At 36.8% G+C, this 57,671-nt stretch carries 37 protein-coding genes, 3 tRNA genes and 1 pseudogene (1 of these 41 running past the window's edge); 16 read left to right on the forward strand and 25 right to left on the reverse strand.

Going from position 1 to position 57,671, the window contains the following annotated elements; translation table 11 throughout:
* The 3 genes and pseudogenes from ACFIK3_RS00005 to ACFIK3_RS00015 all read right to left on the reverse strand — a co-directional run.
* A pseudogene (locus ACFIK3_RS00005) lies at positions 1 to 1,968 on the reverse strand (hypothetical protein); the annotation flags it as partial.
* Positions 1,969 to 2,598: 630 nt separating this feature from the next.
* Complete coding sequence (locus ACFIK3_RS00010; RefSeq protein WP_375676033.1) at positions 2,599 to 8,160, reverse strand: Vomp family autotransporter; 5,562 nt, start codon at positions 8,158 to 8,160, stop codon at positions 2,599 to 2,601.
* Between the two features lie 980 nt (positions 8,161 to 9,140).
* Positions 9,141 to 9,644 (reverse strand): helix-turn-helix domain-containing protein, encoded by a 504-nt coding sequence (locus ACFIK3_RS00015; protein WP_375676035.1) that lies wholly within the window; start codon positions 9,642 to 9,644, stop codon positions 9,141 to 9,143.
* A gap of 147 nt (positions 9,645 to 9,791) precedes the next feature.
* On the opposite strand from ACFIK3_RS00015, the gene ACFIK3_RS00020 reads away from it, so the two are divergent.
* The 3 genes from ACFIK3_RS00020 to ACFIK3_RS00030 all read left to right on the forward strand — a co-directional run bounded on the left by ACFIK3_RS00020 (position 9,792) and on the right by ACFIK3_RS00030 (position 10,857).
* On the forward strand, positions 9,792 to 10,034 hold the full coding sequence (locus ACFIK3_RS00020) for a hypothetical protein (protein ID WP_375676037.1): 243 nt from the start codon (positions 9,792 to 9,794) through the stop codon (positions 10,032 to 10,034).
* Positions 10,035 to 10,138: 104 nt separating this feature from the next.
* Complete coding sequence (locus ACFIK3_RS00025) at positions 10,139 to 10,585, forward strand: hypothetical protein (protein ID WP_375630477.1); 447 nt, start codon at positions 10,139 to 10,141, stop codon at positions 10,583 to 10,585.
* 2 nt (positions 10,586 to 10,587) lie between these two features.
* The gene (locus tag ACFIK3_RS00030; RefSeq protein ID WP_012754562.1) at positions 10,588 to 10,857 is read left to right on the forward strand and encodes a hypothetical protein; all 270 of its coding nucleotides are present in this window, start codon (positions 10,588 to 10,590) and stop codon (positions 10,855 to 10,857) included.
* A 319-nt stretch (positions 10,858 to 11,176) separates the two neighbouring features.
* On the opposite strand, the gene ACFIK3_RS00035 is transcribed toward ACFIK3_RS00030, so the two are convergent.
* Both ACFIK3_RS00035 and tmk read right to left on the reverse strand, forming a co-directional pair.
* Entirely contained in the window at positions 11,177 to 12,388 is a 1,212-nt protein-coding gene (locus ACFIK3_RS00035) for an MFS transporter (RefSeq protein WP_375676039.1), read from the reverse strand.
* Between the two features lie 600 nt (positions 12,389 to 12,988).
* The gene (tmk, locus tag ACFIK3_RS00040) at positions 12,989 to 13,447 is read right to left on the reverse strand and encodes a dTMP kinase (protein ID WP_375676142.1); all 459 of its coding nucleotides are present in this window, start codon (positions 13,445 to 13,447) and stop codon (positions 12,989 to 12,991) included.
* A gap of 1,257 nt (positions 13,448 to 14,704) precedes the next feature.
* Here tmk and ACFIK3_RS00045 point away from each other — a divergent pair.
* The 5 genes from ACFIK3_RS00045 (at position 14,705) to ACFIK3_RS00065 (ending at position 20,283) form a co-directional block, all read left to right on the forward strand.
* Positions 14,705 to 15,925, forward strand: a complete 1,221-nt coding sequence (locus ACFIK3_RS00045; protein WP_375676041.1) for a hypothetical protein — start codon at positions 14,705 to 14,707, stop codon at positions 15,923 to 15,925.
* Entirely contained in the window at positions 15,922 to 17,127 is a 1,206-nt protein-coding gene (locus tag ACFIK3_RS00050) for an ATP-grasp domain-containing protein (RefSeq protein WP_375676043.1), read from the forward strand. The genes ACFIK3_RS00045 and ACFIK3_RS00050 overlap by 4 nt, the downstream gene beginning before the upstream one ends.
* Before the next feature lie 166 nt (positions 17,128 to 17,293).
* Complete coding sequence (locus ACFIK3_RS00055) at positions 17,294 to 17,698, forward strand: YqcI/YcgG family protein (RefSeq protein WP_375676143.1); 405 nt, start codon at positions 17,294 to 17,296, stop codon at positions 17,696 to 17,698.
* An 825-nt stretch (positions 17,699 to 18,523) separates the two neighbouring features.
* Positions 18,524 to 18,697 (forward strand): hypothetical protein, encoded by a 174-nt coding sequence (locus tag ACFIK3_RS00060; RefSeq protein ID WP_375676045.1) that lies wholly within the window; start codon positions 18,524 to 18,526, stop codon positions 18,695 to 18,697.
* Between the two features lie 365 nt (positions 18,698 to 19,062).
* The gene (locus tag ACFIK3_RS00065) at positions 19,063 to 20,283 is read left to right on the forward strand and encodes an MFS transporter (protein WP_375676047.1); all 1,221 of its coding nucleotides are present in this window, start codon (positions 19,063 to 19,065) and stop codon (positions 20,281 to 20,283) included.
* A 462-nt stretch (positions 20,284 to 20,745) separates the two neighbouring features.
* On the opposite strand, the gene ACFIK3_RS00070 is transcribed toward ACFIK3_RS00065, so the two are convergent.
* The 4 genes from ACFIK3_RS00070 to rplU form a co-directional block, all read right to left on the reverse strand.
* Positions 20,746 to 20,835: transfer RNA gene (locus ACFIK3_RS00070), tRNA-Ser, on the reverse strand.
* A 1,543-nt stretch (positions 20,836 to 22,378) separates the two neighbouring features.
* Positions 22,379 to 24,910 carry a phosphoenolpyruvate--protein phosphotransferase gene (gene ptsP, locus ACFIK3_RS00075; RefSeq protein WP_375676049.1) on the reverse strand — a complete coding sequence of 844 codons (2,532 nt, stop codon included), beginning with the start codon at positions 24,908 to 24,910 and terminating at the stop codon, positions 22,379 to 22,381.
* Between the two features lie 1,406 nt (positions 24,911 to 26,316).
* Positions 26,317 to 26,586: a 50S ribosomal protein L27 gene (gene rpmA, locus ACFIK3_RS00080; RefSeq protein WP_100130483.1), complete on the reverse strand. Its 270-nt coding sequence runs from the start codon at positions 26,584 to 26,586 to the stop codon at positions 26,317 to 26,319.
* Positions 26,587 to 26,598: 12 nt separating this feature from the next.
* Entirely contained in the window at positions 26,599 to 27,078 is a 480-nt protein-coding gene (rplU, locus tag ACFIK3_RS00085; protein WP_375659774.1) for a 50S ribosomal protein L21, read from the reverse strand.
* Positions 27,079 to 27,363: 285 nt separating this feature from the next.
* Between rplU and ACFIK3_RS00090 the strand changes: the two genes are divergently transcribed.
* Positions 27,364 to 27,453 (forward strand) — tRNA-Ser (locus tag ACFIK3_RS00090).
* A gap of 318 nt (positions 27,454 to 27,771) precedes the next feature.
* Here the strand turns inward: ACFIK3_RS00090 and pgi are convergent.
* From pgi to ACFIK3_RS00105, 3 genes are all read right to left on the reverse strand, one after another.
* Complete coding sequence (gene pgi / locus ACFIK3_RS00095) at positions 27,772 to 29,436, reverse strand: glucose-6-phosphate isomerase (protein WP_273790288.1); 1,665 nt, start codon at positions 29,434 to 29,436, stop codon at positions 27,772 to 27,774.
* Positions 29,437 to 29,626: 190 nt separating this feature from the next.
* Entirely contained in the window at positions 29,627 to 32,761 is a 3,135-nt protein-coding gene (locus tag ACFIK3_RS00100) for an efflux RND transporter permease subunit (protein WP_375676052.1), read from the reverse strand.
* A complete protein-coding gene (locus tag ACFIK3_RS00105) occupies positions 32,758 to 33,897 on the reverse strand; it encodes an efflux RND transporter periplasmic adaptor subunit (RefSeq protein ID WP_375630490.1) in 1,140 nt (379 codons plus the stop codon). Before ACFIK3_RS00105 ends, ACFIK3_RS00100 begins: the two co-directional genes overlap by 4 nt.
* Positions 33,898 to 34,252: 355 nt before the next feature.
* Here ACFIK3_RS00105 and ACFIK3_RS00110 point away from each other — a divergent pair.
* Positions 34,253 to 34,329, forward strand: a tRNA-Arg gene (locus ACFIK3_RS00110).
* 364 nt (positions 34,330 to 34,693) lie between these two features.
* Here ACFIK3_RS00110 and ACFIK3_RS00115 read toward each other — a convergent pair.
* Entirely contained in the window at positions 34,694 to 34,975 is a 282-nt protein-coding gene (locus ACFIK3_RS00115; RefSeq protein WP_375654267.1) for a hypothetical protein, read from the reverse strand.
* Between the two features lie 108 nt (positions 34,976 to 35,083).
* Here ACFIK3_RS00115 and ACFIK3_RS00120 point away from each other — a divergent pair, with 108 nt between their 5' ends.
* The 3 genes from ACFIK3_RS00120 (at position 35,084) to ACFIK3_RS00130 (ending at position 39,359) form a co-directional block, all read left to right on the forward strand.
* Entirely contained in the window at positions 35,084 to 36,757 is a 1,674-nt protein-coding gene (locus tag ACFIK3_RS00120) for a formate--tetrahydrofolate ligase (protein WP_375642979.1), read from the forward strand.
* Positions 36,758 to 36,944: 187 nt separating this feature from the next.
* A complete protein-coding gene (gene rpsU, locus ACFIK3_RS00125; RefSeq protein WP_012754552.1) occupies positions 36,945 to 37,178 on the forward strand; it encodes a 30S ribosomal protein S21 in 234 nt (77 codons plus the stop codon).
* Positions 37,179 to 38,798: 1,620 nt separating this feature from the next.
* A complete protein-coding gene (locus ACFIK3_RS00130; protein ID WP_026500127.1) occupies positions 38,799 to 39,359 on the forward strand; it encodes an SH3 domain-containing protein in 561 nt (186 codons plus the stop codon).
* A 45-nt stretch (positions 39,360 to 39,404) separates the two neighbouring features.
* Here ACFIK3_RS00130 and irrA read toward each other — a convergent pair whose 3' ends face one another.
* Positions 39,405 to 39,917: an iron response transcriptional regulator IrrA gene (gene irrA / locus ACFIK3_RS00135; protein ID WP_273790284.1), complete on the reverse strand. Its 513-nt coding sequence runs from the start codon at positions 39,915 to 39,917 to the stop codon at positions 39,405 to 39,407.
* Between the two features lie 232 nt (positions 39,918 to 40,149).
* On the opposite strand from irrA, the gene fabA reads away from it, so the two are divergent.
* The 3 genes from fabA to fabI are packed head-to-tail and all read left to right on the forward strand — an operon-like array spanning position 40,150 to position 42,804.
* Positions 40,150 to 40,659: a 3-hydroxyacyl-[acyl-carrier-protein] dehydratase FabA gene (gene fabA, locus ACFIK3_RS00140; RefSeq protein WP_273722474.1), complete on the forward strand. Its 510-nt coding sequence runs from the start codon at positions 40,150 to 40,152 to the stop codon at positions 40,657 to 40,659.
* A 57-nt stretch (positions 40,660 to 40,716) separates the two neighbouring features.
* Positions 40,717 to 41,937 (forward strand): beta-ketoacyl-ACP synthase I, encoded by a 1,221-nt coding sequence (gene fabB, locus ACFIK3_RS00145; protein WP_375630494.1) that lies wholly within the window; start codon positions 40,717 to 40,719, stop codon positions 41,935 to 41,937.
* A 48-nt stretch (positions 41,938 to 41,985) separates the two neighbouring features.
* Positions 41,986 to 42,804, forward strand: a complete 819-nt coding sequence (gene fabI / locus ACFIK3_RS00150) for an enoyl-ACP reductase FabI (RefSeq protein WP_273790282.1) — start codon at positions 41,986 to 41,988, stop codon at positions 42,802 to 42,804.
* A 1,938-nt stretch (positions 42,805 to 44,742) separates the two neighbouring features.
* Here the strand turns inward: fabI and gpsA are convergent.
* The 11 genes from gpsA to acnA all read right to left on the reverse strand — a co-directional run.
* Positions 44,743 to 45,750, reverse strand: a complete 1,008-nt coding sequence (gene gpsA / locus ACFIK3_RS00155) for an NAD(P)H-dependent glycerol-3-phosphate dehydrogenase (RefSeq protein ID WP_375630496.1) — start codon at positions 45,748 to 45,750, stop codon at positions 44,743 to 44,745.
* Positions 45,751 to 46,148: 398 nt separating this feature from the next.
* Positions 46,149 to 47,117: a cytochrome o ubiquinol oxidase subunit IV gene (gene cyoD, locus ACFIK3_RS00160; RefSeq protein WP_375676057.1), complete on the reverse strand. Its 969-nt coding sequence runs from the start codon at positions 47,115 to 47,117 to the stop codon at positions 46,149 to 46,151.
* Positions 47,117 to 47,785: a cytochrome (ubi)quinol oxidase subunit III gene (locus ACFIK3_RS00165; RefSeq protein ID WP_375654271.1), complete on the reverse strand. Its 669-nt coding sequence runs from the start codon at positions 47,783 to 47,785 to the stop codon at positions 47,117 to 47,119. The genes cyoD and ACFIK3_RS00165 overlap by 1 nt, the downstream gene beginning before the upstream one ends.
* Complete coding sequence (gene cyoB / locus ACFIK3_RS00170) at positions 47,782 to 49,800, reverse strand: cytochrome o ubiquinol oxidase subunit I (RefSeq protein ID WP_273790278.1); 2,019 nt, start codon at positions 49,798 to 49,800, stop codon at positions 47,782 to 47,784. The genes ACFIK3_RS00165 and cyoB overlap by 4 nt, the downstream gene beginning before the upstream one ends.
* Positions 49,801 to 49,876: 76 nt before the next feature.
* Positions 49,877 to 50,848: a ubiquinol oxidase subunit II gene (cyoA, locus tag ACFIK3_RS00175; protein ID WP_273790277.1), complete on the reverse strand. Its 972-nt coding sequence runs from the start codon at positions 50,846 to 50,848 to the stop codon at positions 49,877 to 49,879.
* A gap of 130 nt (positions 50,849 to 50,978) precedes the next feature.
* Positions 50,979 to 51,431 (reverse strand): type II 3-dehydroquinate dehydratase, encoded by a 453-nt coding sequence (gene aroQ, locus ACFIK3_RS00180; RefSeq protein ID WP_375630506.1) that lies wholly within the window; start codon positions 51,429 to 51,431, stop codon positions 50,979 to 50,981.
* Between the two features lie 54 nt (positions 51,432 to 51,485).
* Positions 51,486 to 52,616 (reverse strand): DNA replication/repair protein RecF, encoded by a 1,131-nt coding sequence (recF, locus tag ACFIK3_RS00185; protein WP_273790275.1) that lies wholly within the window; start codon positions 52,614 to 52,616, stop codon positions 51,486 to 51,488.
* Positions 52,617 to 52,636: 20 nt separating this feature from the next.
* Positions 52,637 to 53,758, reverse strand: coding sequence for a DNA polymerase III subunit beta (gene dnaN / locus ACFIK3_RS00190; protein ID WP_273790274.1), 1,122 nt, complete (start codon positions 53,756 to 53,758; stop codon positions 52,637 to 52,639).
* A gap of 186 nt (positions 53,759 to 53,944) precedes the next feature.
* Complete coding sequence (gene dnaA, locus ACFIK3_RS00195) at positions 53,945 to 55,516, reverse strand: chromosomal replication initiator protein DnaA (RefSeq protein WP_273790273.1); 1,572 nt, start codon at positions 55,514 to 55,516, stop codon at positions 53,945 to 53,947.
* Positions 55,517 to 56,217: 701 nt separating this feature from the next.
* Positions 56,218 to 56,484 carry a 30S ribosomal protein S20 gene (rpsT, locus tag ACFIK3_RS00200; RefSeq protein WP_273790272.1) on the reverse strand — a complete coding sequence of 89 codons (267 nt, stop codon included), beginning with the start codon at positions 56,482 to 56,484 and terminating at the stop codon, positions 56,218 to 56,220.
* 238 nt (positions 56,485 to 56,722) lie between these two features.
* A protein-coding gene (acnA, locus tag ACFIK3_RS00205) for an aconitate hydratase AcnA (RefSeq protein ID WP_375676061.1) crosses the window boundary here: on the reverse strand, positions 56,723 to 57,671 show its 3' portion. Its footprint extends 1,739 nt past the window's final position; the window shows 949 of its 2,688 coding nt (coding positions 1,740-2,688); its start codon lies off the right edge, out of view; it ends in the stop codon at positions 56,723 to 56,725.

The raw sequence follows: 57,671 nt of genomic DNA on the forward strand, positions 1-57,671 counted from the left end.
TACATTCGTATAGTTCTTGTCAAAAGAAGTACCATCCTCACCAAACTGCTTGATCTTGAAATCCGGTGCTTTCCATTTGCCCTCTTCATCATAACCAGCACCACCACCAAAATAGGATGCAAGCGTGTTACCCATTGTATAGAGCTGACCACCATTTACTGCATCTGTTGAGTTTTGGATAATCTCACCACTTGCTAGAAACGTAATTCTACTGTTTTCTTGTGTTCTTACAGCCCTGCCTTTTTCTTCTTTTCTCTTTTCATGACGCGCTACAAAGGCATTGGCTTCATCATTCCATAACAAAGAATCCTGTGCTACTCCTTCAGAAACTTCTTTAATCCGTGCATTCACATTCTTGATATTTGTATCAAGACCAGTAAATGCACTCCCAACATCTTTAAAAGAGCCCTCTGTTATATTACCCTTTGTATCAATCTTGGATAAGTCATAAGTTGGTCCCGTCATGTCAGAACCAGCAACTCCTGCACCTCCACCAAAATATTTTGATGTATTCGCCATAGCCGTTTCCAGATTTTTCGCTGTGGACGAAAGACCCTCATTGGTTTTGCTTAACTGTGAAAAATTAACTGCATCGTTCGCTCCAGTGCCATCCGACACTCCTGTAATCTTTTTACCCCCAGCATCTATACCTCCGGTGGTTATTTTCGGACCATCAGTAATTACTAAGCCCGTAGCATCGAAGGTATTTTTACCTGCCTTTACGCTCTCCAGTGCAATGTCTTGAGCCAGATCAAACTTTACTTTATTGTCCTCTTTGCCCTTTGTAATATTTAGGTTGCTACTTCCAGCGGAAAAATCTACCGCGCTATCCATAAGAACAGTTGTAGCATTTTTATCTCCAACAGAGAATTTCCAACCGTTTTGTCTTACAACTTGTTCTAAGTCCTGCAACTGTTTAAGGTTCACTGCATCGGTAATATTAGAACCAGCAGCTACGCCTGTAATTTGTCTGGTTATACCCTTACTATAATCACCAACACTAACTGAGCCCCGCGTACTTTTCCATTGCGCCTCAACGTTTGTTGCAGGCCCCTGCAACAAAGAAGTGTAGCCAAGCTCACCAGCAGCCCTATCAGCTACAGAATCGCTTCCTAGAGCAACACCTGCCGCAACCGTCACATTAGAGCTAGCGCCTATAGCAATTCCCTGCAGCGCCTGCTCCTGTGCATATGCATTGTACCCCATAGCAATCGCTTCATTTGCATAACTATGTGCTTTACTACCGAAGGCTATTGAAAAATCACCTAATGAAACTGTTCTCTCTTTTTCATCATAACTATCGGTTAGAGAAGAACCGATTGCAATGCTATTTTTAGTATCTCTACTCCTACCGGCTAAAGCAGTTAAGCCGATTGCAATCCCTTGGTCAGCCTTCGTCTGCGCTACCTGCCCGTAAACAATAGCATCATGAGCTTCTCCCTGAGCTCGTTCACCATGGACAAGAGGATTACCCAAATTCCCATCCCTAGTCATTTGACCGCCCGTTACAACTCTTGGAGTTAAAGCTGCTCTTGTTATTTTTTTACTTCCAGCATTCATATCAATTGAACGTATTGAATCGCTGGCTTCTGCCAAAACATTCACTATAGGACTATAATCGCTCACACCAGTAAGAGTTTTGGTTAAAAAATTTGCATAGTCATCAGCAGCACTTACCTTGGATGTCAAAGAAACATTCAGCGCTGTTAAATAATTTTCCTGTGATGCACTAGAAGAATCCAAATCACTGTTATAGCTATCATAAACAGAGACAATACTTTGTGGATATATCTCAGCAGTGTTCCTTATGTTTGCAGAAATCTCTTCTCCTGAATCAAGATCATTCGAAAAAACAGGGGAAATACTGGCTAAAAGTGCAGCTATTGAAGTCAAGGATAGGACTTTAATAAAAGGAAAACGGGAAAATTTTAAATTGCTCCCTGTTAATTTTGTATATAATTTTTTCATAATGAACTCCCCAATGAAAGAAATAACTATAAACACAAAAAAGACACATTTAAACGCTATAAAGTTTCCTAAATTTGGTTTTTCTAAACGTATTCAAAAATTTAGTACCGGGCTGCAAAGATAGAGAAGTTGTGTTTTTAGCTTTTATGGTTAATGTGTTTTGCTCTTTTACATTTCCTAAGAAAGTAAATTTCTTTGTGGTGATTAGTTTTTTTAACTTTTAAACTTATTGTTTGTTTTTTGCAAGGGGTAGAGTTGATTTAGTGGATTGTTTTATAACTTCTTCCAGTAAAGTTGAAATACATTTGAATGTGTACTTTTATCTTAGTAGAAAGCTTTTAAATAGATTTATAGAGAGCAAAAGGTTTTTTTCTATCTGTAAAGCGCTACAGATTTTTCAGATTTAAAAATTAAAGAAAAAATAATGAACTTATAATTTATGGAAAAACTTATTATCTTATTTTGAAATAAGAAGTTCATTTTGTTGAAAGTGTATAGGTTTTTTCTTAAACCTGTATTTGTCGTTATAGCGCTTATCAATTTATATATAATTTTTACATACGTAACAACAATTCACCCCTGCCTCATGAGACAGGGGTGAAAAGGAATTTTTATGTATTTTGTTTATTATCAGTTCAATGTCATATTGAATCCCGCACCTACACCCCAGTGACCTCCAGAAGTTGTTGCGGATATGTTAGAGCGGTATTTTCCATTTTCTGAGGTGTAACCTGCACCAAAGGCAAATGCAGATTGACTACGCCATAAACCAGTACCAAATCCAACGCTTAATTTTCCAGGTGTATCATTGTAGCGTAAGTTAGACACCGCAAGACCAATAGCCGCTGCTTGTCTTGCCTCTTTTTTCACACTCTCAATACTGTAGTTTAAAACGTTAAACTTCATATCTGTATATTGTTTAGACTGATCAACAGCATCATCAATCGCATCAATCACAATATTATTAACCCGTTGATCTGTGTAGTGCTTGGATTCATCAAGAATAATCTTCATCTGTTCTTTAGTATAGTCATGGAGTTGACCACCATTTACAGCTTCTTTTGATCCCTTCTCAATTTTACCATCAGCTACATTATCAATCAAAACAGGTTCACTGGCATCACCACCCGCTAATGTGATTTTATTGGTTTTTTTGCCGTTTTCATCTCTGTCATAACGAACAGCGTCCTCTTCAATACCGTCAACTCTATTATTGATGTTATCAACTTTTGTATCAATATTGAGAACTACATCACCAATATCAGCAATCGTATTTGAAATATTATCAACTCTGTTGGTAAGATGCTTCACATCTTTTTCAACACCAGTGACACGTTCATTAGTTTCCCAAAGTTGTCCACCATTGACCGCATCTTTCGAACCTTTTACAATTTTACCATCAGCTACATTGATAATTTTATTCGGCTTACCATCACGATTAGCATCATAGGCTTTTTCTTTATCATTCCACTTTAAAGCATCTGTATCGACCTTGTTGATGACATCATCAATACGGTTGTTAATATTTGACATCCCATTATTAATATCACCAAAAGCATCAGCGACATTATGGTGCTCTTTCTCAACAGTCGTACCATCAGCATTGACTTGAACAATCTTAAAAGTAGGATTTGTCCATTTGCCATTCTCATATTTAGCACCGCCACCGAAATAATTAGCAAGCTGGTTATTCATGGAATAAAGTTGGTTGCCCGTAATGGCATCTGTTGAACCTTGAGCAATCTCACCATCCAAAAGATACTTCAATTTGCTCTTTGTTTTCTGCCCATCTTTTTCATGACGTGCCACAAATGCTTCTTCATCATCATCCCACAGTAAAGCATCTTTAGAGAAATCTTCAATTTTCTGATTAAACTCATTGGATACATTCGTTAAGCGTTGATTCACATCTTGAACATTTTTATCAAGACCTGTTAAAGCATCACCAACATTGTAAAAATTAGCCTTACCTACCACACCATCTACAATAGCGGATACAGTATATTTCAGCCCTTTAAAAGCACCGTCAATAAACTTTGCACCACCACCAAAAAACTTTGCAATATCTGCTGATATTTTATTAATCTGACTACCATTGATTGCATCATGAGAATCTTGAGAAAGGCTGCCATCTTTTACGTTATGAAGAGCAACTGGCCCATTACTCTTATTGCCACCCAAAGTTACACTACCGTAATTAACACTATCATCGCCATTCTTATCGTAGAGAACCGCAGCAGCACTTGCTGTCTCAATATCTTTCGTAATATCCTTTATGCTTTTATCAAGTTGGTCTTTGTTAACAGCTTCATCGCCCTTTTCTGCTGCTTTAACACCAGAAATAGAACGTGCTACACCAGCATATCCTGCAATATTGACTTCAGTACCAGCTGTTTTCGCACCAATGGTGATAATATTTGTCTCCTTGTCTTGTTGCACAAGACTATTTTCTTTCATTTCAATAATCTTATTATCAATATTTGTGATCGAAGTATTGACACCAGTAAATGCATCAAAAACATTATTATATTTTGTATCCTGAATAAGGAAAGATGGCTCTACACCGTTCAGTACATCTGTACTGCCACCAAAATATTTCGATGTATTTTGAGCAACTGTTTTGAGATCATTGGTAACAGTAGTAACATTTGCATTTGTTTTAAAGAGCTGAGACCCATTTACTGCTTGCGTTGATGTTTGAGAAAGTTCTCCATCTTTCACACCGGAAAGTGTACGATCTATACCATCTTTATTTACAAGGCTAATTTCAGTACCACCGGTTTCCTTACCAACGGTAATAAGACCTGCAGAATCTCCTTCTTGCTTCACAAGATTATTTTTTGTCACATTATTAATCTGATTATAAATATCTGTGATAGAATTATCGACACCCTCAAAAGCATCAGCGACATTATGGTGTTTTTTCTGAGTAATGGTACCATTCGCTTCACGCTGAGAAATTTTGAAAGTAGGCTCTATCCACTCTCCATTCTCATAACTAGCGCCACCGCCAAAATAATTTGCAATCGTATCGCCCATCACATAAAGTTGGGAACCATTTATTGCATCTGTTGACTCTTCTGAAATATCGCCATCTAAAAGGTTGGTAATCTTACTATCTGTTTTACGTCCGTCTTTTCCATGACGTGCAGAAAATGCTTGTTTACCATCATCCCAAAGTAAAGCATCTTGAGAGAACTTATCAAATTTATTGTCTACATATTGTATATGTTTATTGACATTTTTGATATTGACATCAAGTCCTTCAAGAGCCTTACCAACATTGTCAAAAGTCTTCTGAACAACATTACCATCTGCAGAAACTGTAGATAAATTATACTTTGGACCTACAAAGACGCCATTTTCAAATGCTGCATTCCCACCAAAGAAATTCGCAATATCTCCAGATATCTGATTAATCTGGCTACCATTTATTGCTTCTGTTGAATTTTCTGAAATCTTTCCATTTTTCACACCCGCAATGGTTCGCTCTCCCTCATTACCTGCGATATCGATTTTTGTACCACCTGTTTCTTTACCAATGGTAATAAGCTTCTGATCTTCATGCCATTTAACAAGACTATTGTCTACTACTTCTTTTATTTTATCTTCTACTGTCTGCAACTGGTTAAGATTAACTGCATCCGTACCCAAAATACCGTCTGCCACATTTTTAACCTCTTTATCAGCTGCATCAATACCGCCATATGTTATACTTGGACCACGTTTAATCGCTAAACCACTATTATTTATAGTAACTTCACTCCCTACTTTTATTTTATTAACTTTGATAAATTCGTTTAAATCAAATGTTACCTCGTTATTATCGCCTCTTACAATTTTGAGATTTTTGTGGTCATCCTGATCTGCAGCAGCTACAAACTTTACTATGCTCTCTGCCCCAACATCTGTAGCATTATCACCATCAACAGAAAGCTTCCAACCTGTTTTAATCCCTGCTGTAAAATCTTGTAACTGTTTATAATTTACAGCATCAGTATCTTCAGTCCCAGCTTTCACTTGTGTAATCTTTTTATCACCAGCATGAATGCCATCAACAGTTATGCTCGGCCCCTCATCACCGTCAAATCTAAAGCCAGCAGCATCCATAATGCTGTCTCCTGCTGTGACAGTCATTACCTGAATATCATCAGCTAGATCAAATGTGACATTACGGTTACCATCTCCTACAATCTTGATATTTTGACTATCTTCATTGCCAGCTGCCTCAAAATTTACCGTATCGTTTTGTCCAATAGACATAGGACTTTCACCGTTAACGGTAAGTTGCCAGTGCGTTTTAGAAGCTTCTTGCACAGCTTTCAGCTGTTTATAATTTACAGCATCGGTATCTTTAGTCCCTTCTGCTACTCCTATAATCTGTTTATTGCCAGCATCAATACCATTCTGAGACATGCTAGGGCCATTACCATCAATAAACTTAAAGCCATCACTATTCATAATGCTGTTGCCTGTCGTAACACTCGTGAGTTTAAGAGCATCATTCAAAGAAAATGTAACTTTATTATTATTATCTTTTTCAATTTTGATATTTTTGCTTCCGTCCCCACTCGCAGCCGCAACAAAATCTACTGTACTCCCAGCTTTAACATCTGTAGCATTGTTACCATCAACAGAAAGTTTCCAGCCGCCCTCTTTAATTCCTGCTGTAAATTCTTTCAGCTGTTTATAATTTACAGCATCATTATCTTCTTCTCCATCTGCTACATTTGTAATCTTTTCATTGCCAGCATCGATACCATCAATAGTCATCATTGGACCATTCTGAATAATAAAGCCATCATCACTCATAGAACTTTGACCTGTAGTGACGCTTGTAAGTTTGAGAGTATCACTCAAAGTAAATTCAATTTTATGCTTATTATCTGCAGTGTTTTTTGCAACCGTTAAATTGTCTTTTCCTTCATCGTTTTTACTTTTCACTGAAAAATCTACGGTATTGCCTGTATGCACATCTGTCGGATCGGTATCGTTAGCAGAAAGTTTCCAGCCCCCTCCCCCTGCTATAACTTCTCTCATAGCTTTTAGCTGTGCTACGTTTACCGCATCGGTATCTTCACTTCCAGCTGCGACCCCTGTAATTTGTCGTGTTAGGTTACCTTTACCACGACCACCAACTTCACCAACACTAAAAGCCCCTGTTGTACTTACCCATGCCATACCGGCTTCTGTCGTATCACCATTAAGGTAAGGGTCATACCCCTTAACACCTTTGTTTCTATCAGAGACAGAACCACCACCAATAGCAACACCATCATTAACAAGTACCTGTGCATTTGCTCCAATCGCAACGGAATCTTCTGTTTTAGCATATGTATGCGAACCTATAGCAATCGCATTTTCACCCTCCGCTGTTACTTTTCTGTTAGGATCATTTTCTTCAGTTCTGTCAGAGCGCCTGCCCCCTATTGCAATAGAACCTGAAGCTTTAGCTTCAGCATCTGTACCTATAGCAATCGCAAAATTCTTTTCTGCTCTTGCCTTCGTCCCCACAGCAATGCTATTTTCCCCTAATGCAGTTGCAAGCCCTCCAATAGCAACTGTAGATTCTCCCGAAGCCTCTGTTCCAACACCCATAGCAACAGCTGCTTTACCACTTGCAAGTGCAGAAACACCAAAGGCTTGCGCACCCCCTGCCTTTGCTGTCGCACCTGCACCAAAAACGGTTGAATAATTACCCGTTGCAGCAGAACCACAACCAGTTGCAAAAGAATAAATGCCATAAGCCTCAGGCAGAGCATTAGCGATACCATCAGTAGCGATTCCCATATAACCACCAGAGCCACCATTGCCATCTGTAAGCCCCTCACCAATCCAAGCCTCTTTTTCAGTGCTCGTGCCATAAGGATTACGATTTACAAAGCTTTGATTAGTGATAAATCTATTATATTGTTTCTCTGCGGTTATTCGTTTAGTAACTGACGCTTGTTGTTTGCCGCCACGACCAATAACGTTGTCTACACCACAGTAGTCATCATCACCAGCCAACACAACACTACCATGACTACCGTGTGGATAAGGAACATTACCAAGATTCGAACTCTGAACAGTTGCTCCTCTTATGGAAAGACCGGCAGCAAAAACAGGAGAAACACTCGATAAGAGTGTCGCCATTACCGTACTAAGAGAGACAATTTTAATTAAATTTGGTGTGGAATATTTTTTTTTCATAAGAACCTCCTCCAACAGAGTTCAACATCATTACAATGTGCGAAAACACACACGGCAAAACCCTTGTTTGCGCACTTCAAAAACCAATAAATCAAGACAAAACTCTCCCCCTACGATACCGCTATCTTTACGGCATCGCCCTAAAATCTCTGCAACAACATCAAATCTAGAAAAGTCCCCAACCCTTTTAGCTAGAGGGATTCAAGCTAAAAAATCAATAAAAACACAAGACTTTGAAAATATACCGTAATCTCCATTTAAAAATACTGCGATTTATCTCTTAACAAAATAGTTTCACTAAAGAGCAATTCTACTTTTCAAATAAAGCGCATCAGCAAAATGGCAAGAGTGTAAAAAATAATTTTTTATAAATTTGTAAAAATACTTCTCAATAAAATAGCTGTTCTTATAAACACAAATTTATGATTTTTTTAACTTATAGCACAATGTAATAGATAACGATTATCATGATAATCTCACGCTTTGTTGCGAGATAATCTGTTTCAATATATAATGTATATCTTTGAAAGAAATCTTTCTTAATATAATGATGCACGCTCTGTAAAAAGTTCCAACGTGCTCATCTTGTCCTCTTCATAAAAAGACAAAAGTGCTATAAATGATCTTTCGTTCTTCTCGCGTATATGTCTGTTACCCTTCTATAGGAACAAAACATCGTCATTGTATTTTCACTGTTGTCAGTATCTTTTCCCTCAACCAACAAATATTTCAGGAATGACACTATATTAGCTTCTTTTTGAATCAATTTTGTTTGTATTGCTACCCGTCGTTCTTTTTATGAACTGCTTTATTTTTAATCAGAACAATATATTGATTTATAATGATAGTTTCTCGTTTTTCAGGTTGAATAAAAGACTCGAAGATCGTGAGGTTTTCACATTCCAAACTTGGTTATACAGCAGAAAATCAAAAAAGTTTTATTTTTTAAAAAGGCTGTTCATTCGTATCTTATGAAATTTCTAGATGTGCTTTTCAGATTCGATTTTACGCTTTAAATGTAATTTTAAAAGTGGCAAAGTGGCTTCGACTTCTTCCATATCATTGAGGTTTTGAATAAGCTCTTGCAATCTTCCATAAAGCTCTGCTGCTAATTCCGCAACATCTTCAGGAGAAAGATCTATTTTTGCATCATGATAGGTCGTATAAACTAAATGTCCCAGCTTTTTCATCAGCCCAGCAGGTATCGCTTGCGGTTTAAAACCAGCTGCTTTCGCCTTTGCCATATCTGAAAACATATCACCATCGCCCGTTACAAGCCAGTTTAAATTGACTTTTAATTTCTGTGATAAAACAGCCAAAAATTCTACATTGGGAAAGGTCGTGCCTCTTTCAGCGTGATCATAAATGGCTTTATTAACACCTAAACGGGTTGCTATTTGGTGCCTACTAAATAGCAAACTTTCTCGTATCAAACGTAATCGCTTCGCTTGTTCTGTTTTGGGTTCAATCTCTTTTTTTGCCAAATTACACAATAATACAAATATTGCGTTGACTTAATTCAATATCTGCATTATACCTCTTGTTACTGCCCCTTATGTTGGGCAAAGATCTACATACATAACCCCACAAAAACAGATGTTGCAGCATCCGTTTAAGCAGGAGCGAAAATTATGACAATTACACAAAAAATGCAATTGCCGTGGTATTTTACTGAACTGCGCTCCTGTAATATAACCTTGGAAAAACTCAAGCCTATCCGAGGCTATTTTCCAGAGTCAAAAACATTTGGACACAGCCCAATGAAAAAGCTAAATGCGCCACTGCCAACTCTATCAGTTTGCATGCCAAGCCAATTCTTGCCAACTGCTTTCTCACAAGTCGCAGTCATATTCTTCCAAAAGCAAAAAGCCTAATACGATTCTCTTCATTCCATGCTGTGCAATATACCACTGAAATCTTATTACAAAAATATGCAAATTCATTTCCCATAGGTTTTTATAAGGTAAAAAGTTTATCAATGTCTAAAAATCAATATAAAATAGGCAAAATAATTGGTATTCTACAAAAAATGAGATTATCACTCGTTATTAAAAAGTTAGACGTTTACAAACCCTGTTTGCTTATTTTATATATTAATGACACTGAGTTAGCTGTAATTGGCAATAGAGATTTCAGGGTGTTTGGTTTATCGTCAGAATACTCTTCCTCTACGCACATTAAAAGCCTTTTGGCAGTGTATTTTAAATGCTATAAGTTCTATAGTAAACACATTGCCATCCATATTTACAATTGGGCGCTTCAAAAACTTGGAGTAATAAAATCTTTAATAGGCATTGATTTAAAAGCGCGTATTTTGCAGAAAATTGACAAAACCATGAGGTTCGTATACATGGCAATTTTAAGTGATGATAGTGGAGTGATACTTAAAAAAGCTGCATGGAAACCCGCAACGTTGAGGAATTAAGCATGACCTCTTTATGCGATAAAGAATTATCTGATACACTGGTTGGTCTTTATGACGACTATCAACGCGGTTTCGACATTGGAGAAGAGCTTAAATTGTGCGTGGATTTGGCGTTATCTCTTGAATTGGAACTCAGTATTCATCGTTTAAGTGAAACAGATGCTGTTTTAAAAAAAGAGATTGTGCAAACCTTGCATCGTCGTAGAAATACCCATTCCAATGAAGATGAAATTGATACAATTTTTCATATGGATTTTGAAAAACAAAAATAATACAACACTCTCCCCATATGATACGATATTACCTCATTGCTTTACTTTCTACTACGCTTAAACAAAAAACTTTCAAGAAGATTTAAAGTGTTACGTTTTCGTCTTCTTAACAACAGTGAGATGAATTAAAGAAACGCATCAATTCTTTTAGATCATTATCAAAAAATAGAGAGTATTCTCTAGTATACATCAATTTATGCTTTGTTCATTAAGCACCAACTTTTACATTTTCTCAACTCTCCTTTAAAAGCAAAATATGAAATGTGCTGCAGCGTAAATGTTTATAAAATAGCGTATATTGACCACTCTTAAACGTAATTTATTGTTTTTCATGTCTATAAAACAGCACTATGAGTATTCCAACAAACGCAATAATGCTTTGAAAAAAATATATCGATTGAGGTGATATGCTACTGTTATCGCTTGCCATAATGAGGTAGACTCCGAGGATCAAGCATCCAGAGATACCATTAAAACTTGCCTGCAATCTTCCTTGGTACTCAGGATCACAAGAGAGTTGTGATAAAGAAATCGAAAGAGCCCAACTCGAAAGTCCAAATCCAATCATAAAGTAAACAGGAAAAACAACAAAATTGTGTGTATTAACAGATAGAATAGCGAGGCCAATAGCCATAAAAGCTAATAAAATGGCTAATGTTTTCCTGATAGATAAAACTTTACAAAGAAGTGGTGAAAAAAACGCACCTGTCAATACGCCCATAGAATAAAGCACCTCAAATATTGCAAAGATACTGCTATCTGCATGTAAAACCTCTTGTATATAAGGAACGAGAATAACAGGAATGGTCATCAAAAGAGTCATAATAATCATCTGGCTTATATAAGGTACAAAAAGAGCCGGATTCTGTTTAAAATAATGAAGGGATGCTGTATAATTTTCCCACCAATTTTGCTGGTTTTGATTTTTAGATCTTCGGTTTTTAGGTACCTTCATTGCAAAATTAAATAAACCAGCAATGATAAAGAATATACCACCTATTAGAAGAGTTCCTTTTGTTCCTGCATAGGACAGTATAAATCCACTTAAGCCCATACCTACGATAGTGCCAAGTTCATAAACCATATCGATGGTCGCATTTGCATTGATGAGCTGTTCCTTCAGCACAATACTTTGAATTAAAGAAATAGCTGATGGCATATAAAAAGGGATAAAAATACCCAAAAGAGCAGATAAGACCATCAATTCAATTTCTATACCAAAATGCCAAAGCATTACCCAGCTTACAATTACCAAACCTCTCACAAGATTTGAAATAATAATCTGCGTTTTACGATTATATTTATCTGCCAATATGCCAAAAATAGGCGCAAAAATAATGCCAGGCGTCCAAAGAAAAAGCATCATCAACGCTACACCACGGATTGAGCCCGTCTGATTGTAAGCGAGCCATGACAATGTAATATAATTTAGTCCACTTCCAAATGTAGCAAATAAGCCGCTCAAAGTAAAATAGAGAAAAGTTCTATTTTCAAATAAAGCAATGCGTTCCTTCAAATTTGAAGTGAACATAAATTATCCTCTAAAATGAATACCAGTCGATATGCATGATACATCCTGTTTAAAAACAGGCATTCTTACAATTTTCATTTTAGATCATTAAATTTAAGAAAGCAAAATTTCTTTTTTGAGGCTTTTATAATCTTTGTGCTGTTTTATGATTAATTCCTCTATGAAAACGGAACATTTATGGACAAAAACAAAATTAATATTTTATGTGCGTTTTATTCAGAAGCTACACCTTTATACATATGTGAAACAATTTTACGGTATAGAAGCTTCACTCACATTATTGTCCTTATTATTCCGTGCACTAAAATATGCTCGAGTATATTCCTCCATGTCGTTCTTCTATCACCACACTTCGTCTCTAAAAGAATAAACATACTATTATCCTCACAATAAATATTGCTAACTTTTCTACTCCCCTTCTCTAAATCTTTTAAAACAAGCTCATTACAGTTAGTTTTCTAATTAAAATATATAACGTGATATTTTTCCTGAGCAGTTAAATTATTGCAATCATATCTCTAAAGTTTCAGATTTAGAGTACGAATACATAAAGGAGGATCTATCGTGGATAAATTGATTAATAAATGATTTTATTCATAATCAAAAACAAACTTCATCTATATGATGTCGTATTTGATGATGAATTAAAGAAACAGAAGCAGTTCCATCAATTGTTATAAACCGCTCATCTATTTCTGATAAAACTTTGTATACTTTGTAAACTTTTTCAATAAAAGAGAGTTTTTCTTCGTATTTTAAGTTTAAACCATCCCTTTTCTGCAACCGCTCTAGTATAGTAGTGGGCGGTAAATGAAGATAAAATGTAATATGAGGTCTTGGAATAGATTGATTTAATTTAACTACACTTTCAACAGAAAGCTCTCGAGCATAAAAATAAGCAAGACTAGAATAAACATATCGATCGCTAATTAATAAATTTTGCGATGACGTTAAGGAAGGTTCAATAATTTCAAGCGTATGTTTGCGTCTATCTGTCGCTGATAAGAGTGCTAAAAGCAACGGATCAATTGCTTTTCCATTATCTAAGTAATCTCTAATTTCTGGATTATTTCTATACTAATAACTGGGTTGAAAAGTTTGTATTATATGTTTTTCTATTGAGTAATGGCGAGCGATTTCTTTTGTTTGTGTTGTCTTACCACTCCCATCAAATCCACATAAGACAATAAAAGAACCAGAAAATTTCTTTGGAGACCACATGGAATTATAAACTTTTTTATCAATATACATTTTGTCTATATACTTTCCATAAGTTAAATTGTTTTATGTCTGAAATCTCTTAATGTTTAATAAGGTGTTTTTTAACTCGTCTCTAAACAGAAAAACACAATACTCCCGCATTTTGTATAACTTTATGATAAATGGTAGTATATAGACTTAGTTTTAAGATAAGGTTATATTTTAGACAACTTAAAATGAGATTAAGTATTTGTAAAAAATATATTTTTTTGTTCACACTCCATAACCTGTCATTTTTTGACGAATTCTAGTAGAGTTTCTGAGGATTACTCCTATAGCGTCGTGTAAGTGTATAGAAATGAGTTCGATCTCAGTATATTATTGTCCCTTAAGAGCTGCTACTAGATTGCGCTCCATAGGAAGCTAATGAAATCAACTCTATCTTTTCTCAAACCACTGCCCTCGCTATAAGCATTTGATATCCGATCCCGTCAAAAAGCAGCAGAGCAATTCTTGGAAAACATCGCTGAGATATTGAAATATGCCTTGCAAAAGCGTTTAAATCAAATGTTTCACTATATTTTTCGGTATATTCATAAACTGAAATTAAGAATATTATAATAAGACCTCAAACAACGACGACGCCCAAATCAGCCGTAATAAAGCCTCCTAAAACTGAACCAATAATACCTCTCTATCAGACAGACTACTATGTAAAGGCTTTAATACAATACCTTAGCGCTAATGCCATAAATGTTTCTGATAGATAACGAAGTTTATTGTCACAACAACATCTAACAACGGTCAATAGAAAAACCTCAACCTTGAGTATAAATAAAATCAACTTGAAAGCGCAAAATATATCTCTAGGACATAGTTATATTCGTTATCTGGCTTTCCCCTTATTGGCAAGCCTCCCGCAACAGACGCAGTAAAAATACCAGCCTCCATCGCTATTCATTCTCCTGAATAATAAGCTATCACTACCATAAACATCAGCGTTCAAATGTTCCCTACCAAAAAACTTGACATGCCCAGTAATATGTGTGTGTGTATTTATTATTTGTAAACATGTGTGCTGATTTATAATACTGTGTGTTTTTAAGAGATTCTGAAATGGGGGGGGATAATGTGCACAAACAACTGATGTTTCGGTTTTATGGGCTTGTTGTCCTGCTGTATCTTTCTGATATGGTTTTATTTTTAAGTAATCTTTGGAATGCTTATCGCATAACATCCTCATCGGTTTTCCTAGGCGTAACCATGGCTTTGGGCACCCTTATGCCCTATCTTTTGAAAAAAAGCGGTCTTGTGCACATTAAAGCCTCACTGCGGTTGGTCGATTTATACAAAAGGCGAATCATTATCTATAGCCTTCTTTTATTGATTGCACTTTTCCATTACGCTGATTCCCCCTTTGGTTTTATCGCTGTCTCTATCTCTATCGGCTATCTCTCTTTGATTACCTTAAGCACTCTCGAGACTTATAATACTAAACTAGCACTTAGTGGTTATATTAGCGCCCAAAAGGCTTCCCGCATTATGCAAACAGTGGTGCAAATTGGCGCATTTTTGGGAGCAGCACTGAGTGGTTATCTCTTAGAAGCGACCAGCCCTCGAGGGGCAGCAGCTGAAATCGGTTATAATGGTTTGATTGTGACACTTTGTGTGTTTGACATCATTATAAGCCTTATAGCCGGATATATTATCTTTTGCGATGAATATAACGCCACAGATACCACAACACTTGCAACTGGTAAGAAGCCAGCGCCTACACCGCAAGCGGATGAGCTCTCCCGTGAACTTAAACTTTTATGCGTCTGCATAGGACTTATTGGCTTTCATATTTGCGCTTATAATACGCTGGCAACTATTCTTTTTCAGAGTGTGAAAAATTTTGGTTCTGAATATTATGGGCTTTGCAGTGCGGTTGCGGGCGTGGGCGCTTTTTTAGCTGCTTTTATCAAAATCCCTCGTTTTGAATTTATTCTCCCAGCCCTTATGTTGAGCATGGCTGATCTTATTTTTAGCACCACACAATCGCCCTATTTGGCTGTGGTCTTTTGCTTTTTTATTGGCTTTTCAATGAATACCATGCGAATTAATGCCCGCAAACATACGATTGAAGCGACCAAAACAGAGGCTCAAGCAGAGCTGGTGGGAAGCTATAGCGGCATGCTTTATACTCTCTCCCAATCGGCAGGTTATGTCATTCTTGGTCTTCTTACAAGCTCTGCCCTTATGGGTCCTCAAGCAGCTGTTTATCTTCTGCCCCTTATAGGGCTAATAATCTTTATTTATGTTCTTTTCCTTTTATCACAGCGGAACAAAGTATGAGAAAACCTATTCTTATTGTCGACCCTTTCTCCACGGGTGCCCTCTATGCCCCTGCTTTGCAAAAATTAGGCTATGCTTGTTATGGTGTTGTCTTTCAACAAGCTCCTTTTTCACACTATATGCTTTCTTATCAGGGAAAGGGCATGGCAGAAGCGAAGCTTCATAGTGTAGATGAGATAAAGAAACGCTTTCCTATCGGCACGATAGAGGCTGTAATAGCGGGTGCCGAAAGAGGTATCTATTGTGCAGAGCAATTGGCGGCTTATTATGGTTGTCTTGGGAATAACCCCTTGACTACCGATTGGCGACGGAAAAAAGCAGCGATGCAAAAACGCCTTTGTGAAAATGGTTTATCTTACATCCGATCAAAGATTCTTACAAAAAACGATTGTACTCTCGATGGTTTTGAAAGCCACAGCGGCTATGTGGTAAAGCCAAATGATTCTGCAGGGAGTGATGGTGTTTTGTTTTTCTCTAATCTTGAGGAAGTAGTAACGTGGACCTCTGAAATCGACTGGAAGAAAAAAAATATTTTTGGCGCACCTAACGAGGCTTATTTGCTCCAAGAAAGATTGGAGGGAGAGGAATACATCGTCGACGCCGTTGTAAATGGAGAGGCTATAAAGGTATGTGCTTTATCGCGATATAAAAAAGGTATTCATAATGGAAGTGCTTTTGTTTATGAATCGCTTGATGTGCTTGATGCTCAAGATCCCTCTTATGCCCCTCTTATCTCTTATGCAAAACAATGCATTCGCGCACTGGGGATTGAATATGGACCTGCGCATATGGAAATCATGCAAACAGCTCGTGGTCCAGTGATGATCGAAGTAGGAGCCCGCCTCCACGGAGGAATTGCACCCACCTTGTTCGCGCATTGCTATGAAGATGGTTTACTTGAAAGCTCCGTTAACCTTATTGCAGGCGTGTTTTCGCAAACCCCAAGTCGCTTTAAGAAAAAAGGGCGTATTATCTTCCTTATCAACGAGATCGACGGTCATATTATAAAAGATGTTAACGTATGGCAGCAAAAGCTTCATTCTTGGGAAAATGTGGTTCATTTTATGCTCTTTTTTAAAGAAAACGAGCCCCTCCCCCTAACCATCGATTTAAATACCTGCCCAGCTATTATAGCAATTTGGGGACACAGTGATGATGAATTATCAGCTTTGGAGAGAATCATTCGTAGCAATTTCTTATAAAATACAACAATTGGGAGGAAAACATGGATTCAGCAGCGCAAATAATTGAAAATATAGACAAATATTAAAAATGGAAGCAGATCGTTTTAAAGAATTCGATGCAACCATGAATAACACAATTAGACCTTTTCCCTGCCTATTTGGTATAAATGGATACTCAAAAGATATGCTTAGATTTGGGTGCTACAACAAGCTGACTTCAAAAAATATGATGGAAGACCTGATAACTTATTGCGATAACTATAAAAGTTTTGGAAAGAACACATCTTTTGTTGCATTCGAGGAGCCTGCCCCCATACAAAGTATCGAATTTTATAGAGAAAAATTCTGGTCTACACTTAAAAATTTGCGAGCTTTTGACAACCGAGAATGGCCTAAGCATATACAAAAAAATATGTACAATCCTCTATGGGAGTTCTGCTTTCATGGGGAGCCTACGTTTATAGTTTGCAATACCCCATCCCATATAAACAGAATAAGTAGGAGAAGTTCTACATTTATGTTAACTTTCCAGCCTAGGTGGGTTTTTTCTGATCTGCTCGATACAGAACAAAATGTATTCTCGTTGTAGGAAAAAGGCCTGAACCTTTTGATATTATCACAAAATCTCCTTTTTTAAGAAAATATAGCAAACTCCAAAATAGAGAATGGACGCAATATTTTCTGCAAGACAACACTATTGAATCCCTACCTTGCTCATATCATCTAATGAAACACGATAATGACTAAGTTTTCTAAAATTAAATTAAATAAAAATATTTATGATATATTAAAAATGATACTGCCAAAACAAGACTCGATAGAGATTCAAAGGGATTTTCCAAAAAATACATAGAATGCAGTGTGTATGTATAAAACTTCTCAGGATGATCGTGTTAATAGCAATGTTTAAGGGGGCTTTTTTTGGAAAGATTGTACAGAAATTATGAGTATCTCTAGGAGAAAAAACGCTGATTTTTAGAACAGAGAGAAACATTGATTATAACAGTTTATTAGGCTAAACGCAGAATATTCTCCTAATAATGGATGGTTAAATTATAACGGGATAGTTTTTTGATAATCATAAAGAAAAAGGTAGAGAGCGTGTTTCTTTTAGTTAAGAAAGAGTGTTGCTCATTTTTCTTTCTAAAAATAAACAAATTCAAAGATAATTTTTTGTTCTTGTAGTGGTGAGAAAATAATTGTCGAAGTCAGTGAAGGGGAAATTCCAATAGATTGTTACAAAGTTTAATAAAAGTTGGAATACTTAAAAATTCTGAGTTCCTATGATGATTTAAGAATACCAGATTAGGATACGGAGAATTCAAGAGCTCAAAACTTTGTGATAATATTGGTTTAGAATTACATCTTGTTCATTCAGACGAGATGAGCCAATTATTATATGTCACAGAGACATATGGGTGGAAAATTTAAAAAAGCTTATCCAGAATCTAACTTAAAGGTTATTGGAACTTTAGTAGTAAGATTGGCTTGGTCTCATGTTTCTCAAAAATTAGCAACCAATCTTGTTGTGACTAGACTAAATTTGGAAGATCTGCTCACTGAGCGTTTTTATAATATTATGAAATGATAAAAATATTAATATCTCTTCTTGTCCCGGACACGAAGCCGGTGCTATTTGTATTTATTATCCGTTGCACCATTGTCCGAAATATATTTTAAGTGGTTGTCACTTGAAATATGCCTTGGAAAATTATTTGGCAAGAGAGCATACCTATATGTATTGGAAAGTAATTTCCTATTATTTATCTCAATCTATGGGTACAACGTTGCCAAGTATAGAATTCATGCTGACAGATGACTTTCAAAAAATAAGTGCCTATAACGCATTTGAACTAAACTTTTATGAAAAACTGGAATTTAGTACCGAACCATATTCGACAATGGAGAAAATCATAAAATGGCTTGAGTCTCTGTTTAAAAGGAAAGAGGCTATTGCGTAATTCTGTTTTTCTTATGATTGTGATTGGTTGTTTGACGAGTTTTTGTGCTAGTGGTGTATTATCTATTGGCCTTTCTTTGTTACAATTCCAAGATACAACAGGAGAAGCGTCTGCTACTTTAAATGTCGTTAATTTAATCGCAATTGGAATTGCTGGCTTATGTTTGGGAAACGTGTTGGCGCACTATCAAGGCTTTATAATTGGGTTTTATAGTCAAATTACTTGCGCTTGTTTATTGTCTTTCTTATTATTTATGAACAATCCAGTACTTATTTTATTTGTATTTTTTTTACTTGCTCTCTTGATGGGGGCTGATAACCCAAATAACAATAGTGCCTTGAATCAGCTGGTTCCAGCTCCCAAACAAAAAGCTGGAATTTTTGCATTTTACACTAGTTGCTGTCAGTTTTTTGTTATTATATCCCCATTGCTTATATATTTTATAATTGCGCATTTGGGGCACAAAATAGCTATAGCCTTTATTGTATTTATCTATCTTTTGAATGCCTGCTTATGGTTTCGTATAAAGTCTATACAACAACTAAACAGAGCAAAAGAGCTATTAAAAAAGCCATCTCAAAAAGCTTATGGAGTTGGGTTCAGGTGCCTTTGGCGGATTTCTGCGTTGCGTTTTTTAACGATTAATCGTATTTTGAATAATTCTCTCTATACGGGGCCTATTGTTTTATTGCCACTTGTGCTTGCTTCTATAACATCAGATAATATAAAATTTACAGCTATTCAAAATTCTATTTTTGCTTTGTCAGCACTGGGTTTTGTGATCAATGGTCTTATCTCATCTTATTATTTACAGAAATTTCCATCTTTAATTCGTTTTTTTGTATGGGGGGCACCGGCTTTTGCCGTGATCGCAATCTCTTTTGTTTTATATTTAAATTTTACTCAATATTCCCTTTATATTATGGGGTTTTTATTAGGTATTGGGCAATTTTATTTTAGGATATCGGGAATAACAATTGGACAAGCTATCACACCTAGTGAAAATTTAGCCGAGGTGATTTTGGCAGGCGATGCCAGTGTACGCATCATAACAGCTTTATTCTCTATTGTGCTTTTATATGCAGGAAAATTTTTTTCATTTTCTATATTATACGTCCTATGTGTATTTATAGGCTTTTGCGCCCCTTTATTTATTTTGCACGGACTATCTATTTACATACAAAGCTTAAAGATAAAAGAAAGCGCCGCATGAATGATATTCAATTATTATATTATGTTAGCCTTTTTTTGATTATCGTATAGATAAAAATTTTGTACAAATATTCATGACATTAATTTTAAATAAGCACATTGCGTGAGAAAAGCTGAGGTGTTTGTTACCTCTCATGTGGATAGCCCGTTAAGCAACGAAATTGCAAATAGCACTATGATCACCATTAATTCTAAAAGCTCTACCAGAAGTTAGTGATAATGGCAAAAATCCTTTAATGATATTTGAAGAGATCGTTTATGCTAGATCAGGTTATCTCAAGATCGAGAGGAGAGGAGCTTAAAAAGTGTAAAATTCATGGAAATTCAACAGCAATTTCCAGGTGTACATAATGACAGGTATAGATTGGCGCGAACTGGTCAATTGCAACAGCAAAAAATCCTGCAAATGCTGAGCTTTTTAAACTATGTCATATCAAGCATATGAAAGTTCGTTTTAAATTAATGGCGGAGAGAGAGGGATTCGAACCCTCGATATGGTTTCCCATATACACGCGTTCCAGGCGTGCGCCTTCAACCACTCGGCCACCTCTCCAGAAGTTTGCACTATACCCAGAAAGAAATAACGTGCAAGTCTAAACTATACATTCAAATCCCAAAAAATAAATTCATTTATTAAAGTAAGAGCTTATATCTGTTGAATAACAAGCACATCCCTTCTTTTTAAGAAAAAACTTTTTTCGTGGATAGGTTTGTAGAATACAATAATGGGAATAAAAAGATTGTCACCAGTTATAAATTTTCATACTCATTTACGCACTTTCTGCTTCACAAAAAAATACTTCTCTTAAAATTGGCATACAGTCCATGGTTTTGCATAACCAAATAATTAATATCTCTCACTTAACACCATTGATTACCCTAATAATAAATAGAATAATAACGATATGAACTTCTTATATGTATATAATATTAAAATTGTTTATTCAGATAATAAATTTCATTTCAATAAAAATCGTTTTCAACCTTCTTCTTGCCTCCAAGGATGAAAATACTTAATCACTGTAACTGTGATTACAAACAACTCTCTCTTGAAATGAGATCTACCTGCTAATCACTTTTATGTTTCAGATAATATATAAATATTTATTTATAATAATAAATTATCGTTTATACGTCATAAGCGGGGATGGTATGTGGAGGAAGAACATTTTAAGAGAGGATAAGTGCCTCTTATGTATTTTTTCAAATAGCACGAATTCTTGCAACATTGAGGGCTGTAAAATAGTGTGATGGTGTCAGTTTCCTCTTTCATAGGATTACAGAATAAGCCCTACTCTAAATCCTCTATTCAATTTCACACTTCTATATTTAGTTGATACTAAAGAAAATAAAATTCAGACAAAAAAAACCTTTGCATTTTTAATTTAATATGTATGAATATATCTTATTTTCTGAAATGAAAAAATAGTCATTTTGGTCAAATACAAAATCATAAAAATGCAAACCTGTTTTCATTTTTACCATATACTTTTAAATTCAGCTTTACAGTTTTCAAAATATCTAAAGTAATCTCTATTATTTAAAAGAGATTACGTATTACTTCATACTTTTGATTATCGCATTCTTTAAGTGGGATATGGTCTCATAACAAAACAGAATACTCTAAAAATACTATTTTCTTTCTCATCCACACGTTTGTTAAAAAACATCTCTTAAAGCTTGTCACATCTACCTCATACGGTGTCTATGAATGGTATAAAATCTATTGGATAGCATCATCTTTCCTTAAATAAAAAGTAAAAGCCAAGTACCATCACGCTATTTATCACCTAATATTACAACATCCATTGCGATTTGAGAGAATGCATAAAAGGCATTTATTCTTTCTTAGAGTGTTTTTATCCATACATTACTCCTCTTTGTAATGTATAAAAGAATAATTTTTATTAATTTAATATAGAGAAATTTAAAACGAGAAAACCCTACAATATTTAAGGCTCTCATTATGTAACACGATAAATTACCATTACAAATTAATATGCTGCTTATAATTGTCCTAAAGGATAATATTTTACAACACTAAAGATCTGATTAGTCTGAAAAATGAGCTCGTTTTTTCCCCTTAATGTTCTCTATCACCTTATATCCTTGCTTAGAGCACGTACAGCTCGTGCAGTTTCACATTGTAATGCTTTTTGTGCTAAAATTTTCATATCTTCAAAACTATGAGTCTGTAAACACGCCTTTACTGGAGAAATATCGCAAGATATCATAGAAAGCTCATTAATTCCCAATCCAGTCAAAATCATTGCACCAAAAGGATCTCCAGCCATACCACCACATACACTAACCCAACACTTATTTTGTGCAGCTCCCTGAATAGTCTGATAAATCATACGCAAAACTGCTGGATCAAGGCTATCAGCTTCAGACACAAGGTACGGATTTTGCCGATCAACAGCCATTGTATACTGTGTTAGGTCATTGGTTCCAATTGAAAAAAAATCAACATGGGCGCTCAATACATCTGCCATAATGGCCGCTGCTGGAACTTCGATCATAATACCAAGTTTTAATTTTGGTGCATCAATATCGTTGCGGATTTCCTCTGCAATCTTTTTTATAGCGACAATCTCTGAAACAGACATGACCATCGGAAACACAATCCATAGATCTCCGCCCTCTTTTGCTGCCCGATATAAAGCACGTAATTGAGGCACCAAAAGATCACGTCGACGTAACAAAAGCCGCGTTCCTCGAACACCTAAAAAAGGATTGTCCTCTTTAGATAAATGTAAATGCGTAACCTGTTTATCCCCACCAATATCAAGTGCACGAATAATTAATGGCTTATCTCCTACAGCTGTAATCATCGTCCGATATATATTAAATTGTAGCTCTTCATCCGGAATATGTGGATTCTCTAAAAACAAAAATTCCGTGCGCATGAGTCCAACACCTTCAGCCCCCAAATCAAGCGCAACAGGAACCTGATTTGCGTAGTTGACATTGGCCATAATACGAATTCTTTGACCATCTATCGTTTGCGCTGGTAATCTACACGCACTTATTTCACTGACACGTTTTTGCGCAACAGTATCAATATGCCTTTGAGCATCTTCAACGTCTTCAAGCGTAGGATCAAGGTAAATAAACCCGTTATCGCCATCAATAATAGCCTGAATATCAGACTGAATCGCTAAAATATCATCACCTGTAGCAACAACCATTGGAATACCAAGAGTACGCGCCAAAATAGCTGTATGAGATAATGGACCTCCCCATGCTGTTGCTAATCCTTTTACCCTTGTACAATCAAGTTGTGCTACATCAGAAGGAGAAAGGTCATTTGTAACCAGAATTACACCATGTGGAATATCATTTAAAAAGAACGATCTATAGGATGGATTGATTTCACCTAAAACACGTCGACCAACATCAACTAAATTAACAGCACGTGCTGCTAACAAAGGATTATCTACCTTAAAAAACATATCTGAAAATTGACGAACCGCTCTATCCCAAGACCAAGCGACACCATGACCTTCCGCTATAAAACGACAAGCTTGAGCTATTAAATTTTCATCTTCAAGCAAAACCATTTGCGCAGAAAAAATTGCAGCAGAATCTGCTCCCATACGCACTGTAATATCAGAAATTACAGATGCCATTTTATGTTTTGTTTTTGTAAGAGCATTTTCAAGACATGCTGCACCAGCTGCAAAATCAATTGGCTGGTCTATTATGGAAATATCATTTTGCCTTAAAACAAAAATCTTACCAAATGCTAATCCTGAACTCGCTCCAACACCAGAAATGCCTTTTTGCATAGAGCGTGGATACCAACCATGAAAAGCCTTTGTTTGAGATTCCATTGCTCTCATCAGGCATTTTTCACTAATACTCACTTTTTTTGCAATAGCAATGGCATCATTGAGAAGTTGTGCTCCTTCTGAAGCATCTGTAGAAAAAATCAGAACATCACCGTTTTTTGCTCCTAATTGCAATAAACCAACCAAATTTTTCATTTCAACGGTATATTGACCATGGCGAACTCTGATGGAACTTTGAGCCTTTTTCGCAAAATCAACCCAAAGAGAAGCTGGTCGTGCATGAAGACCACTTGGATAATCCAAAGTCCATTCCTGACACACAGAAAGGTCACCAATAAAAGTTTTTTCTATCTTCATATTTTGGTCAAACAAAGTTGTAACAATTTGCTGTTTGTCCATAGTTGTTGCAAGTACTTCAAGCTGTTTTTTATCAAATAAAAGAGACGTCAATTTTTTACAAATTTCTCTATAGCGATCTGGACACGCTGCAATGGCAATAACCAAATATGCTTTCTTGCCATCCTGCCACTCAACACCAGCAGGAACCTGTATAACAGCAACAGCATCCTTGATAATTAAATCACGATTTTCAGCCATACCATGAGGAATGGCTATACCATTTCCAAGCCAAGTATTGGTTGTTTCTTCACGTGCAAGCATGCTTGCCAGATAACACTTATCAACTGCACCAACCTGCACAAGCAATTCAGCAGCAGCATAAATTGCATCATTTTTATGATCAAAAGCAGCTGCAAGTTGTACAGATCTTATAGACAAGATTTCACCATCAGCAAAATCTACATTCATTGCTTCTGCTTTCTCATATCTCATCATGAATTCAAATTGCCTCACATTTGAACACCAATATCTCTGACACATTCCTTTTCAAAGCTGCATTTCCCAAAATACAAGCTATAAATACCACCACAGCTTTATTTATATTTTACGGAATATAGCTAAGTGAGGTGCTTAAATACCTCAATATAACCGATAAAACAATTGGATATTATTATCTAGCGAAGTGCTTAAAACCATTATAAGCAAATCTGCCTCTTACTCTTTTACTTTACAAAGACAAAACCCCATTTTCTACAGAACCAATCACCTGAAAAACTATGTTTTCGAAACGCTCTCATTATCCTAAGTTATTCAACATAACTTTTCATTATTTTTCCTACAAGAAAGCATCCTTCCCAATCATCCGTAACTTCAGCTAATATTTTGATTGATTCCTCAAAGTTTATTTAACCTATTATCCCTCTTTATAAATTCATTACATAATTACAAATTGCTCCATGCAACTTATCATCTTTAAAATTCCGTGCTGCCCATCTTATGATATCAAACCCTCGATATATAATATTTATATATTTTAAGCTACACCTTTACTTCAATCAATATCGCAAATACACAATACTCTCTGTCGCACATTTGCAAAGTACGAACATCCCCCCAAGCACCATCATCAATTACTAAAATAAAGAAAAACTCTACAAATAAGATAAATAAAGTAAAAAATGAAACGCAATGATTGCCTTAACCCTAGCTCTTATGCTTATTTACTTTCAACAATACACAATAATAGTGAAATCAGAAAAAATATTCTTGAAGGGCGCTGATTGCACGTTGGTTATTTTTATATCTTTAAACACCGTCCTCCTTAAAAATATAATTTCACTCTTGATTTACCGAAAATTCCTTAATGCACGTCACTTTCAAAGTAGTTTTGGCTGCCTTCTTATGGATTTTTTATCCCTATGTCTTTTTAAATGAATAGCCACACCTATCCACACTACCACCTAAAAACAGTATGACAACTCATCAATACCACAATGCCGATAAAAAGACCCATCTTTATCAAAATGATTACATAAAGAATGCTCTCATTAAATTTCTCATAATTTTCTGAAAACAAACTGCTTCTCTTATAAGAAATCACTAGACACTTCTTCATGCATAAAAAGAAAGTCTCTCTCACTATTATTATACAGAAATTTATCAACAAATTCTATCATAATATCAATATGTTCAGTACTAAATACTAACATAACATCGCACAAACTTTTTCCCTCATTGAGAAAAGCCATTTCCTCAATTCTACCTTTTTCGTATATCTTCTACATTTATTATAGTACCAACGCAAAAAGGGAAAGATAAGACTCTATCTTTCCCTTTTAATACTTATAAAACCACAACTATAATTCAATGAAATCCTGTTGATTGCTAGAGAGTGTTACAGATTACTCTGCTGCCTCCAGCATAGGAATGACTGAAACATAGGAACGATTACCCGCTTTGCGTTGAAAAGAAACCTTTCCATTTGATAATGCAAAAAGCGTATGATCTTTTCCAATACCAACATTGTTACCAGGATGCCAACGTGTACCACGCTGGCGAATAATAATATTTCCGGCAATAACGGTTTCACCACCAAATTTTTTAACGCCTAGACGTTTCGATTCTGAATCACGACCATTACGCGAGGAACCACCAGCTTTTTTATGTGCCATAGACGCTCTCCTTTAATCTTTCTTACTCTTTGTTGCTACAGACGCTTTCTTCTGCGGCGCAGTCTTTTTTTCAACCGTTTTTTTAGCCGTCTTCTCAACAGAAGCAGCAGCTTTTGTTTCTTGTGGTGTAGTTGCTTCTTCTTTTATCGGTTTTGCAGCAACTTTTTTAGGTTTTGAACCACCCATTAAAATTTCTAAAACACGAAGCCTCGTAAATTCTTGACGATGGCCACGCGTGCGTTTAGAATTTTGACGACGGCGCTTCTTAAATGCGATAACCTTGCGCCCACGTGCCTGTTCTAAAATCTCAGCTGTCACCAATGCATCAGCAACGACAGGGGTACCAATAACCGCATTACCTTCTTGCCCAACCATTAATATGTCATTGAATTCAACAACATCACCCGCATTTCCACTAACTTTTTCAACTTTTACCACTTGATTAGCAACAATGCGGTATTGCTTACCACCAGTTTTAATGACTGCGAACATTTTTTATCCTTCCGTTCACTCCAGCTCTTATTTAATTTCTGCCTTGAAATAAGGGAAAATAGGCTGCTTTTTATCAGTCGTAATAAATCTCAAAGAAGGATAAAACCTTCTTCAACACAAATATGCGCAGATTTCCCCACGCTTATATTTTGTATATATGAAGGAATTTCTATTCTCTGTCAATAAAGTCCCATAAAAAAGAAAAAAAGGTTGTACCAAAAACAATTGAAGGTTATCTACCCCTTATACACTCAAATAGTGCCGATTTTTGTTTCACTTTATTATGGAGAGATGGCTGAGTGGTTGAAAGCACCGCACTCGAAATGCGGCATAGGGGCAACTCTATCGGGGGTTCAAATCCCTCTCTCTCCGCCATTAATTTATAAAACGATATTATTAAAATGTCTTCAATCGTAGCTTGCCGGTTGTAGCTTGTCAGCAGATTTTGTACCATTTTATTTTTTTCGAAGGATTTTAAGGGGGGCTCAAAGGGTCTTCAAAGACCTCTCAAAGGTCTTTATCGTTTTTGCGAATAAATTCTCCTTTTTACAATTTTTGCACTTTTTTGATTTTCTGTTACATAAATCTAGTTCAGATAATAAGAGAACGCATAGTAAAATTAAAGAATTATCTCATATTTCTCTCTCATTCTACTTTTGCTTAGTTAGTGCAAAACCTACTGTCAAATTATATTTATTTTGCACGTCTTGCTTGAATATGTGCTAGCAACCCTAATGTTGAACTATCGCGATTATCCGCTTTACTTTCTCCACGAAGAATTGGTAGTAACTCGTTTGCTAATTCTTTACCAAGTTCAACCCCCCATTGATCAAATGAATTAATATTCATTAAAATCCCTTCAACAAAAGTACGATGTTCATAAAGTGCAATAAGACGACCGAGTGCAAAAGGTGTTAATAAATCTTGAACCAACGTAATGCTGGGACGGTTTCCTTTAAAACTTCTATGAAGTGCTAAATGATCTGCCTCACCCTCACCAACTCCATTTTTTATCAAGATATGCCGAGCATCTTCAATACTACGCCCCTTCATCAATGCTTTTGATTGTGCTAAACCGTTTGCTAGCAACATCTCATACATAGAATGTAAATTTTTCTCATGCCCTTTTATAAATAAAATAAATTCTACAGGAATAATATCTGTTCCTTGATGCAGAAGCTGAAAAAAAGCATGTTGACTATTTGTTCCTGAATCCCCCCAAACAATTGGACCACTTGAAAAACTTAATGGTTTTCCATCCAGCGAAACTTGCTTACCATTTGATTCCATATCAAGCTGTTGTAAATAAGCTGGAAAATGTATTAAACGCTGTGCATAAGGAATGATCGAACGTGATGAATAACCACAAATAACACGATGCCAGAATCCTAAAAGAGCAAAACGAATAGGAATATTTTTATGCAAAGGCATAGTTTTAAAATGTTGGTCCATTTGCAAAGCACCGTTGAGAAATTTGCGAAAATTTCCACCACCTATTGCAAACATAACAACAAGTCCAATGGCTGACCAAATTGAATAACGTCCTCCAACCCAATTCCAAAATTTAAAAACGCTTGTGGAATCTATGCCAAATTCTGCCACTTTATCAAGCGCACTTGAAACAGCAACAAAATGCGTACAAACGGCTTTTTCTCCTAAATGTGAACAAATCCACTGACGTGCAACTTGAGCATTTACCATTGTTTCAGCCGTTGTAAAAGTTTTAGAAGCAATGACAAACAGCGTTGTTGCTGGATTCAAAATAGAGAGAGTATCAGAAATATGGGCACTGTCAGCATTCGAAACAAAATGACACTGTGGACCATCATGATAAGGTTTTAAAGCGTATGTGACCATTGCAGGACCAAGATCAGAACCACCAATACCAATATTGACAATATCACTTATTCTCTCGCCACTGCTTCCCTTATAGCTTCCATCACGCACCTTTTCAGAAAATCTTTCCATATCTTCAAGGACGTCTTGAATATCGCGAATAAGATTATGACCATCCAACATGAAAATTTCATCAGCAGGTAAACGTAATGCAATATGAAGAACTGAGCGTTTTTCAGTTGTATTAATCGCCTTACCAGAAAACATTGCATCACGCCGGCCTAACACATCTGCTGCGACCGCTAAATCATCTAGAAGTTGCAATGTTTTAAATGTCACACCACATTTTGAAAAATCGAAAAGAAGATCATCAAGTCTGAGGGAAAAATGGGAAAAACGCTGTTCATCTTCTACAAAATGCCGACGAATATCATAGACCCCATCCTTTGCGGCATGGTTTCTTAAAGCTTTTAATGTGGCTTCAAAAGCCATTTCATTTCGAATCGAAAAGCTATCTCCCATAAGCTTATCCTATACGGTTATTGATAATGAAATCTATGCCCAAACAATAACAAAGCAGAAAGCATCTCTTTTATTGCTCGCTATTTTCACTGCTCACATAAAAATGAAGGAATATACAAAATATAAAGGATAAGATCCGAAAATGATATTTTTACAAGAATAAATTTTCAAATCTTTTCTATCATATACATCATTTAACTTGATTGAGTTCTTTTGTTAAACGTAAATCTTCTTCTGCTTTTGGTCTTATAAAACGCCCTAAAAAAAGATAAACAACCGGTGTAACATAAAGCGTAAAAATAGTTGCTAAACCTAAGCCACCAACGATAACCCAACCTAAAGCTATACGAGCTTCTGCGCCAGCACCTTTGGCTAAAACCAAAGGAATACCTCCTAAAATGGCACAAATCATTGTCATACAAACTGGACGAAGGCGAATGTTTGCTGCTTCTTCTACGGCTTCACGCACGCTTCTTCCCTGATCACGTAATTGATCTGCAAATTCAACAATGAGAATACCATTTTTTGCCATAACACCAATTAACAAAATTAATCCAATTTGGCTGTAAATATTAAGACTCACACCACTTAATAGCATAGCAATTACAGCACAACCAATCCCTAATGGGACAGTGGCCATGATAATGAATCCTGAAATAAAGCTTTCAAACTGAGCAGCCAAAATCAATAAAATAATCAAAAAGGCAATGCCAAAAACAATCATAAAATTGGAAGATGTTTCATTAAGCGTTTCGGCTTCCCCTAAGGGAACCAAATAGGTTCCTTTTGATAACAAAGGAGAAGCAATTTTCTGTACAGTTTGGTAAGCTTCCCCTAAAGCGATATCTGGAGCAAGATTTGCGCTTAAAACAACAGCACTCATGCGTTTTTCCCGTTTTAATTGAGGAGCAATAGCTTTTTCATGTAAACGCGCAATAACCGATAAAGGAACATATCGATTGTCTTTGGTTTTTAAAAAAATATTTTCTAAATCGCTAGGACTCTTCATAGAATTTGTACGCGATATCAATTTAACATCGTAAGAATGATCATCCACGTTAATGGAACCAATCTTTTTACCATCCAACATTGTTTGTAATGTATCGCCCAAATTGGCGATATCAATCCCTAAATCGGAGGCTTTTTTTCGATTGATTTCAATAAAAAATTGCGGTTGTGTTGCATCAACAGTAAGGCGTGGGCGAATAAAACGCGGATCATCTTGTAAAGCACTCACCAGCTTATCAGCAATGGGTTGTAATGTTGCATAATCATTGCCAAGAATTGCAAATTGCAACCCTTGCCCAGTTCCTCTCACACCCAAAGAATTTCCCTGCGCAGCAAATACAAAAACTGCGGGAAACTGTTTAACCTTTGCATTAATATCTTTCACGATTTCTTGCTGACTACGTAAACGTTTATCCCAAGATGAAAGCAATAAAATCAAAAAAGCAGTATTGGGTGAACCGCCAGCACCCGCGATAGAGTAACTGTTAGCAATCTCCCCTGCATCACGTAATGGCTGTAGACTTGCTTCAATTTGCTCTATTTGCTCGTTCAAATATTGTGTTGAAATACCTTGTGGTCCATTAATAACCAAAAAGATCACAGCTCTGTCTTCTGCTGGCGTTAATTCCTGTTGTAGCTTCGTATAGCCTCCAACACAAAGACCCCCAAAAATAAGTGAAGCAAAAACAACAGCCCAAGGCTTTTCTAAACACTTATGCAAACTGTAAGTATATGCCTTATGAAAAAAAGTACCTAATTTATATAAAAAAGCAAAATGATGGGACTCTTCCTCTTTATCCTCAATATGTTCTTTGAGAAAACGTGAAGCCAACATGGGACAAAGCGTTAAGGCAACAACTGAAGAAAGCAAAATAGAAATTGCCAAAACAAAACCGAATTCTCTAAAAAGTCCTCCAACTTGCCCAGGAAGAAAGGAAATAGGAACAAACACAGCCACTAATGTCAATGTTGTTGCTAAAACAGCAAAAAATACTTCACGTGTTCCTATCACCGCTGCTGCTCTGGAACCTAATCCCATGTTGCGCCACCGAACAATATTCTCAAGAACAACAATGGCATCATCCACAACAAGCCCTGTTGCTAAAACAAGTCCTAAAAATGTGAGAATATTCAATGAAAACCCTACAAGATAAATAGCCGCAATGGTACCAATCAAAGCGACAGGAAGAGATACAGCAGGTATCAGCGTTACACGAATGTCTCTGAGAAAAAGAAAAATGACCAAGATAACGCTCAAAATAGCAATGACCAACGCAACTTCAACCTCGTGAAGAGCGCTTTTAATAAAAATTGCATCGTCATTAATAACGTCTATATGTACAGAAGAAGGAACAATACTTTTGAGATTATCAACAACGGCTCTCACACCTTCAGAAATATTAAGAGTGTTGGATTGTGCTTTACGCACGATACCTAATCCAATACCTGTCTTTCCATTGATACGAAGAATAACTGTTTCTATATCCGGCGATAAAGTAACATGCGCAACATCACCAAGATGCACATGAGGCTTTAAAACAACTTGTTCAAAAGATTCTGGTGTTGTTAAACGTGCAGTAGCACGTACAACTAAAGTTTGCTTAGAATTGCGTAATGACCCTACTGGCACATCTGTTGTCATATCAGCAAGAACACGTGAAATATCTGCTACAGTTAATCCATAACTTGCAAGTTTTGCTTGATCTATATCAATCTGAAAAATCTTTGTGCGAGCACTATCGACCTGTACATCACCAACACCATCAACAGCAGAAATTGCATCAACAATCTGATCGTTTACAATCGTGGTTAAATCATCAACACTCATTGTTGGTGACGTCACAACCAAATACATCATGGCAGCAGCATTCGAATCTGCTTTAATAATCAAAGGCGAATCCGCATCTTTCGGTAAAGAATAGGTAATACGGGAGAGAGCATCACGAATATCAGATGCCGCAACATTCAAATCAACACCAACATTAAAATTAATCTGTACACGGGAGCGCCCAAAAGAAGACGTTGAAGAAATCGTCTTAACACCTGAAACACGAGAAACGGCATCTTCTATAACTTTTGTAACTTCACGATCAATTGTTTCTGCCGACGCACCAGAAAACACCGTCACAACCGTCGTTACGGGAGTATCAACATCGGGTAATTCTCTTACATCAACATTTAACCATGCTGCAAATCCTGCAATGATGATCATAGCATTTAAAACAAAAGTAAAAACCGGTCTGCGAATAAATAAGGTAATGAGACCACCTTGCTCCACCTTTGACGTAGGCTGTTTTGTGCTCAATTCTTGGCTCATTGTATATCCGTTCCGTAAACTGCTGGTAATTGCTGTTGATGAGACTTTGGATCATCAATCGTTACTTTACTTCCTGGATAAAGCATTTGCACCCCTTGAATGACAACTTGATCACCATTTTCTAGGGGTGCTTTTACGAAAACTTGATCTGCTTTATGCTGAATAATTGATACGGGTATAGCCTCTACTTTCCCTTCTCTCACACGCCAAACGAATGACCCTTTACTATTCCATTGAACTGCAAGAGGATTAACGACAGGAAAAGAACCACCATGAAATTGCAAGGCAACAGAAAAGGACATACCAGACATGAGCGTATCTTTTTCATTATTGATTTCAACCTGAACATGAAGTGTGCGACTTTCTGGATCAACAATATTATCAATCGCATAAATATGACCAACAAAAGACATATCTGGCTGCGCGACTAACGTTGCCGTTACCTCATCTCCTTTATGGATGCGCGACACATATCGTTCAGGGGCCCATATATCGACCAAAATACGTTCTCTATTCTCAATACGGCCTATTACAGTATTAAGGGTCACGTTATTCCCCGCATCAACGGGCAAAATACCAACAACTCCAGGAATCGGTGCTCGAATTGTTCGCCGATCGAGATCTAATTCAGCATTACGCAAAACTAAATTTGCGTTATCCAACTCTAAGCGTGCCATAATTTCTTGAACTTCCGTTGCTGTATTGCTGGCGCGTAATTTAAGAATGCGCGAAAGCGTTAACGCATTGTTATCACGTTGCACTTTTGCTTTTGCAGCCGCTATTTCTTCTTTTTTAGAATCAAGCTTTGCAATCACATCATCGGCTTGTACTTTTGTACCTGCTGATACAAAAAGCTTATCAATAACACCTGAGGATAAAGGGGTAAGCTCAACTTCTGCAAGAGCTTTTCCACTCCCTAAAACGTTAAGTTGTTCATAAAAATCTTGAATTTTTACAAGATCAACGACAACATTTACCGGTGGCCTTCCCATTTTTCCATTTGAAGTTTTATCTGATACTTTTGTTTTATCCACCATAGAAATGGGTTGTTCTGCACTCTTTTTTCCAGCCCAATAAGTAACCGTTAAAACAACGATTAAAAACACTAATGGAAAGCTCTTTTTTAATAACGCCATACATCCGCCCTTGCTGTGTCATGTTTATCTGAAATAGTTTTCAACAGTAATATCGGCGTTTTACACAAAAACCCAACAGCGGGTGTGTGTGTCTTACCCCCACCGCAAAAAACAGATCTCATCTCTGCTTGATTATCTTTCATCTATAAAAACGTCAAGTTAACTATCGTTCATATTGCTTTGTATGGTCACAACAAAAAAATGTTCATATCAAAACCAACTGAAGCCATAATATTTTTAAAATATCTCATAAAAAAGAGAGATTTTTTTATTACTATCCAAGTTTCACTTGCATTTCTTTAATGAAACGATTAGGAACCCTTTGTCTTAGACAATGTAAAAAATTGAAATATATGCACCCGTAGCTCAGCTGGATAGAGCACCAGACTACGAATCTGGGGGTCAGGAGTTCGAATCTCTTCGGGTGCGCCATCTATCAATATCTTACTTATAAAGCAGACTTTTTAAATTCTTTATTTTGTGATTTGTTTTTATCTATCTTTGTATTTTGTTATTTCATTCTGTTGTGAGTCGTTTCTTTAGCCATTTTGCTAGAATAAGATGTTATGAGTCCTTCAATTCAGCCCTAAGGGCTTTTATTAGCTAATAATCGTAGCGATTGCATGAGTAGCGTGTATTGTTGTTTTCTTTTTTCAATCTATGCGCTTGTTTTTGGTCTCTTCCGGATTATACTCTCTAATCAGTTAGGTAATTTTTTACGTTCTTATTTCTAACTGTTCCATAACTGGATGTTGCTGGATATTTTATTCCTAGCAGTCCCATCTTAAGAGGGACTTCAAATGTGCCGCCATAAATTCCGGGTTACCACCATGTAAAACTTTTTCAGTGTGTTATTGGAAAGAATAAATAAACTACTTCTCAAACGTACCACTATAAAACACTTATGGTATCCATTAATATCATCAGCATTTTGTTGCAAACCACAGCTTCTTTCTGCAATATTTTTAATTGAATTAAACGTATTTTTACTGCTTAAAAGCAAAGTGATTCTTTTTCCTAAAAAACAATAAAACTCTTCTTGTGCTTCTTTAGCATTATCTCTTGCATGGCATATCATCGACTTCTATGATATCTTAATATTTTCTGTTCTCTATGAATTTTTCTAATTAACCCATGGGGTACAGATCTCGAATATTAATAAAAGATAAGTTTAAAGAATTTTTCCATGCCTAAAACTGATATTGAAATTGCTCGCACTGCTAAAAAGCAACATATTGTTGAAATTGCACAAAAAATTGGTATCTCACATGAAAATCTCATTCCCTATGGCCATGATAAAGCTAAAATTTCTTCTGAATACATAAAATCGCTTAATAAAAATCCAGACGGTAAACTTATCCTTGTCACAGCTATCAATCCCACACCTGCCGGAGAAGGCAAAACAACAACAACAGTTGGACTAAGTGATGCTCTTAATCTTATTGGTAAAAAAACAATAGCTACCTTGAGAGAACCGTCTTTAGGTCCCTGTTTTGGTGTAAAAGGTGGTGCTGCTGGTGGTGGTTATGCGCAAGTCATTCCAATGGATGACCTTAATTTACATTTTACCGGTGATTTTCATGCTATTACAGCTGCTCATAATCTTCTTGCCGCAATGATAGATAATCATCTTTATTGGGGAAATACTCTAAACATTGATCCACGTCGCATTGTTTGGAAACGCGTTCTTGATATGAATGACCGTGCATTGCGCGATATTGTCATTTCATTGGGGGGCATAACAAATGGTTTTCCACGTCAAGCAGGTTTTGATATTACTGTTGCATCAGAAATTATGGCGCTTCTTTGTCTCTCTGAAAATTTAGAAAACCTTACACAAAGACTCAAAAAAATTATTGTTGCTTATCGTTATGATAAAACGCCCATCACCGTTGCTGATCTCAATGCGGAAGGTGCAATGGCAGTTCTTCTCAAAGATGCTATACAACCCAATCTCGTACAGACAATTGAAAATAATCCTGTTCTCGTTCATGGAGGACCTTTTGCCAACATTGCTCATGGTTGCAATTCAGTTATAGCAACAAAAACTGCTTTAAAACTTGCGGATTATGTTGTCACAGAAGCAGGGTTTGGAGCAGATCTTGGAGCAGAAAAGTTCTTCAATATCAAATGTAGGCAAGCAGGTATTGTACCAAATGCTACAGTGATCGTCGCAACTATTCGTGCATTAAAAATGAACGGTGGTCTGGATAAAAATAACCTGACAGAAGAAAATATTACCGCTTTAGAAAAAGGAGCTGCCAATCTTTTACGACACATAAAAAATATGAAGCACTACGGTATTCCTTGTGTTGTGGCTATCAATCATTTTGACAGCGATAGCGATGCTGAAATAAAAACATTACAAAAAATAGTTGCAACAACTGGACACAAAGCTATTATCTGTAAGCATTGGGAACAAGGTGGAAAAGGCGCTATAGAACTTGCACAAGAGCTCGTTACCTTGATTGAAAAGCACGATTCTGATTTTAAAGTTCTCTATCAAGATGATATTCCACTCGTTCAAAAAATTAATTGTATTATAACAAAGCTATACGGTGGACGTGGCGCCATCATCTCAGCCCCTATTCTCAAACAACTTGAATCTTGGGAAAAAGAGGGGTTTGGCGTCTACCCTATTTGTATGGCAAAAACACCTTATTCTTTTTCTTCTGATCCCAAGCAATACGGCGCTCCTGTTGATTTTGAAATTCCCATACGAGAAGTTCGTCTCTGTGCGGGAGCCGGTTTTATTGTTGTCATTTGTGGAGATGTTATGACCATGCCGGGACTACCCCATTATCCCGCGGCTGAAAAAATTCATCTTGACGAAAATGATCAAATACAAGGACTTTCATAAATTTATAACCGTAAATTCTATCATTCATTATAAAAAGCGTTTTATTGTAAAAAAAATAGAATTTTAAAAAGCGATATAGACAAATGTCTTATTTATATGATATAAGTGCTTGTCCTTTTGGATATGCCTTTAAAAGGACGTAGGTTTTTTCCTATCATTTATGACACTGAAAAAAGCAGGATAGATAGTGCAAGTACTCGTTCGTGATAATAATGTTGACCAAGCGCTCCGTGCGTTGAAAAAAAAGATGCAGCGTGAAGGTATCTTCCGTGAAATGAAAATGCGTAGTTATTATGAGAAGCCATCTGAGAAGCGTGCTCGTGAAAAAGCTGAAGCTATTCGTCGTACACGTAAGCTTGCTCGTAAGCGTGCACAAAGAGAAGGTTTTGTTAGTAACGGACGAACTGTTGCGGTAAAGTAATATACTTTATGATATTATATAACTGCATAACCAATAGGTAATAAGCTACTAGAAAATTTTTCTTCATAGGCGATTGCAATAAATTGCTTGTGTGTAGGTTTTTGTGTACAATGTTATCTAATATGTTAGTTATTTGAAAATAATAAGATTTCTATCATAAAGGTGGTTTTTATTTCACTCTTATATTTTAAAAATAGATAACAAACTACACTTTAGATATTTAAGCGACTTTTTCCTATGTGAATTGAGTGTGAGGTGTTTTATTATCACTTTTCACTATAATTTTCTCCTTCTGGATATCTCTTACATCACTGCTTCTTATGTACAAATTTCATGATGAACTTCTTTTTTGTCATTAAATATTCTACATCTTTCGATCATCCTAGGTCTGATTACAAAACAAAAATAACTATCGCAATATGCAATTGTGTGTAAAATATAATATCAAATTCATAATCCTCTTTCCCTTCAGTTATGTAACGAAACGATATAATTCCATAACTTTTTATATCTCTTGATTCTGTCTCTCTAAAGGATGACGAATTTCAACCACTGAACTATAAATTCTTTTTTCTTGATAAATTTCTTCTATTCATCACTTATGTAATTACCCTCATAATTGTATCGAATAAGCCCTTCTATTTCTTTCAACTTTCTTCTATACTGAGTTAGAGAAAAAGAAATTTGACAATAAACAGAGAAAACACTGTATTTTAAGATGGATAAATGTGCCTTTTATTACCATTGTTGATGGAAATATTTTTACAATTTAAATAACGAGTTAAAGTTTTTAACGCAGTGATTTGTTATTATAAGTAATTGTTTTTCATATTAATTAATAATTCTGAATAACGTAAAGTTTCTCAATGCCTTCTCATATTGAATCAATCAAGATTATCTTCTTGTACATCATAAGCGGGATTCGTATGCAAATAGAATAAAAGCTATTTAAGAAAAAACAAAAATGCTTCTTATGAACACCATAAATAATAGGAACTGCATAACATTGAAAGCTGGTAAATAGAACGATGGAGCCAGCTTATCTACCATACGGATAAGCATTATCATGGCATAAGATTAGAGTGTAGCAAATTTTATAAATGGAATTATCACGAAAAAGTGTCCTGTTAAAATTAGCCCTTCATATATCAATCTACTCTATAATGTAGCTCATATTTTTACGCTTAAATGTTTTATTTATCGTATTATTTTGTTCATTCAAAACTTCTTTTCAAGCCACACAATAATCCCTTTCTGAACAGCTCTTTGTTCATAGTATGCATACATGCACTTTTACTTCGAGAAACAAACTCAGAAAAGAGATGCAATACTTTAGCCCTAATTTCCTGTACAAAAACTGCTAAGGCTCCAGTAATACTTTACTGTTTTATCACGCGTACAGCTACATAAAAATCCAATGTTTATTTATATCTATCCCCTCATAAACAAGATACGCACTAAGAAATACAAGCTTTTGTTTTCCTTATTTTGATATTTTTGTAGCAATTTTCTCATCGTTTAGATCTCTTTAACGAGCAGTGTGTCATACTTTTTATCAGTTTCCAGTCTTATCTTTCAGATTTTAAATTTCCAATATATGATGAAATAAAGGAGTTCGGTGTGCAAAATTCTCGTTGGTTTCGCGTTTCAATACTCGCATCATGTATCTTAATAGCAACAGTCATTGTATTAGGTTCACCTCATTTGTTGCATGCACAAACATTTAATCAAAATTTAGGGCCCAGTGGTTTACCACTTCCGCGATTTGCTTCGATTAAACCCACCAGCGTTAATGTACGCGTCGGACCAGGAAGCAACTATTCTATCATTTTTACCTACAAAAAGAAGGGATTACCTATTGAAATCATTCAAGAATATGATCAATGGCGCAAAATTCGTGATGCCGAAGGCGATGAGGGATGGGTGTATCAATCACTTTTATCGGGAAAGCGAACTGCTATAACTATTCCATGGCAAAAAGATAAAACTAAAAGACTGATGCTACGAAAAAACCCCACCGACAACGCAGAACTTGTGGCAGAAGTAGAACCTAATGTCATTGGTAATATCCGCCAATGTGATGGACAATGGTGCGAACTAAATATTAATAATACGCGCGGATGGCTTCAACAACCACAGTTATGGGGAATCTATCCTGATGAAAAAGTAAAAGGCTGGTGAATACTCAAACTCAATAAGTTTAATTTTATTCCTTATTGAATATCCTCACTGCCTATCACAAGATCGATTTTTTGGTTTCAATCGCACGATTAAATCAACATGTGAAATTTCCATACCTTCTGGTGGCTTAGGCAAATTTCTAATAATGGGAGATTCTTCCAAATTGTAAGGAATATCAAGAATACGATTTTCACCTTCTATATAAAAATGGTAGTGATCAGAGGTATTGGTATCAAACCAAGTTTTTGAGCCTTCTACGGCAATAATCCGTAATAATCCCGCTTCCGTAAATTGATGAAGCGTATTATAAACCGTTGCTAAAGATACAGGTACACCTGCCCTCACCGCTTCCTCATAGAGCTCTTCAGCAGTAATATGACGATTTCCTTGAGAAAAAATCATATGTGCAAGTTCCAACCGCTGACGTGTTGGACGCAGACCATTTTGACGCAAACGTTTTTCTAACATAGAAATGGAATAATATTGCACCATTTTTCCACACTCTTTTGTGCACTGTTGCTCTTCATTCATATCTAAATTGTCTGCACTCACTGACATATTACAAACCCAAATACATTCCTGCTAAATAAGATCAAAATACAAAAAAATGGGAATAGTATGGTGTAATCTTGTATTCCATTTTTAAATAATTACCTATGTAGAATACATAAAAAAAGGCTTTTGTCATTAAAAATGATATAAAATCATTTCCCTCTCTTTAAAATTTGCTCTAAAAGTAGGTTGGGAAAAGCGCAGAAATTAAAGATATATGCAAATAAATGGAGTAACAATGGCTGAACAAAAGTCTCGCTACACATATGAAGAGCTTCTAAGCTGCGCTCGCGGCGAAATGTTTGGTAGAGGTAATGCGCAATTGCCAGCACCGCCAATGTTGATGATTCATCGAATCACTCAAATTAGTGAAACTGATGGTAAATACGATAAAGGAATGGTTCGCGCCGAATTTGACATTACACCAGACATGTGGTTCTTTAATTGTCACTTTATAGGCGATCCCGTCATGCCAGGATGTCTCGGACTGGATGGTATGTGGCAATTAACAGGTTTTTTTCTTGGTTGGCTAGGCGAACCAGGAAAAGGAAGAGCAATATCAACAGGTGAAGTAAAGTTATCAGGGATGGTAACTCCACAAACCAAAATTCTTGAATATGAAATAGATTTTAAGCGTATTCGACGTGGAAATTTAGTCTTAGGAATAGCTGATGGGTGGCTAAAAGCAGATGGAGAGACTATTTATAAGGCGAATGATTTACGCGTTGCTTTATTCAAAGAAGATTGAACGTTATTTCCGTCAGAAAGAACTTTTCACTATTCTGTATGGAACGAGGAGGTATGAATGCGTCGAGTTGTTGTAACCGGAATGGGAATTGTCTCCGCGATTGGAAATAACCCTAGAGATGTTTTAACCAGTTTACGTGAAGCAAAATCCGGAATTTCTTACGCACCTCAATATGCCGAATTAGGCTTTCGTAGCAGAGTTTATGGCAAACCCGATATTAATATAGAAGAACTCGTAGATCGACGTGCTCTACGTTTTCATGGGCGTGGAACAGCATGGAATCACATCGCCATGGATCAGGCGATTGCTGATGCGGGTCTAGAACCGCATGAAGTATCGAACGAACACACGGGTATTATTATGGGTTCTGGAGGTGCTTCAACACATTCAATCGTAGAAGCTGCTGACATTACACGCCAAAAAGGTCCAAAACGTGTTGGACCTTTTGTTGTCCCTAAAGCGATGAGTTCTACAGCATCTGCAACATTAGCAACTTTCTTTAAAATAAAGGGAATCAATTATTCAATCTCTTCAGCTTGTGCTACCTCCAATCATTGTATTGGTAATGCTTACGAAATGATTCAATATGGTAAACAAAAGCGCATCTTTGCCGGTGGCTGCGAAGATTTGGATTGGACACTATCTGTTTTATTCGATGCCATGGGCGCTATGTCCAGCAGATATAATGACATTCCTCACAAAGCTTCACGTGCTTATGATGTTAATCGTGATGGTTTTGTCATTGCTGGAGGGGCTGGCGTTTTAGTCCTTGAAGATTTAGAACTTGCTAAAGCACGTGGTGCAAAAATCTACGGAGAAATCGTTGGATACGGTGCGACATCCGATGGACATGATATGGTTGCCCCATCAGGAGAGGGAGCGGAGCGGTGCATGCGCATGGCTCTTGCAACAGTCAATAATAAAATTGATTATATCAATCCCCATGCGACAGCAACTCCTGTTGGTGATCCTCCTGAGATAGAAGCTATCCGTCGTGTCTTTGGAGCAGGTGATCAATGTCCCCCCATTTCTGCTACCAAGTCTCTAACAGGACATTCCTTGGGAGCAGCAGGTGTTCACGAAGCAATCTATACATTGTTAATGATGAATCATAATTTTATTTGTGAAAGTGCCCATATTGAAGAACTTGATCCAGCTTTTGCTGATATGCCAATCGTTCGTGAACGACGTGATCATCAACAACTGAATACCGTATTGTCGAATACTTTTGGCTTTGGCGGTACCAATGCAACGCTTGTTTTCCAACGTTATGTATAAACAAAAGCTCTTAGTAATTGAAAAAAGTACGGTCTTACGGAGAATAATATGAAAGGTTTGATGGAGGGCAAACGCGGCCTTATTATGGGAATTGCGAATGACCATTCAATTGCTTGGGGCATTGCCTGTCAGCTCGCACAAGCAGGAGCGGAATTAGCGTTGACTTATCAAGGAAATGCTTTTGGAAAACGTGTTCATCCCCTAGCAGATAAACTTGGGTGCAAATTAGTGCTAGAGTGTGACGTTGAAAAAAGTGAAAATATTGATTACGTCTTTGAGCAACTTGAAAAAGAATGGAAAACAATTGATTTTATTGTCCATGCCATTGGTTTTTCAGATAAAACTCAGCTAAAAGGACGTTACGTTGATGTTACAACACGTGAAAACTTTCAACGCACGATGGTTATTTCAGCTTATTCCTTTACTGAAATTGCCCAGCGCGCGGGTAAGCTTATGCCCAATGGAGGAACACTTTTAACTCTTACCTACGGTGCTTCACAGCAAGTTGTGCCTAATTATAACATCATGGGTGTTGCTAAAGCAGCTTTAGAAGCTATGGTACGTTATTTAGCAGCGGACTTTGGTCCTCAAAATATCCGTGTCAATGCGATTTCCGCTGGTCCTGTTAGAACTTTAGCAGGTAATGGTATTGCAGCTGCACGGGCAATATTTTCGCATCAACGTCGTAATGCCCCATTACGGCGTACCGTAAATATTCATGAAATTGGAAAATCTGCTCTTTATCTACTCTCTGACTTATCATCAGGTGTTACAGGTGAAATCCATTATGTTGATTCAGGCTATAACATCATGTCTATGCCAATACTTGAAGAACTGAAAAAAAGTGACGATTCCCAAGAAGAATAAAATTTATTTCATTGCACTAAAAAAGAAAATAAATCATGTCCATAGTGCTTTAATCGGGTATTGAGTACTTTCTCAGCTATATAATAGTGTATTGACTTATAATAATATGACGTAAGGCATATGTGCAAATGTTTGTAAGAATAAGTCAATACAAAACCAGATGTACGATGCCTTGTTTCGCAAAATATTTTATAAAAAGCCGGAGTATTTCTTCAATCCATGGTTGATAAAGTGTGTATTTTATGACGTTATTTACCTTACTAAAGCATACGCTTTTGTCGTTGCTTATAAATCAATATCCAGCCCTCATGCTACCGTAGTTTGAAACAGAGATTAGAGAATTATTAAAATCCTTAGTTTCAGCTTTTGTGTAGCAAATTGAAAAAAATATTCCTACCGTTTGATTTATTCTTGAAACGCAAATACAATCTAATTTAGGACGAATATGAAGGCGTAAAGAAATCAATCATTAATCTTACTATTATTCTTTAATGAGGCTTTACGATTTTAAAAGCATGTACATCAATGTTTTTTTAATAATGGAGGTTACGCTTTACCTCACACCTTTATTTTTCTTGTTCTTTAATGAAAGCATTTCTCTGATGTGTCAGGTAAAATAGAACACCCAAAAACACTATAGCTGTTTCTCCTTCATGCATTTTTTAAAGATATCTCTCAATGCACGCCATTCCATTTCACAATGGTACCTGTAGAACGTATAAAAAATCCCTGTGAAGTACATAAAATCCTTTTTTTACCACCATTTTAATGTTTATACAGATGACAAACCGACACCGTCATTTTACTTGTCATGTTCTAATATTGAAACAACCCTTGACACTTGAGATGATTCATTAGAAGTATCTTTAATAATTTTTATCCACATACTAACCCGCTTGTGACAAGCAAACACATATTTTTAATTAACTCAATACAAAAATAAAATGAATTATTTATATAAATCAATTTTTTATCTTTATAATCACATTATTTTTCAGTGTAAATGACAGCCACAAACAAGTACAATAACATTTTTTTCAATCTTAGACTTTCAAAGTTATAATTCCAAAAATCATTTCTTGCATATAAAAAACAGAATTGACATGTGAGAAAATAAAAGACTTAAATATTTCTACTGAACAGCTTCAAGTGCTTAGAGCTGTCTCAACATTGGGGGGTGTAATGATGCTCGGCTTCCTCCTTCATAAACGTAAAGATGGGGATGTGCACAATGGCTTTATCGTTACACTATTCACGGTTACCGTCGCGAAGTGGACTTGGAAGTTTTAAGAGAGGTCTCTTTAAAACAAGCGCGTGAATATACAACAGCTATCGTGTTTTTTTGGGCGTTCTATTTTACCTGACACATCAGAGAAATGCTTTCATTAAAAAATGAGAAAATAAAGGTGTGAGATAATCTCCATTATTTAAAAGATATTGCTTTAGATAGCGTAAAACTGAATTTAAAAATGATTGTAGAAATGGGAACTGGTTTTCATCTTTAAAATTTCATCTTCTTCCCAAAACAGATTGTCTTCTTGTTTTAAAGAATTACAAAAACAGAGATACATAATATCCCTGCCCCGATATTCTTAACTTATACGTTACATAAATAAGATGCTTCTACCTAATGAGTCTTGTATTATTCTGTTTGCAAACATCATTGTGAGATGAATTTAAGAGACAATAGAAATATCTTGTTCATTACATTACATAAACATGTGTAAGTGGAAACGATAATTTATCTTCAAAGAGATAGCTCTTAGATAAAAGCAAAAACTTTTATATTTCAGCCATGTTTCATAAAGAATCGAATGATATGAATCTATAATTTGCTGGAATATGACTACCTTATACAACCATCAATAAAATCTATTTTATATGTCTATCATAGCATGTTTCTATTTTTTACGATTTGAATTATTAAAAAACAGGATATCATTGTATTTCGTCCTTGAGGGCGCGGCTTAGTAATGTATTTGCCGCTTCAGTTATGTTTTTACCACAATAGAGAATTTGATAAATTTGTTCTACAATGGGCATTTCTACCCCAATACGCTGCGCCAACGTATGTACTTCCTTGGTATTTAAGTATCCTTCCACAACCTGACCAATTTGTTTTTCCGCTTCTTTTATATCTATTCCTTTACCAAGAAGTATTCCAAAACGACGATTACGTGACTGATTATCAGTACATGTCAAAACCAGATCACCTAAGCCTGTCATTCCCATAAATGTGGAAAGCTCAGCACCCATAGCCCCCCCTAAACGACTGATTTCAGCTAGTCCTCGTGTGATAAGAGCTATTCGTGCATTTGCCCCAAAACCTATGCCATCTGATATTCCTGCACCAATAGCAATAACATTTTTGACTGCTCCCCCTAATTGAACACCAATCATATCTGAACTTTTATAAACTCTAAAACTTTTGTCACAATAAAAAAGTTGCTGCAATTCTTTACCAAACTCAACATCAGAAGCTGCTATCGTCATTGCAGTAGGCCAACCAATAGCTAGTTCTTGAGCAAAAGTTGGTCCAGAAAAAACAGCTAAAGGAATTTTTTCACCTAAAATCTCACGAGCAACCTCTTGTAAAAAACGTCCAGTACCATGTTCTAAACCTTTTGTAGCCCAAATAACACGTGAATGCTGATCTAAATAAGGCTGAATATTACACAAAACTTGATGAAATACATGGCTTGGAACTGCGATTAATATATTGTGACTCGCCGTTATTGCAGTTTCAAGCGAAGCTTCAAGTAATAAATTGTCAGGAAATCGAATATCGGGTAAATATACTTGATTACAACGTTGTTCCTGTAATTCTTTGATATGTTGAGGACTATATCCCCAAAGTAAAACATTATGACCATTACGGGCAAGAGCTATCGCTAATGCAGTACCAAAAGAACCAGCACCAATAACTGTCATTGCAACGGTTTTCATTAAGTTTTCTGATTATTCTCTAAATTTTTGATTTCAATTGCATATTATTATTACAAATAACTTTAATGCTATCTTTAATATAAATTCTGTAAATCTAAAAACATTACTGCTTCGTGTTTTTTTATCTCACACAACATAAAAACTTGTTTCTCACATTCTCTTTCTTTGTAGTAAATTTTACAAACATCACTTTTTGTATATTCTACAAATAGCTATTTGTCTCAAAAATTAAAGCTTGACTAAATACCCCACGGACTTTCTCTTTTAAATTAAAAGTATATTCAAAATAATGATACTCATATCCACTGATATCTTGTATTTCTTCCCTTCTTTATATCCTACGAATTTCTTCTACGAGCTGATACATGCCGCATCAGCTCCATAGATATTTCTAACAACTACTCCACAGGAAACTGTGTATTTGGATCTTGATCCATGGGTATTTCTGAACCAGGCGCTTGATCTACAGGAGTTTGCGTACTTAGACCTTGCCCCATGGGTATTTCTGAACCAGGCGCTTGATCTACAGGAGTTTGTGTACTTAGACCTTGCCCCATGGGTATTTCTGAACCAGGCGCTTGATCTACAGGAGTTTGTGTACTTAGACCTTGCCCCATGGGTATTTCTGAACCAGGCGCTTGATCTACAGGAGTTTGCGTACTTAGACCCTGCCCCATGGGCATTTCTGAACCAGGTGCTTGATCTACAGGAGTTTGCGTACTTAGACCCTGCCCCATGGGCATTTCTGAACTAGGTGCTTGATCTACAGGAGTTTGTGTACTTAGATCCTGCCCCATGGGTATTTCTGAACCAGGTGCTTGATCTACAGGAGTTTGCGTACTTAGACCCTGCCCCATGGGCATTTCTGAACTAGGTGCTTGATCTACAGGTGTTTGCGTACTTAGATCCTGCCCAATGGGCATTTCTGAACCCTGTATCTTTTCTGGCTGTTTTCTTACGGATATATCTTTGTTTGATAACTGCTCAGACACTGAAGAATCATCTCTACTTGATATTTCCGGTTCAATAACACGTCCTGAACCACCCATCATATTATAATTTAAATGAGAAATAGCCCACCAAGTTCCCCCAATAATAACAAAAACGCAAATAGCAGCAAACCATAACGCGCTTAAATTCCACTTGGCGTCTGGACCAGAATTCAAGTGCAAAAAGAAAACAATTTGTACTATAATCTGAATAATCGCCATCCCAATAAGATACGCAACCTTTGTACTAACTGCCCAACTCTCCATCATTCCATACATCACAGGAACAAAAGAACCCAAAGTGAAAAATACAGCCAGAATAAAACCAACCAAATAGGAACCAGTACTGGGACCATGTGTTTCATTTTGCACGCTCATCACAACGCTCCTAATAGATAAACCATGGTGAAAACACCAATCCATACAATATCAAGTAAATGCCAAAAAATGGAAAGGCATGCTAAACGTGTTTTATTGTTCTGATCCAAACCATTACGACGAAGATGAAAAAACATCACAACCATCCAAAGAAGACCAACACTTACATGAAGTCCATGGGTGCCAACCAAAGCAAAAAATGCTGACCAATAAGCAGAGAGAATTTCCCGTCCAAAAAGCTGTAAACCTGTTGCAGGATCAATACCCGCATAAGCATTTGGATCGTAATAAAAAACCTCACTCAAAAGTTCATGAAATTCGTAAAGTTCCATACCAATGAAGCAACACCCCAATACAAAGGTAATAGCCATCCATAAACGCACACCACTGATGTTATTTTTATGTGCTTGTACCATTGCAAAGCCATAAGTGACGGATGAAAACAACAAGAAAGCAGTCTCAACCAAAACAAACTTTAAATCTATAAACTCATTACCCGCTTTACCACCGCCATAAGAAGCAGAAAATACAGCAAAACTTGAAAACAATGTCGAAAACAGGATTAAGTCTGAAAGAATATAGACCCAAAAACCAAACGTCATTACCGAGCTACTATCGTGGTGAAGTTCATCTATAGTACTCGCGTTATTCATTGTTACAGCACTCATACTGTCACTCCTTGTTCTTTAAGAACAGCCGTAAAGGCATCTTCAGTTTTTTGCACTTCTTCAGCTGGAATATAGTAACCATGATGATCACCTGTTAATGAATGACACACAAGCGTTGCAATAAAACCAACCAGTCCAACCGCAACAAGCCACCAAATATGCCAAACAAGTGCAAAACCAACAACTAATGAGAAGAATCCCGCAATAATTCCAGCAGATGTATTTGATGGCATATGAATTTTTGTAAATCCACTTGTCGGCCGTTGATAACCACTTTTCTTCATATTCCAATAAGCGTCATCAGACTGTATCTTTGGAAGGAGGGCAAAATTATAGGAAGGAGGCGGTGAAGAGGTAAACCATTCAAGTGTACGTGCATCACCCCAAGAATCATTTAATGTTACCGGTAAGTGACCTTTATGCTTAATACCGTACCAAATCGCCAAAACAACCTGTAACACAAAACAAAGAATACCAAGTAAGATAATACAAGCACCTAATGCAGCAATAATAAACATCGGCTGCCAACTAGGTTCCATGTAATGCTGAAGACGACGCGTCGCCCCCATTAAACCAAGCGCATAAACGGGGAAAAAGGCAAGGTAAAAACCAATAAACCAACACCAAAAAGATGCAATACCTAGTATGCGATTTGGTTTATAACCAAAAACTTTTGGAAACCAAAATGCAATCCCCGCTAAGTACGCAAAAACTACACCTCCAATAATTGTATGATGGAAATGTGCTATCAAAAAGAGCGAATTATGAAACTGCCAATCAGCAGGAACAATAGATAATAAAACACCGGTTAATCCACCGCCAACAAATGTAAAGATCATGCCCATGCACCAAAGCATTGGAGGCTCAAAGCGAATTCGACCTTTATACATCGTAAGCAGCCAATTAAAGACTTTTACACCTGTTGGAACTGCGATGATCATTGTCGCAATACCAAAGAAAGTATTTACAGCTTCACCGCCACCCATTGTGAAAAAATGATGTCCCCAAACAAGAAGCGAAAGAATCAAAATAACCAACATGGCCCATACCATCGAAGTATAACCAAAGAGGCGCTTTGAAGAAAAAGTTGACACAACCTCAGAAACAATTCCAAAAGCAGGAACAACCAAAACATAAACCTCAGGATGACCAAAAACCCAAACATAGTTAATCCATACCATCGGATTTCCGCCACCAACATTAGAAAAGAAATTCATGCCCAAATAACGATCGCATGCCAAGAGTGCAAATGCTACAGCCAAGACAGGGTAAATAACTAAAATAAGAACATTGCTGACAAAAGCACTCCAACAGAAAATAGGCATTCTCATCATTGTCATTCCAGGAGCACGCATTTTAATCATCGTTGCAATAAAATTTACTGATCCCATTGTTGTTGCAATACCAGAAAGCTGAAGTGACCATAAATAATAATCTACCCCTGTATCTGGACTCGTTTGCAATTCTGTAAAAGGTGGGTACATCAGCCAACCACCACGACCAAAATTACCAACACCTAGGGATATGTTAATTAATATTGCCCCCGCAGCCGTAATCCAAAAACCTAGATTATTTGCAAAGGGAAAAGCAACATCACGCGCACCAATTTGAAGCGGTATAAGATAATTAAAAAGACCAAATAAAATAGGCGTGGCCATGAAAAAAATCATGATCGTACCATGCGCCGAAAAAATTTGATCAAAATGCTCAGGGGGCAAATAACCCGCTGTTTCACTCCCAAGAGCTAAAGCTTGATGCGTTCGCATCATAAGTGCGTCCGCAAAACCGCGAACAAGCATAATAATTCCAAGAACGATGTACATAATACCTATGCGTTTATGGTCAACCGTTGTAATCCAATTTCGCCATAGAATCCCCCACCACCCAAGTGCTGTTAAAGCAATAACAGCAATTAAACCAACCAAAACAATCGCAATACATGTATACAAAACGATCGGTTCATGTGCAAGCGCATGAAAAGCACCTGCCGTAGGATCTGTAAGTCTTCCAAACATTTCTCAACCCATTTCAAATGAAATTCAAGTTTAAAAGAAACCTTTGTTAAAAGGGCTCTTTACTTTATTGACTCTGTTAAATAACATCAGGATCAAATACTGAACATAGTGCACCCCACAGCGTCTGAGCAGCAGCACGTTTCATTAAATCTTCATTACATACCGTCTTTTCATCGACACATCGATTAACAACACGATAGTAAAGCCGCTTCTCAACAGGTGCAAAATAACGAACTTCAGCATCTTTTTCCTTCGCAGCAATATCACCCATACGAGGCGCAATAGAAAGTTGACGATAAGATGCACGATCAAGTACTCGACCATTAGCCCGAGCTTTTACAATCCAATCCTCAAAATCCTGCAAAGACACAGAATGCCACTTAAACCGCATACTCGAAAAACCATCACCACTGTAATTTGCTGAGGCTCCTTTGAATACTCCTTGCTCTTCAGCGACCAAATGCAACTTAGCATTCATCTGCGGCATAGCGTAAAGAACTGTACCCAATTTGGGAACCCAAAAAGCATTGACAGAATTCTCTGACGTTAATTGCAATAAAACTTGACGTCCTTCAGGCGCATAAATCTCATTAATCGATGCAACACCATATTCAGGATAAATAAAAAGCCATTTCCAATCAAGAGCAACAGCATCAATCTGTAATGGCTTTCCTTCACCCACAACTTCCACTGGAAGAGGATTTGTAGGTTCAAGCTTATAGGTATAATAAGCTGTTAATGAACCTAAAACCATTACAATTACAACTGGAATACCCCACATCAATGCTTCAATTTTATTTGAATGCGCCCAATCAGGAGAATAGTCCGCTTTCATATTCGATGCACGATATTTTATAGCTAAAAATACCACACTCACCATAACTGGGATGACAATACAAAGCATCACCACCACACAAACAACGATCAAAATGAGCTGTTGACGTGCAACATAACCTGATGGCTGTATAACATCAATTTTACAACCAGACAAAAGCAGTGCTCCCCCTAAAATCACAAGCATTTCTAATTGTCTAACAAAGCTTTTCACCTTTATTTACCCCCGTCATACGCACTAAAAATTGTCATAAATATATACCTCACATTGTACAGATTTGAAAATAATTATCAAGAGAATTCAATGCCTATATTACTCTTATTAAACGCCTACTCTTTATCTATCACAATTTAATTGTTTTGCTTAATTGTTTTGCAATATACTCAAGTGCAAACCAATATCCATCACCTCCACACCCAGTTATGACAGCGTCTACACCTGCAGATGTATAAGAATGGTGACGAAAAGCTTCACGCTGATAAATATGAGATAAATGAACTTCTACTTTCGGCCCTGAAAACATTTTTAGGGCATCAAGAAGTGCAACAGATGTATGACTGTAAGCCGCTGGATTAATGATCAATCCAGAACTTGCCTCTATTGCTTCTTGTATCCATGCTACTAATTGCCCTTCACAGTTACTTTGATAAAAGTTTATTATAATATCATTTTTTTTTGCCCATTCTCTGCATCTTTTTTCAATATCTTCTAGAGTTTCAGTTCCATAAATTTCTGGCTCACGTTGACCTAGAAAATTTAAATTAGGACCATTTAAAATTGTTATTATCTCTGACATAGCAAGCCTTTTCTTTCAGACCTATCACTTATTAAAAAAATATTTAGCATGTTTTTATGGCAATAAAGCTCCATCCTTAATCTCAAAGAATTCTGCGCGTCCTTTTAAGTCATCGAATAAAAGACGATCTGTTCCTGTCATAAATGTTTGTACAGCTAAATCATCAAGAATATCAAATAGAGCAGCACGTCGATGCGAATCAAGATGAGCAGCCATTTCATCAAGAAGAAGAATGGGAGATCTTTCCGATATCATACCTGTTAGACGTGCATGACACAAAACTAAACCTGTCAGCAGCGCTTTTTGTTCACCTGTTGAACAAGATGTTGCTGCTCTATTTTTATCAGCATAAAAAACCTGCAAATCTGCACGATGTGGTCCTTCTAACGTCCGACCAGCAGCACGATCCATTGCGCGATTATGCCGTAATCGATCACAAAATTGTTCTTCAACTTCAGTTGCTGATATTTCACTAAGAGCTGTTTCCAAAAAACCATCAATTTGCAAAAAAGCTCGTGGAAAAGGTATCTGTGATGGCATTTGCGTAAACATGTCATTTAAAAGACGAATAACATCAACACGCGCCGCAGAAATAGCTGTCGCCAGTTCTGCCATCTGCTTTTCTAAAGCATCAAACCAAGCACAATCTTCATTTCCATCTAAAAACAAACGATTACGTGCGCGCATAGCTCTATCATAATCGGCTATGCGGCGCCTATGCAAGGGATCAATCGCCAAAACCATACGATCCAAAAAACTACGGCGCTCAAGTGAAGGACCTGTAAAAAGACCATCCATAGACGGTGTTAGGACACTAATATGACAATAATCTGTTAGGCAATCACTCGACTCATTCACACCATTAATATGGACCTTTCGACTGTTATCGCTAACCTCGAAAGCTGTACCAATCTTTACTTCACCATAAAGAGCGCATTCAAGACGCGCAAATACAACAAATCCTCCACCACCATCTACAAAGCTAACGTCAGAATAAACAGCGCGCCGCAAACCACGGCCAGGAGAAAGAAAAGATAATGCCTCTAAAAGATTCGTCTTACCAGCACCATTATGGCCAGTAAAAACCACATGCTGACCAGAAAAATGAATATTGAAAAAAGAATAATTGCGATAACGTAAAAGCTTCAGCTGCCTCACTGCCACTTTGTGCACATGACTGGCCATACATTGCAAAACAACCGCCCCTAAACGCGAATAGGCATCAGTACATAGAGCACATCCACATCATCATTATCACGAATCAGAGCGGGTGCTCCAGCCTCAGCCAACATAAAAACCATCTCATCGCTTGAAAGCTGCCCAGCAATATCCAAAAGATAACGTGAATTAAACCCTATCTCAAGCGGTTCAGATGCATAAGTTACTGATAATTGATCTTCTGCACTGCCCGAATCTGGGCTATTAACAACAAGCCTTAACTGTCCATGCTCAATCGTTAATTTAACTGCACGCCCCCGATCACTTGAAATCGTTGAAACACGATCAACGGCAGAAGAAAAGTCCTGCCTATTAACAATTAATTCTTTATCATTTCCAAGAGGGATAACACGTTGATAATCTGGAAATGTTCCATCAATTAATTTTGATGTAAAAATCACAGAGCCTATAGAAAAACGAATTTTTGTCTCTGAAAGCTCTATACACACATCACTATCATTTTCTTCTGAAAGAAGTTTTTGCAATTCTCCTACAGCTTTACGGGGAACAATAACACCAGGCATTCCCTCAACTCCCGAAGGAGCTTCCATCTCAACTTGTGCCAAACGATGACCATCAGTTGCAACCAAACGCAATTTCAAAACATCATCATTAATAATATGGAAATAAATACCATTAAGATAATAACGGGTTTCTTCAGTAGAAATAGCAAATTGTGTACAATCAAGTAAATGTTTTAAGCCTGATGCCGATAAAGAAAAACGATAACCAAACTGCCCAGGAAGCGACTCTGGAAAGTCTGACTTCGGAAGACATTGAAGCTGAAAATGTGCACAACCCGAAACCACGGACATTGTACCTGCTTGATTCTCATCGACGGATAATACAACTTCATTGCTATCAGGAAGTTTTCGAATGATATCATAAAGCAAATGTGCTGGAACAGTTGTTGCTCCAGCTTGTTTAACATTAACTGCAAAAGATTCCATAACCTCTAAATCAAGGTCTGTTGCTTTTAACTGTACACGGCCATTTTCTGCATCAATCAACACATTCGATAAAATAGGAACAGTATTACGGCGCTCTACCACACGGTGAACCCGACCAAGAGACTTGAGAAATTGACTGCGATCAACTGTAATACGCATAAAAGCCCCGTATGATTTACTAAAAACTATAAGAATTCTTTAGACTTAAAGAATAGACCCTCTTTAAGAATCGCCTGCTAGAGTTTATTAAACCTCTCTTAAAATGGCAAGTCACTCCTGCATAAGAAAAAATAAATCTTTTCATTCAATTCTTTAAAGTCTCTCCAAGGAAAGAAACGATAAACACTATACAGCCTGTTCTCCAATCAACCGCTTAAGCAATTCAAGTTCCTTAGCCAAGGTCTGATCACCACAAACCAAATCTTCAATTTTACGCACAGCGTGTAAAACTGTTGTATGATCACGCCCACCAAAACGGCGCCCAATTTCTGGCAACGAGCGAGGAGTCAATACTTTTGCTAAATACATTGCAACTTGCCGTGGCTTCACAACCGTACGTGTTCGACGATTAGATAACAAGTCCTGTTTAGAAACATTATAATGGCGTGCTACCGTACGCTGAATTTCTTCAATCCGAATACGCTTAGGTTCACCAGGACGTGTCAAGTGACCTAATAACTCATCAATCCGCTCTAAAGATAAATCAGACTCAAAAGATTGACGAAACAAGAGCTGATTAAATGCACCTTCAATATCACGCCCCGACCCTAAAACCGTTTTCGCAATATATTCCAAGATATCATCAGAAATTGATACCATGCCATCATCTTGTTGTGCCACCTTCAACCGCTGGCGCAACATTTGCAAACGCATTTCATAATCTGGTGCTTCAATTTCAAGGGCCACCCCTCCCTGAAGACGAGAGCGAACGCGAAGATCAAGCGATTCTAATTCTGCTGGTGGACGATCTGCAGCGACAACAACCTGTTTTGCACTATCAAGCAACATATTAAGCAAATGGCAAAACTCGTGTTGTATCGACTTACCCTGTAAAAACTGCATATCATCAATAATTAAAAGGTCGATATCACGAAGCTGTTCTTTAAAAGAAAGAGCATCATTATCACGAATAGCTGTTGCAAAACGCCACATAAAATATTCAGCAGTTAAATAAATAACGCGCGCAGACGTTAAACGCTTCAATGCAGAAGCAGCAATCGCTTGAAGCAAATGTGTTTTTCCTAAGCCAACAGATGCGTGAATAAAAAGAGGATTAAAACGTAAAGCACTTTTATGCCCCTCCGCAATAGAACGCGCAGCGGCTAAAGCAACACGATTAGAAGCCCCCTCAACAAAACTTTCAAAAGTATAACGAGAATCAAGTGGAGATCCAAAAACTCCCGTTTGAGAACTCTTAACTGAATGCTCTGCGCAACTTTCAACAAAAGATGAAGTCGCCTGCTCCTCTAGTACAACAGAAGGAACACTTCTTTTACAAACGACATCTCTTGAAACGCGTTCCATACCACGAACAATAACTTCAACACGAAGAATTGCTGAATTCTCTTGTTTCCATAAATGAGTCAAAAGAGAACCATAGTGATTATTAATCCATGAACGTAAAAAAGCAGTAGGAACAGAAAGCTTTACAAGAGTATGACTATATTCAGCAAGCTTCACGCGCCCAAACCAACTGGTATAAGCCTCAACACCAACCTGTACCTTTAATTGCGCCATAACACGTATAAAAGCCGCTGCACTTTCCTCCTCTGAAACAATAGAATGCCCTATAGGAGCACTTCTACAAACATTCTCATCACTCTCCGTCATCCTATTCTTTATTATGTTCTCTGCCGACAGGATATTTACCGAAACCCTTTTAAAGGAACTAGCTTTAGAGTTCAATTTATCCACCATCTTCCATCCTGATAAAAATAAAATTTTGTCCTGCCAAACAGCTAAAATAAATCTAGCGAAGGCAAAACGCCCTACCCCAAATAAGATTACTCACCCTCCCCTAGGATAGCCTCATCACAACCCCACTAACAAAGATGACCAATAAGATTTACTTGCACTCATGATATGACCCACCCTTCTAAAATGGTAAACATATCCATTAAGAAAACTAGAAAACCGTCAGAAAACCTCTCCAACACAAAAGTTTAGAAAAGCCTAAATCAAAACATCTTGTATTCAACAAAGTACAGAATAATACGCTGATGTGACCCCTTCATGCTTTTTAGTCTTCATAAGAACCATACAAAACAGCAGAGGTAAAATGCAAGAGGTCAAAATAAAATCAAAAAACCCAAAAAAAATGCTTATATTAATGAGGACTGAAAAAAATATTGATTCAATTCATTTTTTTTCTCTAAATTTACCAATAATTAAAGAATCTCTTCAGATTTAAAAAAAAAAATAAAATGCTTGACAAAAAAGACTCTGTAAAAATCCACAAAGCTTGTGGATAACCATACCCCCCTCTATAAACTTTCTCTCCTTTTTCAAGTGGAGAATCATTATCGATTCTTATTTCAATAGAAACTTTTTGAAATAATAAACAAAAAGCCAGCATCCTCATGGATACTGGCTTTTTTCTCAATTAAAGGAGAAAAAGTTTAAACGCTGAGAGCCTTCAACCGTTTAGCTAAACGCGATACTTTCCTCGCAGCAGCATTTTTATGAAAAACCCCTTTAGAAACTGCACGCATAATTTCAGGCTCAAAATTCTTAAATGCAATCTCCGCAGATGCCTTATCGCCACCCGCCAAAGCATCATCAAACTTACGTATAAAAGTACGAACGCGTGAACGGCGGGCCTTATTAACCTGTGTGCGCGCCGCAACCTTGCGCACCGCTTTTCGAGCAGAAGGTGTATTCGCCATAAATATAATCTCTCTTTCAACACCTTGGTAAAATGAGTCTCAATAACAACTCTACCAATATAAATAAATCCAACCCAAGCAAAACTATAAAGCTGCCTATAACTCGTGTGGTTTATAACGCAATCCCAAAGCTAACGTCAATTAGATTTTCAAAGATAGTCATAAAAAAACGAAGCCAAACTCTTTGATCCGCAACTTTATAGCCTAATAATAGATATTCCTTAACAAACAAAAGAATTTAAACGGCTAACTTACGCAAGACATATTGCAAAATTCCACCATGATGCAAATAATCTAGCTCATCTTCAGTATCAACACGGCATAATAATGAAACGGTTTTTACCGTACCATCAGAAAAAGTAATTTTCGCTACAGTCTTTTGACGAGGTTTCAAGTTATGAATCCCTTCAATTGTCACCTTTTCATCTCCCTTTAAGCCTAAAGATTTCCAACTTAGCCCCTCCTCAAAGACAAAAGGGACAATGCCCATACCAACAAGATTAGAACGATGTATCCTTTCAAAAGATTGCACAATCACCGCTTTGACACCAAGAAGATTGGTCCCCTTGGCAGCCCAATCGCGTGATGATCCATTACCATATTCAACACCTGCAAAAACAACGAGCGGAATACCTTCTTGTTTATACGCCATTGCTGCATCGTAAATGGTTTGTTCTACCGCTGACGGATAATGAACCGTATAACCTCCTTCTCGACCATTTTCCCCTAACATAAAATTACGAATGCGAATATTGGCAAAGGTCCCACGCACCATAACTTCATGATTCCCACGACGCGTTCCATACTGGTTAAAATCAGCTACTTTAACACCATGATCCATTAAATATTTTCCGGCAGGAGAAGCTGCTTTAATAGAACCAGCAGGAGAAATATGATCCGTCGTGATTTTATCACCAAATAAACCTAAAATCCGTGCATCTCTAATATCTGGTAAGATATCAGGTGTTTTCTGCATATCATCGAAATAAGGTGGATTGCGTACATAGGTGGATCGCTCATCCCAAGAATAGGTAGAACCCGTAGGAATCTGAACTTTTTGCCAATTTTCATCTCCCTTAAAAACATCTGCATACTTTTCGGCAAAAACCTTACGCGTGACATTTTTTTCGATAAACTCCTGTATTTCTTGAGAAGTTGGCCAAATATCTCTCAAATAAATGGGTTGG

The sequence above is a fragment of the Bartonella sp. CB10SXKL genome, assembly GCF_042195515.1.
GTDB lineage: Bacteria > Pseudomonadota > Alphaproteobacteria > Rhizobiales > Rhizobiaceae > Bartonella.

Excerpts from the sequence above, each read along its gene's own strand:
- ACFIK3_RS00010 (WP_375676033.1), bottom strand. The coding sequence starts at position 8,160 with ATGAAAAAAAAATATTCCACACCAAATTTAATTAAAATTGTCTCTCTT.
- ACFIK3_RS00020 (WP_375676037.1), top strand. The coding sequence starts at position 9,792 with ATGACAATTACACAAAAAATGCAATTGCCGTGGTATTTTACTGAACTG.
- ACFIK3_RS00025 (WP_375630477.1), top strand. The coding sequence starts at position 10,139 with ATGTCTAAAAATCAATATAAAATAGGCAAAATAATTGGTATTCTACAA.
- ACFIK3_RS00030 (WP_012754562.1), top strand. The coding sequence starts at position 10,588 with ATGACCTCTTTATGCGATAAAGAATTATCTGATACACTGGTTGGTCTT.
- ACFIK3_RS00035 (WP_375676039.1), bottom strand. The coding sequence starts at position 12,388 with ATGTTCACTTCAAATTTGAAGGAACGCATTGCTTTATTTGAAAATAGA.
- ACFIK3_RS00045 (WP_375676041.1), top strand. The coding sequence starts at position 14,705 with ATGGGGGGGGATAATGTGCACAAACAACTGATGTTTCGGTTTTATGGG.
- ACFIK3_RS00050 (WP_375676043.1), top strand. The coding sequence starts at position 15,922 with ATGAGAAAACCTATTCTTATTGTCGACCCTTTCTCCACGGGTGCCCTC.
- ACFIK3_RS00055 (WP_375676143.1), top strand. The coding sequence starts at position 17,294 with ATGCTTAGATTTGGGTGCTACAACAAGCTGACTTCAAAAAATATGATG.
- ACFIK3_RS00060 (WP_375676045.1), top strand. The coding sequence starts at position 18,524 with ATGGGTGGAAAATTTAAAAAAGCTTATCCAGAATCTAACTTAAAGGTT.
- ptsP (WP_375676049.1), bottom strand. The coding sequence starts at position 24,910 with ATGATGAGATATGAGAAAGCAGAAGCAATGAATGTAGATTTTGCTGAT.
- rpmA (WP_100130483.1), bottom strand. The coding sequence starts at position 26,586 with ATGGCACATAAAAAAGCTGGTGGTTCCTCGCGTAATGGTCGTGATTCA.
- rplU (WP_375659774.1), bottom strand. The coding sequence starts at position 27,078 with ATGTTCGCAGTCATTAAAACTGGTGGTAAGCAATACCGCATTGTTGCT.
- pgi (WP_273790288.1), bottom strand. The coding sequence starts at position 29,436 with ATGGGAGATAGCTTTTCGATTCGAAATGAAATGGCTTTTGAAGCCACA.
- ACFIK3_RS00100 (WP_375676052.1), bottom strand. The coding sequence starts at position 32,761 with ATGAGCCAAGAATTGAGCACAAAACAGCCTACGTCAAAGGTGGAGCAA.
- ACFIK3_RS00105 (WP_375630490.1), bottom strand. The coding sequence starts at position 33,897 with ATGGCGTTATTAAAAAAGAGCTTTCCATTAGTGTTTTTAATCGTTGTT.
- ACFIK3_RS00115 (WP_375654267.1), bottom strand. The coding sequence starts at position 34,975 with ATGATATGCCATGCAAGAGATAATGCTAAAGAAGCACAAGAAGAGTTT.
- ACFIK3_RS00120 (WP_375642979.1), top strand. The coding sequence starts at position 35,084 with ATGCCTAAAACTGATATTGAAATTGCTCGCACTGCTAAAAAGCAACAT.
- irrA (WP_273790284.1), bottom strand. The coding sequence starts at position 39,917 with ATGTCAGTGAGTGCAGACAATTTAGATATGAATGAAGAGCAACAGTGC.
- fabA (WP_273722474.1), top strand. The coding sequence starts at position 40,150 with ATGGCTGAACAAAAGTCTCGCTACACATATGAAGAGCTTCTAAGCTGC.
- fabB (WP_375630494.1), top strand. The coding sequence starts at position 40,717 with ATGCGTCGAGTTGTTGTAACCGGAATGGGAATTGTCTCCGCGATTGGA.
- fabI (WP_273790282.1), top strand. The coding sequence starts at position 41,986 with ATGAAAGGTTTGATGGAGGGCAAACGCGGCCTTATTATGGGAATTGCG.
- gpsA (WP_375630496.1), bottom strand. The coding sequence starts at position 45,750 with ATGAAAACCGTTGCAATGACAGTTATTGGTGCTGGTTCTTTTGGTACT.
- cyoD (WP_375676057.1), bottom strand. The coding sequence starts at position 47,117 with ATGAGCGTGCAAAATGAAACACATGGTCCCAGTACTGGTTCCTATTTG.
- ACFIK3_RS00165 (WP_375654271.1), bottom strand. The coding sequence starts at position 47,785 with ATGAGTGCTGTAACAATGAATAACGCGAGTACTATAGATGAACTTCAC.
- cyoB (WP_273790278.1), bottom strand. The coding sequence starts at position 49,800 with ATGTTTGGAAGACTTACAGATCCTACGGCAGGTGCTTTTCATGCGCTT.
- aroQ (WP_375630506.1), bottom strand. The coding sequence starts at position 51,431 with ATGTCAGAGATAATAACAATTTTAAATGGTCCTAATTTAAATTTTCTA.
- recF (WP_273790275.1), bottom strand. The coding sequence starts at position 52,616 with ATGGCCAGTCATGTGCACAAAGTGGCAGTGAGGCAGCTGAAGCTTTTA.
- dnaN (WP_273790274.1), bottom strand. The coding sequence starts at position 53,758 with ATGCGTATTACAGTTGATCGCAGTCAATTTCTCAAGTCTCTTGGTCGG.
- dnaA (WP_273790273.1), bottom strand. The coding sequence starts at position 55,516 with ATGGTGGATAAATTGAACTCTAAAGCTAGTTCCTTTAAAAGGGTTTCG.
- rpsT (WP_273790272.1), bottom strand. The coding sequence starts at position 56,484 with ATGGCGAATACACCTTCTGCTCGAAAAGCGGTGCGCAAGGTTGCGGCG.